The organism is Sagittula sp. P11 (assembly GCF_002814095.1).
Taxonomy (GTDB): Bacteria; Pseudomonadota; Alphaproteobacteria; order Rhodobacterales; family Rhodobacteraceae; genus Sagittula.
Window position 1 is genome coordinate 3886734 of record NZ_CP021913.1, and the last position, 54214, is coordinate 3940947.

Sequence of the window (54214 nt, forward strand, 5' to 3'; positions counted from 1 at the left end):
CGGCGGCCTCTGCCGGGGCACGCAGGGCCTCCATCTCGCCCAGGTCCATGAGCGTGCGGGCGAGGTCGCGGTAGAGCGCCGGCTTGTCGGGGTTGCGGCAGAGCGCCTCCGCCACGGCATCGCGGGCCTCCCTCGGGCGGCGCAGGGCGGTGAAGGCGTGGTAGAGCGCCTCGTGCGGGGTCGCGGCCTCCGGGTAGCGGGCGGCGAGCGCGCGGGCCAGGGCCAGCGCGGCCTCCGCCTGTCCGCCGTTCAGCAGCATGGCGAGGCGCTGTGCCTCCGCCGGGGAGGGGCGGGCGGCGCCGAGGCCGGGCAGGGCGGGCGGACGCAGCCGGTTGCGCAGGCGGTAGGCGCGGGGCGCGTGCCGCAGGCTGTCCGGCAGCGCGTCGAGCAGGGCGCGCGCGCCATCCCTGTCGCCCGCGTCCAGCAGGCGCTCTGCCTTGTCGAAGTCTGACACCCCTGTTTCCTTCCTGTCCCGGCGGCGTTTGTCGGCGGGCAGTCTCTCCGGTTGGCGGGGGAAGGACAAGGGCGCGGCCTGTGCTTTGGCCGGGGCGGTGGAGGTTGGGGTGCGGTCAGGCGGCGGGCGGCGATGCCTGTGCCGTGGAGAGTTCGGCCAGGCGGGCGTCGATGTGGTGCAGCCCGTCGAGCGTCAGCGGTTTCGTCATGAAGTCGCGCACCACCTGGAACGCGCGGGCATGGGCCTTGTCCTCCTCCCGCGCGGAGGTGGAGAGCATGATGACCGCGCTTTTGACGAAATGCGTGCCGAAGCGGGCGGTGGCGGCTTCGAGGAACTCGAACCCGTTCATGCCGGGCATGTTGATGTCCAGAAGAATGACGTCGATGTCCGGGCCGTCGCCCGCGGCAAAGAACGCCAGCGCGCTTTCGGCGCCGAGGTGCTGGTGCAGCGTGCCCACGAGGCCGGAGCGTTCGATCAGCCGTTTGTAGAGCTTCTGGTCGATGGGCTCGTCGTCGATGGTCATCAGATGGTCGATCATGTCAGGCTGCCTTCATCGTGATGGTGAACGTGCTGCCCTCGCCTGGGGCGGATCTGAGGGTGATGTCGCCGCCGTGGGTCTGCGCGATCCGCTGGCAGATCGGCAGCCCGAGGCCCGAGCCGTCGAATTCGGTCCGGTTGTGCAGCCGGGCGAAGAGCGCGAAGATCCGGTCCTGCTGGTCCTCGGCGATGCCGATGCCGTTGTCGCCCACGGTGAAGGCCACGGTGCCTTCCGACGCCTCCGCCGGGGCGATGGAGACCACGGGCGCCACGCCGGGGCGGCGGAACTTCAGCGCGTTCGAGACGAGGTTCTGGAACAGCTGGCGCATCTGCGGCGGGTGGGCGGCGAGACGGGGCAGGGGGCTGCGCCGGATCTCGGCCCCGGCGCCTTTGATGTCGGCGCGCAGGTCGGTCAGCACCTGGTCCAGCACCGCGTCGAGGTCCACGTCCTCCCGCGTGAATTCGGTGTCGAGCGAGCGGGTGTAGGTCAGCATGTCCTCCACCAGCCGGTTCATGCGGGTCAGGACGCCGCCGAGGTCGCCGATCAGCTCTGCCGCATCGCCCGGCAGGTCGGTCTTCGCCTCGTCGAGGTCCTGCCGGACGGCGGCCAGCAGCATCAGCGCGGTGTTGGTCGGCGCCTTCAGGTCGTGCGAGATGGCATAGGTCATCTCTGCCTGTTCGCGGTTGATCTGCTGGAGCTGGCGGTAGGACATGGCGAGGTCGCGGCGGTGCCTGACCTCGGTGTCGAGCGCGGCCTCCTGCGCCTTCAGCTGGTGGAAGGCTTCGCGGGCGCGGGCGTGGTTGCGCAGTTCCTGTCCGTACAGCACCAGCAGCAGGAGACAGGCGAAAAGCGACGCCAGCATGGCGCGGCGCACGGGCTGGTAGGCGTCCCTGTAAGCGTTGCTGATGGCGCGTGTCGCCCTGTCGAGGCTTTGCCGGGCGTCGCGGTCCGACACGCGCACCATGGCGTCGACATCGCCGATGCTGTCCGTCGCGGCGCGCCGCCCCGAAAGGAAGTCGAGGTTGGCGCGGTATTGGCCAAGCGCCTGTTCGAACAGCGAAAGATCGACCTCCAGGCTGCGGTCGGCGGCCAGGCTGCGCAGGGTCGTCAGCGCCGCCATCGCACGGTCGTAATCGGCCATGGCATCGGCGATGTAATGCGGTTCGTCCGGCCGCAGGACCGCGTTCTTGAAGTCGTGGATGAAGCCCGTGTAGCCGGTCACCCGCTCCAGCTCGAGCGTGGTTTCGATGTGCAGGCGCCAGTTGGTGCGCACCTGATCGGAGGCGTACCAGAACCAGACGAAAGCGGCGCCGGAAATGGCGGCGCCGCCGAGTGTCACGGCACTGATGACGAGGTGTTGTCTGCGGCGCGGCATATCTTCGGCTCGGGTCGCCTTGCGTGGTCTGGTGTGGGTTCCGGCAGGCGCCGCATCGGACATGCGCTGCCCGTTTGCTGCGGCGCCGCCGGAGTGCGGGCTTCGGTTCTTTGCAGGATGCGGGCGGAGGTCTTAATAATCCGTTGCCCCGGACGCGGAACTCAGGGAACCCTTGACGCAATGCTTTCTGCGTCGTTAAATGAACAAGCGTTCAATAAGGGGGAGGAGAGGCGATGTTCCTTGCGAGCATGCGGTTCGATCTGGGCGAGGATGTGCACGCATTGCGTGAAATGGCGCATCGCTGGGCCCAGGAACGGGTGAAGCCGATGGCGGCGGCGATCGACCGCGACAACGTCTTTCCGCCGGAGCTCTGGCCGGAGATGGGCGAGCTGGGCCTGCTGGGCGTCACTGTCGAGGAAGAGTACGGCGGCGCGGGCATGGGCTATCTCGCGCACACGGTCGTCGTGGAAGAGATCGCGCGGGCCTCTGCCTCCGTCTCGCTGTCCTACGGGGCGCATGCCAACCTCTGCGTGAACCAGATCCGGCTGAACGGCTCGGACGAGCAGAAGCGCAAGTATCTGCCGGGGCTGATCTCGGGCGCGCATGTGGGCGCGCTGGCCATGTCGGAACCCTCGGCCGGGTCGGACGTGGTGTCGATGAAGCTGCGCGCCGAGAAGCGCAACGACCGCTACGTGCTGAACGGCAACAAGTACTGGATCACCAACGGCCCGGACGCGGACACGCTGGTGGTCTATGCCAAGACCGATCCGGAGGCCGGCGCGAAGGGCATCACCGCCTTCCTCGTCGAGAAGTCGATGAAGGGATTCTCGACCAGCCCGCATTTCGACAAGCTGGGGATGCGCGGGTCGAACACGGCGGAACTGATCTTCGAGGACGTGGAAGTGCCGTTCGAGAACGTGCTGGGCGAGGAAGGCAAGGGCGTGCGCGTCCTGATGTCCGGTCTCGACTACGAGCGGGTTGTGCTGGCGGGCATCGGCCTCGGGATCATGGCCGCCTGCATGGACGAGATCATGCCCTACCTGCGCGACCGCACCCAGTTCGGCAAGCCCATCGGGTCGTTCCAGCTCATGCAGGGCAAGATCGCCGACATGTACACCGCGATGAACTCGGCCCGCGCCTATGTCTACGAGGTCGCCAAGGCCTGCGACCGGGGCGAGGTCACGCGGGCGGATGCGGCGGCCTGCTGTCTCTATGCCTCGGAGGAGGCGATGAAGCAGGCACACCAGGCGGTCCAGGCGATGGGCGGGGCGGGGTTCCTGAACGACGCGGCGGTGGCGCGCATCTTCCGCGACGCCAAGCTGATGGAGATCGGCGCGGGCACGAGCGAGATCCGCCGGATGCTGGTCGGACGCGAGCTGATGGGGTCGATGTGAGCGGAGCGCCGGGTGCGGCTGTCGGGGGCCGTTCTGGCTGGTCCGGGGCTGAGCCCTGCGTGCAGAATGCTCGGGTGCGGACGCTTTCCGCGAACCCGCTGCGGTGACTCCGCGTTGGGTCATGTGGCTGCCGCTTGGCGTGCTGGTGACCTGCGGGGCGCTGTTGGCCTTCCGCTATGGCTGGATAGATGCCAACCTGACGGAGAGCGCGGCGATCGAGGCATACGGGCGGCGCTACATGCGCGAGGCGGGCGCGCCGGCGGCGGATTGCACCGGGGTTCCGGGGCAGGGCGTCTGGCTGGTGGTCCGCTGCGGGCCGGAGGCGGCGCGCTGGGAATACCGGGTGAACCGGTTCGGGGGACTGGTGGAGATCACCCGGTCGAACGGAATGGGAGAGGGGATATGATGCTCAGGATCATCGGCATGGCGCTTCTGGCGATGCCCGTCGCGGTGACGTTGCCGGTCGGGGCCGTGGCGCAGGACCTTGCGTTCTCGCCGCAGGTCACCGCGGATTGCGTGTCCTCGGGCCAGCCCTTCGAGGAATGCATCGGCGCGGCGGCGGAGGACTGCATGGAGCGCAACGGTTCCGCCACCGTGGTGATGAGCGCCTGCTACGGCGCAGAGGCGGACTGGTGGGATGCGCGGCTGAACGAGATCTATTCGGGCGTCATGGCCGAGGCCAAGGGCATGGACCGGGAAAACGGCGAACATGCCCCGAGCCAGGCGGAAGCCCTGCGCCGGATGCAGCGGGCCTGGATCGCCTACCGCGACGAGACCTGCAGCTACGAGGCGAGCCTCTGGGGCGGGGGCACGGGCTCAGGCCCGGCGTTCAACGCCTGCCTCATGCGGATGACGGCGGAGCAGGGCCGCTACCTGGACACCGCGACGATCAACTGATGCTGGAGCGCGCGGACACATACGAGGCGCTGCGGGCGGGCTTCAGGTGGGAGATCCCCGACCGGCTGAACCTGGCGGAACAGGTCTGCGACGGCTGGGCCAACCGCGAACCGGAGCGTCTGGCCATCCTCGACCTCTCGGAAGAGCGCGCGGAGCGGGTGTCCTATGCCCGGCTCCACGCCCTGTCGCTGCGGGTCGAGGACGTGCTGCGGCGCCGGGGCGTGGCGGAGGGCGACCGGGTGGGCGTGCTGCTGAGCCAGTCGGCGCTTTGCGCGGCGGCGCATGTGGCGGTGTGGCGGATGGGGGCGATCACCGTGCCGCTCTTCAAGCTCTTCCGGGAGGACGCGCTGCGTTCGCGGCTGGAGGACAGCGGCGCGCAGGTCGTGGTGACGGACACGGAAGGATCGGGGATGCTGGCGCCCTTCGGGGTGGTGCCTGTGACCCGCGCCGACCTGCCGGAGGAGGGCCGGGGCGGCCCGGTTGCGCAGACCGGGCCGGAGACGCCGGCGGTGCTGATCTACACCTCCGGCACGACGGGCAAGCCCAAGGGCGCGCTGCATGGCCACCGCGTGCTGACTGGCCACCTGCCGGGCGTCGAGATGAGCCACGACTTCCTGGGCCAGGAGGGCGACATGCTCTGGACGCCGGCGGACTGGGCGTGGATCGGCGGGCTGTTCGACGTGCTGATGCCCGGTCTGGCCCTGGGCGTGCCGGTGGTGGCCGTGCGGGAGGCAAAATTTTCGCCGAAAATTTTGACGCGCGTGGCGAAGGCCGGTGCCCGGAATGTCTTCCTGCCGCCCACTGCCCTGCGGATGCTGAAGGCGGAGGATGCCTCGGTCCGGGGGCTGCGCTCCGTGGCGTCGGGCGGGGAGCCATTGGGCGCCGAGATGCTGGCATGGGGCCGTGCGGCGCTTGGCGTCACGATCAACGAGTTCTACGGCCAGACGGAGTGCAACATGGTGGCGTCGAGCTGCGGTGCGCTTTTCGACGTGCGACCCGGGTGCCTCGGGCGCGCGGCGCCGGGGTTCGACGTGGGCGTGATCGACGCGGATGGGCAGGAAACGGAGGGCGAGGGCGACATCGCGATCCGCCGCGGCGCCGGGTCCATGATGCTGGAATACTGGAACAATCCCGCCGCCACGGCCGAAAAGTTCCGGGGCGACTGGCTGGTGACCGGCGACCGGGGCGTGATCGAGGACGGCTTCATCCGGTTCGTGGGGCGCGAGGACGATGTCATAACATCCGGCGGCTACCGGATCGGCCCGGCGGAGATCGAGGATTGCCTGATGACCCATCCGGGCGTGGCCACCGTCGGTGTAGTCGGCAAGCCGGACCCGCTGCGCACGGAGATCGTCAAGGCCTACGTGGTGGCGAAACGGGGGGCCTCGGTGAGCCCGGAGGAGCTGCAGGACTGGGTGAAGGAACGGCTGGCCGCACACAGCTATCCGCGCGAGGTGGCACTGGTCGAGGACCTGCCGATGACGGTGACCGGCAAGGTGATCCGCAAGGAGCTGAAGCGCCGGGCGGTGGCCGAGACCGAAGGAGGCGGGTCGTGAGCGGTGTGTCCACCGGGTTTGCGTGGCTTTTGGAGCGGGGGGTGACGCCGGCCGGTCCTTCAGGCGCGCGCGATCCTCAGCGGGAGGGCCTGTCGTGAAACCTCTGGTTCTGGGTGTCTGTCTGCTGGCCGGTTCGGCCATGGCGCAGCCGGAGGAGGCGGCGCCGGACTACGCGCCCCTGCCGAGCTTCGGGGAGTGCATGGACGAGGAGGCGGCGCGCTACGAACGCGCGCTGAAGCGGCTGAACGAGATGCCGGAAGATCAGGAGTTCGAGATCGGCGACACTCGTGGAACGGGTTATTGCGGCTCGGTGGGGTTCGTCCATTGCGACCGGGAGCCGACGCTGGAAGAGGTGCAGGACTGCCAGCTGAAGCTGGCGGCGGAGGAAGAGGCGCTGGCCGAGAAGATCCGCGCGACGCTGCCCCTGCCGGAGGAGGTCGAGGGCAAGGGCGGCGACTTCGAACAGGCGCTTTATCCGCGCGCCTATGCGCTGGCGCAGGGCATCTCGGCCGGGCCGGATTGCGACGGCGACATTCCCCAGCGCGGCACATGGTGCACGGCATGGGAAGCGAACAACCGGCTGCGGGACGCGATCCTCGCGTGGCAGCTGGCACGGTTCCTGGGCGTGGCGGAGACGGCGGTGGCCGCGGGATGGGCCGAGGCGCCCCCGCCTCTGCGCCCGCGTGCGCGGGAGGCTGAGGATGACTGACCTGACATCGCGGCTGGCTGACCGGCGCTGCCCGGACTGCAACACGCTGCAACCGCTTTTCGTGTCGCAGCCGGGATGCCGGCGCGTCTGGCAGCGCGACGGGGCGGAGGTCATCCCCTGTCCTGGCTGCGCGGTGCCCCTCCGGCTGGAGGCGAACACCCGCGATCCGAAGGGTATCGTGGCCAGCGTGCTGCTGGTGGCGATCCTCGGCGGCGGGCTTCTGGCGGCGCTGCGGGCCGCGACGGTCTGGGGGCTGGGGGCATGGCAGCTTGGCGGTCTGCTCCTGGCGATCGTGGCGCTGGGGATCGGGGTATCGACGGTCTGGAACGGATTCGAGGCGCGGCGGCGGCCAGTGGTCGTGGCCGGACGGGCCTCTGGGGAGGAAGACGCATCATGAGGTTGCAATCGGCGGTCCTGACGGGGTCGGAGGCGTATCGCGCCAACAGGGAGGCGCACCTGGCCGCGCTGGCGGAGATATCGGAAGCCGCCTCGCTGGCGGCGGCGGGCGGCGGCGAGAAGGCGCGGGAACGCCACCTGTCGCGGGGCAAGATGCTGCCGCGCGAGCGCGTGGCGGGGCTGCTCGACGCGGGCTCTCCGTTCCTGGAGGTGGGCGCGCTGGCGGCGCACGGCATGTACGACGGTGCGGCGCCCGCCGCGGGCGTGATCGCGGGGATCGGCCTAGTCGAGGGGCGGCAGGTCATGGTGATCTGCAACGACGCCACCGTGAAGGGCGGCACCTACTATCCGATGACGGTGAAGAAGCACCTACGTGCGCAGGAGATCGCCGAGGAATGCCGCCTGCCATGCATCTACCTGGTGGATTCGGGCGGGGCGAACCTGCCCAACCAGGACGAGGTCTTTCCGGACCGCGACCACTTCGGCCGGATCTTCTACAACCAGGCGCGGATGTCGGCCAAGGGCATCCCGCAGATCGCAGCGGTCATGGGGTCCTGCACGGCGGGCGGCGCCTATGTGCCCGCCATGTCGGACGTGTCGATCATCGTGAAGGAGCAGGGGACGATCTTCCTCGCCGGGCCGCCACTGGTGAAGGCCGCGACCGGAGAAGTGGTCAGCGCCGAGGACCTGGGCGGCGGCGACGTGCACACGCGGCTGTCGGGGGTGGCGGATTACCTTGCCGAGGATGATGCCCATGCGCTGGTGCTGGCGCGTCGTGCGGTGCGGTCGCTGGGCAGAGTTTTCGAGGAAAACTCTGCGACGGGAAGACTTTTCGCCGAAAAGTCTTTGGGGGGCACCGCACCGGATTACGACCCGGAGGAGATCCTCGGCGCCGTGCCCGCGGACCTGCGCACCCCCTACGACATCCACGAGGTGATCGCGCGGGTGGTCGACGGGTCCTGGTTCGATGCCTTCAAGCCGCGCTTCGGCGAGACGCTGGTCTGCGGTTTCGCCCAGATCCACGGCATGGACGTGGGCATCGTCGCCAACAACGGGGTGCTGTTCTCCGAGAGCGCGCAGAAGGGCGCGCATTTCGTCGAGCTCTGCTCGCAACGCAAGATCCCGCTGGTGTTCCTCCAGAACATCACCGGCTTCATGGTGGGCCGGAAGTACGAGAACGAGGGCATCGCGCGCCACGGCGCCAAGATGGTGACGGCGGTGGCCACGACGAGTGTTCCCAAGGTCACGGTGCTGGTCGGCGGGTCGTTCGGTGCGGGTAATTACGGCATGGCGGGGCGGGCCTATCAGCCGCGGTTCCTCTGGACCTGGCCCAATTCGCGCATCTCGGTGATGGGCGGCGCGCAGGCGGCGGGCGTGCTGGCGACGGTCAAGCGCGACGCCATCGAGCGGTCGGGCGGCAGCTGGTCGGAGGACGAGGAGGCGGCGTTCAAGCGCCCGACGCTGGAGATGTTCGAGCGCCAGTCGCATCCGCTATACGCCTCGGCGCGGCTCTGGGACGACGGGGTGATGGACCCGCGCAAGACGCGCTCCGTGCTCGCCCTGTCGCTGCGCGCGGCGCTCAACGCCCCGGTGGAGGAGACGCGGTTCGGCGTCTTCCGGATGTGACGGAGCCGGCTGTGGACAGGATGCGACGTGCGCGCGGTTGCAGCCTGCGCTGTGCCGGTCCCCGTTCTGGCGGCGGTTTGCGGGGGCGCCGCGCGTCAGCCGCGATAGGCGGTGCGCGGCGCGCCTTCCGCCGCCCCGTGCCGCTTGAACTGAAGGTTGTTCTTGCGCACGAACATCCCCATCGAACTGCGCACCGCGGGCAGGAGGGCGTCGAAGGCGTCCTCGTTCGCGGCGCGCGCCGCCAGCACGGCATTGGCCGCCTCCGTGCCGGCGACGAGCTGGTCGAGCGCCGCGATGCTGGTGTCGAAGTCGGGGAACTCCAGCTTGATCTTGCTCTTGCCGATCACGGCTTCGAGCTGCTTGTTGGGCGGCAGGTCGACCTTGGCACCTTCGGTCTGAAGCTGCTTGCCGAAGTTGTAGAGCGGCGAGGCCGCCCCCAGCGCGAGGCAAGCCTTGAGGAAACCGGTGTACTTCTGGGTGGTGCCGAATTTCTCCATCTGGCAGTCGAGTTCGATCGGCTTGGTGATGATCGGGTCTTTGGGCCGGTCGGCGCGGATCGTGCGGACGTGGATGGCGTGCGAGACGTCGAGCAGGATGTTCAGCGAAAAACCGAATTCGTAGAAAAGGTCTGCCTGCGCTTCGGTGAGGGTGCCGACAAGGCGGTATTGGCCGGACATGGCTACAATCCTTGTTTTGCGGGCCGCGCGGGCCCCGGAAAATCGTGGCCGGGTAACAGCGGCCGAAACACGGAAAATACCGGATACGCTGCCAGATCGGCTGCCGTGACGCAACGGAAACAATCGGGCGGACACGGGCTGCGGGGGAATGAAGATGTTTGACACGATCCTGATCGCGAACCGGGGGGAAATTGCCTGCCGGGTTATGCGGACGGCGCAGGCGATGGGACTGCGCTGCGTGGCGGTCTATTCGGAGGCGGACGCGAACGCGCTGCATGTCGCCATGGCGGATGCGGCGGTCTGCATCGGCGGGGCCGCCCCGGCGCAGAGCTACCTGCGCGGCGACCGGATCATAGCCGCCGCGCAGGAGACCGGTGCGCAGGCGATCCACCCGGGATACGGCTTTCTGTCGGAGAACCCCGACTTCGTGGCGGCGGTCGAGGATGCGGGGCTGGTGTTCATCGGCCCCTCGGCGGAGGCGATCCGCAAGATGGGCCTGAAGGACGCGGCCAAGCGGCTGATGGAGGAGGCGGGCGTGCCCGTGGTCCCCGGCTACATGGGCGGCGATCAGGATCCCGGCCACCTCGAGGTCGAGGCCGGGCAGGTCGGCTATCCGGTGCTCATCAAGGCCGTGGCGGGCGGCGGCGGCAAGGGGATGCGCCGGGTCGACCGGGCTGAGGACTTCATCGACGCGCTGGAACGGGCGAAGGCGGAGGCGCGCGGCGCCTTCGGCAACGACGATGTGCTGATCGAGAAGTTCATCGAGAAGCCGCGCCACATCGAGGTGCAGGTCTTCGGCGACGGCACCCGCGCGGTGCACCTGTTCGAACGGGACTGCTCGCTTCAGCGGCGCCACCAGAAGGTGATCGAGGAGGCGCCCGCGCCGGACATGCCGGAGGACGTGCGCGCCGCGATGGGTGCCGCCGCCGTGCGCGCCGCCGAGGCGATCGGCTACAGCGGGGCCGGGACGGTCGAATTCATCGTGGACGGCGCGGGCGGACTGCGTACGGACGGTTTCTGGTTCATGGAAATGAACACCCGCCTGCAGGTGGAACACCCTGTGACGGAGGAGATCTGCGGCGTCGACCTTGTCGAGTGGCAGATCCGTGTCGCCGCCGGAGAGAGCCTGCCCGCGCGGCAGGAGGACCTGACGATCAACGGCCACGCCTTCGAGGCGCGGCTGTATGCCGAGGACGTGCCTGCCGGGTTCCTGCCCGCGACGGGCCGGCTGGCGGAGCTGCGCTTTCCCGAGGGCGTGCGTGCGGAGACCGGCGTGCGGGCCGGGGACGAGATCAGCCCGCACTACGACCCGATGATCGCCAAGCTGGTGGTGCACGGCCCGTCCCGGGCGGTCGCGCTGCGGAAGCTGGCAAGGGGCCTGCGGGCCACGCGGGTGGCGGGCACGGTCACGAACCTGAGCTTCCTCGGTGCACTGGCGGAGCATGAGGGCTTCGGCCGGGGCGAGGTGGACACAGGGCTGATCGGGCGCGAACTCGACAGGCTTGTCGCGATGCCGGAGGTCGGCCCGGCGGTCTGGGCGGAAGCGGCGCTGGGGGCCATGGGCCTGCTCGACGCCGAGGGCTGGGAGACGGGTTTCTGCCTCTGGTCGCCTTCGTGGAAGCGGATCGTGCTGGCGCGCGGCGAGGACAGGCGCGAGCTGGGCGTGATGGTGCGCGCAGCGGGTTCGGCGCTGGTCTCGGTCGACGGGACCGAGGTCGAATGCCTGAAGGCGGCGCAGGGCTGGACCTTCGACGGGGCGGCGGGCGGCGGTGTCTTTGCCGACGGCGGGCGCGTGACGGTCTTTGCCGACTACGGCGTGGCCTTCGAGGTCATCGACCCGCTGGCTCAGCAGGCCGAGGGCGCCGCAGCGGGCGCGGCGCTGGCGCCGATGCCGGGGCGTGTCGTCTCGGTCCACGTGCGGGTCGGGCAGGAGGTCGTGGCGGGCGACCGGCTGGCCGTGCTGGAGGCGATGAAGATGGAGCACACGCTGACCGCCTCTGCCGACGGGGTGGTGGCCGAGGTGCTGGTGGCCGAGGGCGACCAGGTGGAGGCCGGGGCGGCGCTGGTGGTCATGGAGGAGGCGGAGTGACCTTTGCCGACCTGCCGGAGGGGACGCCGGTGATGATGTGCCCCGAGGTGCGGGCCGACCCGAAGGCGGCCTACACCGTGGCGGCGGAACTCGACCGCAACATCGCCGTCTGGTGCGGCCTCTGCCGGTTCGAGACGGCGCGACCGGGCCGCCTGCGCGAGGTGCTGGACGCCTGGCCGATGCTGGCGCGGCAGGAGGTGCCCCGGATGGGACAGCATTACGAACACACGGGCCATGGCCTCTGGTTCCTGAGGGAGGGACGGATTTGATCAGGTTGCATCACGTACAGTACGGGCGGTCGTTCCGCGTTCTGTGGCTCTTGGAGGAGATCGGCGTCGAGCGCTTCGGCGGGCTGGAGATCGTCGAGCACCGGATCGGCACGCGCGAGATGGCGGAAAGCGGGCTGGCGCGGGTGTCGCCCGCGGTGCGCATCCCGGCGATCGAGATGGACGGGCTGGAGATGTCCGAATCCGGCGCCATCGTCGAATACCTCGTGGAGACCTTCGCACCCGGGCTGGGCCGGGCACCGGGGGACGCGGATCGCGCGGCCTACCTGCAATGGATCCACTTCGCGGAGACGCAGGCGAGCCTGATCGAGAACCTGAACCTGCAGATGGTCTTCCTGCGCCCGCCCGCGAAGCCTTCGCCCGTGGTGGTGAAGCTGACCGTGGCGCGGCTTCGGCAGACGCTGAGGGGGATGGAGGCGCGGTTGTCCGGCGACTGGCTGCTGGAAGGCGGCTTTTCCGCGGCGGACATCATGATGGGGTTCAACCTGTTCGCCGCGCCTTATTACGTGAAGCTCGACGAGTTCCCGAAGCTCATGGCCTACAAGGCGCGGATGGAGGCGCGGGAGGCCTACCAGCGCGCCGTGGCGCGCGAGGGGGAGCAGCGGTTCTACACGCAGGATTTCTATCCGGTGCCCGAGGCGTGAGGCTTCGGTAAAGGGCTGTTGAAAGGCGCGCCTTGCGGCGCACAGGCTGTCTCGGCCCCGGCCTTCGGGCCGTGACCTCGGGGGCGCGGCTCTGCGGCGCGGGGCAAGGAAACAGGAGGACAGGACATGCCCGAGAGGGTCGAGATCTTCGAGGTGGGGCCGCGCGACGGCCTGCAGAACGAAGCGCGGATGATCGCCACGGAAGCCAAGGTGGCGCTGGTGGACCTGCTGTCCGGCGCGGGGTTCCGGCGGATCGAATGCGCCTCCTTCGTGTCGCCGAAGTGGGTGCCGCAGATGGCGGACAGCGGCGACGTGCTGGAGCGGATCGCGCGGGCGCCGGGTGTGTCCTACGCCGCGCTGACGCCCAACATGAAGGGGCTGGAGCGGGCGCTGGCGGCGCGGGCCGACGAGGTGGCGGTGTTCGGCGCGGCCTCGGAAGGGTTCTCGCGCGCGAACATCAATGCCTCCGTCGAGGAGGGTCTGGCGCGGTTCGTGCCGGTCTGCGAGGCGGCGCGGGAGGCGGGCGTGCCGGTCCGAGGCTATGTGTCGTGCGTGGTGGAATGTCCCTACGACGGGGCAGTGCCGCCCGAGGACGTGGCGCGGGTCGTGGCGGCCCTGCGCGACATGGGCTGTTACGAAGTCTCGCTGGGCGACACCATCGGGCGCGGCACGCCGGAGGCGGTAGACGCCATGCTGGCCGCGGTGCTGGAGGAGATGCCCGCCGACCAGCTTGCGGGCCATTTCCACGACACGAGCGGCCGGGCGCTGGAGAACGTGCGCACCGCGATGGACCGCGGTCTGCGGGTCTTCGACGCGGCGGTGGGTGGTCTGGGCGGCTGCCCCTACGCGCCGGGAGCGGCGGGCAACGTGGCGACCGAGGCAGTGCATGCCTACGTCACGGCGCAGGGGTTCGAGACCGGGCTCGACGCCGGTATCCTCGCAGAAGCGGGCCGGATGGCGCGGGCGATGCGGGCGGAATGAGGCGCTGTCGTGTCCGGCGGTTGGCGCCGGTCCCCGGAAACGTGCCGGGATGTCTGACGGAGCAGGAGGAGGGATGATGGAAGACGTTCGTGTGGTGCGCGAGATGCGCGGCCTGGCGCGGCTGATTCTGGCGCGCGCGGCCAAGCACAACGCCATGTCGGCAGAGATGATGGCGCAGATCGTCGCCGCGGCGCAGGAACTGGCCAAGGACGAGGCGGTTCGCGTGGTGGTGCTGGAGGCGGAGGGACCGACCTTCTGCGCCGGGGGGGACCTTGCGTGGATGCGCGAACAGTTCGGCATGGCGCCGGACGCGCGGCGGCGCGAATCCGCGCGGATCGCCGAGGCGCTCGGCGCGCTGCACGACCTGCCGCAGCCGCTGATCGGACGGGTTCAGGGCAATGCCTTTGGCGGCGGGATCGGGCTGATCTCGGTCTGTGACGTGGCCATCGGGGTGGAGACGGCGAAGCTGGCGCTGACCGAGGTGAAGCTGGGGCTGATCCCGGCCAACATTGGCCCTTATGTCGTCGCCCGGATGGGCGCGAGCGCCGCGGCGCGGATCTTCATGAACGGCAGGGTGTTCGGGGCGCCGGAGGCGGTGACGCTCGGGCTCCTGTCGCGGGCTGTCCCGGCGGAGGACCTCGACGCCGCCGTCGAGGCGGAGGTGGCGCCTTATCTCGCCTGCGCGCCGGGCGCGGTGCGCGACGCCAAGCGCCTGTTGCGGCGGCTGTCGGGCGGTGTGCGTCAGGACGATGTCGAGATGGCGGTCGACGCGCTGGCCGCGCGCTGGGAAACGGCAGAGGCGCAGGACGGCATTGCGGCCTTCTTCGACAAGCGTCCCGCGCCCTGGGCGGAGGGGTAGGCGGTTTTTCGGTCCTGTCGGGAATTCGCGTCTGACGCGACAGGGCGCACGGGGCCGCTGCCCGCGTGACAGCGCGGCACTCTGAATGGACGGGACGATGACGGTACAGGTGGCGCAGTTCTACGCGATGGGGTGTCTGGCGGTCGTCTTCTTCCAGGTGGCCTTGATCGGCGGGCTGCCCCTTGGCGCATGGACGCAGGGCGGGCGATATCGCGGCGCCCTGCCGTTGCGGGGGCGGCTGGTGGCGGCGGTCGCGGTTCCGGTGCACCTGTACCAGGGGCTGGCGGTCGTCAGCGCGGCGGGGTTTCCCGGGATGGGCTGGCCGCTCTGGACCGGGTGGGTGGCCTTCTGCACAAGCGTGATCGTCGCCGTCCTGAGCGGCTTCAGCCCGTCGGGCGAGGAACGCGCGGTCTGGTTGCCGGTCAACGTCGTCATGGCGGCGCTGGCGGGCTACGTCATGCTGATGACGCTGACGGGGCAGGCGGCGGGTGCCGTGCAGAGTGTCTGAGGGCACGGTCTGCCCGAGAACTCCCCCGGTGCGTCATGGTCAGGACATATTTCTCTGAAAGACGGCAAGGGAAGGGCCTGGGGCCTGCCACCGGCGGTCTGTCCCGCGGGACGGCTGACGCGGGTGCGGGCCTATGGGCCGTTCATCCGCCGGGGCATTGCTGGCTCAGCGTGGATGGCAAGGCGCAGAAGGAGAACGACGGTATGGCGCGCAACATCGGTCTGGCAGCCGCGCTGCTGTTTCTGGGTGCAGCGCCCGTCACGGCGCAGGCGGCGGTCGAGCTGACCGCCCGATCCTGCCGCCCGGTTGCGCAGGTCGACTGGACCGCGCCGCCGCCTGAGCAGTTCGGCATCGCGCTTGGCTGCCTTGCCGAGGAAGATTACGGCGGGGCGATCCGGTTCCACGCTGTCGCCGCAGCGATGATGTTCTTCGACGCGATGCGGGTGAGCGATCAGGCGGCCCGCGGCGTCCAGGCGGAGGTGGCGAAGGCCTTCGGCGATCAGGCGGGCGAAGCGGCGATGAGTGCCCAGTCCGGCTTCCTGCGGACCATGAACCAGGCTGCCTTCAGCGCCGAGATCTGCAAGCTGTTCGACGCCAAGGGCCCCCCGCAGCACGCGGTCGCCTACATGAAAGGCCGGGGCGAGCCGGGCGCCGATCTGGTGGAGCCCGGCTTCGATTCGGCCGGGGCCTGGGCCGAAGTGTCCGCGCTGATGATGCGCTGCTTGCCCGGCGGCTGAGCCGGGATCGCCTCAGAACAGCGTGGCGATCATCCAGACACCCATGCCGATCATCACGAGGTTCTCGGTCAGCGACACGAAGCCGAGCGGCACGTTGGACGATCCGCCCATGCAGGCGCACTTGAGTTCGCGCTTGTCGATGTAGACCGCCTTGAAGACGGAGACCGCGCCGATGGTGCCGATGATCAGGGCCACGGGACCGGAGAGCCAGGGCAGGACACCGGCGAGCATCAGGATCGCGGCCAGCGCCTCGGCGTAGGGGTAGACGTAGCCGTATTCGACCTTGCGGCGCGCGAGCAGGTCGTAGTTCAGGAACATCGTGGTGAAGCTCTCGATGTCGCGCAGCTTCTGCACGGCAAGAAGCGCCATGGCGGTGGCCAGAATCGCGCGCAGGGTGCCCGCCCAGCCGAGGCCGCCGGTCCAGCCGATGGCAATGCCCATCAGCGCGGCCATGCCGAAAACGGCGATGACCGGGGTATAGCTCTTCTCGATGTCGGAGGCCGGGGTAATGCCGAGTTCGCGCTGCGTGTCCTCGTAGCCGCCGATGCGCCGGTCGCCGATGTAGACCTGTGGCGTCGTCTCCACGTCGTGCGATTCCTGGAAGCGGTCGGTTTCCTCGCGGGTCGTCAGTGGGTGATCCTCGACCTCGTAGCCCTTCCGCTCCAGGAGGGCCTTGGTCTTCAGCCCGAAGGGACAGAGGTGATCCGGCGTCGACATGCGGTAGAGGCGGGCGCGGTTCGGCGTGGAGTCGAGGGGCATGGATGGGGTCCTCCTGTCAGCGGGGCGGATGGGCGGTCTGCGGTTTGCTGGTGGACCAACGCCCGTGACCGTGCGCATGTTCCGGCGCGGGATTGGGCGCGGTATTGGGCGCGACCCATCCGCGCGGGGCAGGGCGGGGTGCGGCGATGCCGCCGGGGCCGGGACGCTACCCCATTGCGCAGGCAGCAGAATTTGCGCCAGAATGGGCGCGTGCCGGTTCGTTTCCATTCTACCGAATATGCCGCGGGCTTGTTGACCCTGCCGGTCGGTGCGGATAAGTCACGACATGACACGCGGCGCGCGCCTCCCGCGCGTGGCGCGCCCCCCGTTTATGAGGAGCTGCCTCGTGGAAGAGATGCTGCGGGAATATCTTCCCATCCTTGTGTTCCTGGCCATCGCCATCGTCATCGGACTCGTGTTCATTTTCGCCGCGATCCTCGTCGCCGTGCGGAACCCGGATCCGGAGAAGGTGTCGGCCTATGAATGCGGCTTCAACGCCTTCGATGACGCGCGGATGAAGTTCGACGTGCGGTTCTACCTCGTGTCGATCCTGTTCATCATCTTCGACCTCGAGATCGCGATGCTGTTCCCGTGGGCCGTGGCCTTCCAGCACATCTCGATGACGGCGTTCTGGGCGATGATGGTGTTCCTCGGCGTGCTGACGGCGGGCTTTGCCTACGAATGGAAGAAAGGGGCCCTGGAATGGGAGTGATGACCGGAGCGAACACTGCGGGCGTCGACCGTGAGGTGGCCACGCAGGATCTGAACCGCGAACTGCAGGACAAGGGTTTCCTGCTGACCTCGACGGAGGACATCATCAACTGGGCGCGCACCGGCTCGCTGCACTGGATGACCTTCGGTCTCGCGTGCTGCGCGGTGGAGATGATGCACACCTCGATGCCGCGCTACGACCTGGAGCGGTTCGGCACCGCGCCGCGCGCCAGCCCGCGCCAGTCGGATCTGATGATCGTGGCGGGCACGCTGACCAACAAGATGGCACCGGCGCTGCGCAAGGTCTACGACCAGATGCCGGAACCGCGCTACGTGATCTCGATGGGGTCCTGCGCGAACGGCGGCGGCTACTACCACTACTCCTACTCGGTGGTGCGCGGCTGCGACCGCGTCGTGCCTGTGGACGTCTACGTGCCCGGGTGCCCGCCGACGGCGGAAGCGCTGCTCTACGGCATCATGGCGCTGCAGAAGAAGATCCGCCGCACCGGAACGCTGGTGCGCTGAAGACGGCCCGGAGGGCGGTCCGGCGGGGCACATGGCCCCCCGGGCGCCCCGGGACCGGGAAGATGCAGGGCTTCCGGGCGGACCCGCCGCGGGGGCGAGAAGGGAAGACGAGATGGCAGACGTGAAACCGGGCGACAAGGTCCAGCTGATTTCGGGCAGCGTCGTGATGACGGTTGAAACCGTCGGGCAGAGCGACCAGAACGCCGCCCTCACGGCGGCGCAATGCGTCTGGTACGAAGCAGGTCAGGGCAATGTCCTCGGCGAGGTGCGCCGTGCGGTGGTCGCCGTCGACGCTCTGGAAAAGGTGTAAGCGAATGGTGCAGGCACTCAAGGAACTGGGCGAACACATCGCGACGAAGCGCCCCGACTGCGTGGTCGCATGGGACGTGACCCATGGCGAGCTGAACGTCGACGTGGCCCCCTCGAACATCCGCGGCTTCGTGGACTTCCTGAAGACCGATCCGACCTGCCGGTTCTCGTCGCTGGTGGACATCACCGGGGTCGACTACCCGGAGCGGCCGAAGCGGTTCGACGTGGTCTACCACTTCCTGTCGATGTACCAGAACCACCGCATCCGGCTGCGCGTCTCGGTCCGCGAGGACGAGATGGTGCCGTCGATCGTACCGGTGCATCCCAGCGCCAACTGGTTCGAACGCGAGACCTTCGACATGTACGGCATCCTGTTCTCGGGCCACCCGGACCTGCGCCGCATCCTGACGGACTACGGGTTCCGCGGCTATCCGCTGCGCAAGGACTTCCCGACGACCGGGTACACGGAAGTGCGCTATGACGAAGAGCGCAAGCGCGTGGTCTACGAGCCGGTGACGCTGGTGCAGGAATACCGCCAGTTCGATTTCATGTCCCCGTGGGAAGGCGCGAAATACGTGCTTCCGGGCGACGAGAAGACCGAAGGCAAGGCGTGAACATGACCGGGCGCGGGACCTGGAAGAGTTTTCGGACGAAAACTCTTGGACGTGAACACTCTTCGTCCGAAGAGTGTTCCCCGCGCGCGGTGGCATTGGACGGGGTGCGTGACACAAGCCCCGAGGAAAGGGACGGTCGATGATGGACGGCTCCAAAGGTTTCGAAGACGCCCTGACGGGCGAACAGAAGATCCGCAACTTCAACATCAACTTCGGTCCGCAGCACCCGGCGGCCCACGGCGTGCTGCGCCTGGTGCTGGAGCTGGACGGCGAGATCGTTGAACGCTGCGATCCGCACATCGGCCTTTTGCACCGCGGCACCGAGAAGCTGATGGAGAGCCGGACCTACCTCCAGAACCTGCCGTATTTCGACCGCCTCGACTACGTGGCGCCGATGAACCAGGAACACGCCTGGTGCCTCGCGATCGAGCGGCTGACCGGGGTCGAGGTGCCGCGCCGTGCCTCGCTGATCCGGGTGCTCTACTCCGAGATCGGACGTGTGCTGAACCACCTGCTGAACGTGACCACGCAGGCCATGGACGTGGGCGCGCTGACGCCGCCGCTCTGGGGCTTCGAGGAACGCGAGAAGCTGATGATCTTCTACGAGCGGGCCTGTGGCGCGCGCCTGCACTCGGCCTATTTCCGGCCGGGCGGTGTGCACCAGGACCTGCCGCCGAAGCTGATCGACGACATCGAGCAGTGGGCGAAGGAATTCCCGGCCAAGCTGGACGACATCGACGGCCTGCTGACCGAGAACCGCATCTTCAAGCAGCGCAACGCCGACATCGGCGTGGTGACGGAGCAGGAGATCCTCGACTGGGGCTTCTCCGGCGTGATGGTGCGCGGCTCCGGCCTCGCCTGGGACCTGCGCCGTGCGCAGCCCTACGAATGCTATGACGAGTTCGACTTCAAGATCCCGGTGGGCAAGAACGGCGACTGCTACGACCGCTACCTCTGCCGGATGGCGGAAATGCGCGAATCGACGAAGATCATCCTGCAGGCGATCGACAAGCTGCGGGCGCCGGACGGCCAGGGCGATATCCTGGCACGCGGCAAGGTCACCCCGCCGAAGCGCAACGAGATGAAGACCTCGATGGAGGCGCTCATCCACCACTTCAAGCTCTACACCGAAGGGTTCCACGTGCCGGCGGGCGAAGTCTATGCCGCGGTGGAGGCGCCGAAGGGTGAATTCGGCGTGTACCTCGTGGCGGACGGCACCAACAAGCCGTACCGGGCAAAGCTGCGCGCGCCGGGCTACCTGCACCTGCAGGCGATGGACCACGTCGCAAGCGGCCACCAGCTGGCCGACGTGGCGGCGATCATCGGCACGATGGACATCGTGTTCGGTGAGGTCGACCGCTGAGTGCAGGGGGCCGGGCTGCCGCCACAGGGGCGGGGCGCGGCCATGCGTGACGGCAGGTCACGGGCAAGGAAGAAGGGCCGCGGGAAGGCCGGACGAGGGAAGTGAATATGAAGAAACTGTTTCTGTGTGTCCCGGCGCTGGCACTCGCCGGCTGCGTGGAACTGGGCATGGCGCCGCAGGACACCACGCCGGAGATGCTGGCACAGTGGGACGCGGCGGTGGCCTCCATCGGCTGCGACCTCGTGGCCGAAAGCGACTACCTGCCAGTGGAACTGCAGACCGGAATCCCGCGTCAGAAGCTGATCGAGATCGCGCAGTACAAGATCCAGAAGAAGCAGGCCGTGTCGCTCGAAGGCGGCGGTGTGCGGTCTGTCGTGGGCGCCTGTGCGCCGCAGCCCGAAGCGCAGGTGGCGCAGGCGGGCTGAGCGGAGCCGGCAGGAACGTGATACGGCGCAGGCGCGCCAGAAGGAGTTGAGACATGCTGCGACGGCTGCATCCCGAACAACCCGACAGCTTCGAGTTCTCCGAAGCCAACCTCGCTTGGGCGAAAGAGCAGATCACGAAGTATCCCGCCGGGCGCCAGGCCTCGGCGATCATCCCGCTGCTGTGGCGCGCGCAGGAGCAGGAGGGCTGGCTCAGCCGTCCCGCCATCGAGTACGTGGCCGAGATGCTGGGGATGGCCTACATCCGCGCGCTCGAGGTAGCGACCTTCTACTTCATGTTCCAGCTTCAGCCGACCGGCTCGGTCGCGCATGTCCAGATCTGCGGCACCACGTCCTGCATGATCTGCGGCGCCGAAGACCTGATTGCCGTCTGCCGGGACAAGATCTCTTCGAAGCCGCACGCGCTGTCGGAGGACGGCAAGTTCTCGTGGGAAGAGGTGGAGTGCCTCGGCGCCTGCACCAACGCGCCCATGGCGCAGATCGGCAAGGACTACTACGAGGACCTCACCGCCGAGAAGCTGAGCGACCTGATCGACGCGCTGGCGAAGGGCGAGGTGCCGCAGGTGGGGCCGCAGAACGGCCGGTTCGCCTCCGAACCGCTGGGCGGCGCGACCACGCTGACCGAATATACCAACGCCTCGATCAAGATGAACGCCAGCGCGCAACTGGCACATGACATCGGCGACACGGTGAAGCGCATCGACGGGACGGAGGTGCCGCTGGTGGCCCCCTGGACCGATCAGGCGGGCACCCGCGGCGCCTGAGCGCGCCCGCAGCAAGGCATCAGAACGGCGGTTCCGGAGACGGGGCCGCCGTTTTCCTTTCCGGCTTTGGTGATTCTCCGGCCCGTGCCCTTGGAAACCCCGGCGCGGGGGTCATTCTTTTGTCCCATGCGGTGCATCTGAGATTGTCTCCGCTGACGAAGGGGGCAAAAGTGTTTAAAACAATTGGTAAACACCGTGGTGGTGAAAACGTAGACGGGAGAACGGCCGAATGAGAACGAATGGCAACTGCACCATGATGAGCTGGGGAATAGCGGCGGCGCTCGGGGTTTTCGCCTTCCTGCTGCTCGTCGGAAGCTACGGGTTCGGCACGGCCCTGTTCCTCGGGATCGTGACGCTCGTGTTGCTGGGATTGCTGTTCCAGTGGCTGTTCTGCGCGCCTCTGCCGGAGAAGGGTGAGACTGGCGTGACGGCAGGCCAGGCCGGAGGCAACGGCACGTCCGCGACTTCGCCGGGCGCCACGGCGGCCTCTGCCGGAGTGGCGGCGGCAAGCTCGGCCTCGGCATCCGCCAAAAGCGCGCCTGCGGCTGAGCCCGCGCCAGAGCCGAAGGCCCAGCCCGAAACTTCGCCGGAAACCGCGCCGGAAGCCGAAACCGCGTCGTCCGCAAGCGCCGAACCGGCAGCGGAGGAGACGCCGGAGAAGGCATCCGGCGCGGACGAACCCGTCGCCGAAAGCGCCGCACCTGCCACGACGGCCAGTGCCGAGCCCGCGCCGAAGTCCGCCCCCAAGGACAAAGGCAAAGAGGCCTCCGGGGACGAGGGTGGTTCCCGCGTGAAGCCGAGCACGCAACTAGCGGGGGAGGCCGATCTTGCCGGTCGCAAGGGCTCCTGGACGTACAAGAATTCCGCGGACGCCGACGACACCACGCTGGCGGGCAGCACGGACGGGGCGGCGGGCAGCGTCGACAGCGCGGGGTCGGGCGGTGACGGCGCCGAGGTCATGACCGCCCCGGACGGGGCAGAGGCCGACGCCCCCGGCTCCGACGGCAAGGGCGGGGACAGCGGCGAAGGCTCCAAGCCGGCGCTGCTGGACGCGCCCGAGGGCGGCAAGCCGGACGATCTGAAGCAGATCAAGGGCATCGGTCCCAAGCTGGAGAAGGTCTGCCATTCGATCGGTGTCTACCATTTCCACCAGATCGCGTCCTGGACCGACGAAGAGGTCGCCTGGGCGGATGCCAACCTCGTCGGGTTCCGCGGCCGCGTGAGCCGCGACAACTGGGTGTCGCAGGCGAAGGTGCTGGCGGACGGCGGCGAGACAGAGTTCTCCACCCGTGTCGAAAAGGGCGGCGTCTACGATTGATGTGAACGGGGCAGGGCGCGGATACGCGCCCTGCGACGCAGGCGCGGCTTGCACATGGACCGATGATGTGTCAGGCGTGAACCCGGCACTGTTGGGGAGGAACGGCGCTTTGACTGGTGGCGCGGAAAGACCTGCGCCCCGCGAACTCGAGCGAGGACGTGACCATGAAAATGACTCCCATGAAAGCTTTCACCCCGGACTATTCTCCCGTCGTCAAGATGATGGCGATGCAGACCCGGCTGATGGTTGAGACCAGCCAGAACATGATGAAGCTGGCGATGCTGCCCTGGCAGGGCATGCCCATGCCGTCGATGAAGGCCGGTTTCGGCAGCATCTGCGCACCGGGCGGCGTGGCCAGAAAGGCCCCCTCGGCCAAGGCGGCGGCACAAGCCGTCGAAGAGGCCGCGGAGGTGAGCCAGGAGGTCGTCGAGACCACCGCCAAGGCCGCCGAGGAGGTCGCAGAGACCACCACGGAAACCGTCGAGGCGACCGTCGACGCGACGACCGAGAGCGTCGAGGACGTGGCCGCAGACGCGGCGGAAACCACCGCGGAGACTGCCGAGGCAGCCGGTGACATGGCCGAGGAAATCGTCGGTGTGGCCCCGGCCTTCCTGTCGGCGCCCGAAGGCGAGGCGGACGACCTGACCACCCTGATGGGCGTCGGTCCGAAGCTGGCGGCGACTCTGAACGAGGCGGGCATCTACCATTTCAGCCAGATCGCGGAATGGACCGAGGACAACGTCGCGTGGGTCGATGCGAACATCGCAGGCGTGCGTGGCCGCGCCGCGAAGAACGGCTGGGTGGCGCAGGCCGCCGACCTGAAAAAGTGATCTGACGGCGGGCGATGGCGAAGAAGGACGACCTTAACCGGCGGGGGCGCAGGATTGCGCTCGTGATTGCCGGGACCGGTGTGTTCTGGATCGCCATCACCGCCATTGGCGGGGCGCTGGACTGGAGCCAGCGCCTTCGTGCCCTGTTCGACCTTGTGGCACTTGCCGGGTTTATCTGGGCGTTCTGGATGATATACGGGCTCTGGCGGGCGCGCCAGGAACACGAAGGATAAGCGATGCTTCAGGATCAGGACCGGATCTTCACCAATCTCTACGGCATGCACGACCGGACGCTGGACGGCGCGAAGAAGCGCGGTCACTGGGACGGCACGGCTGGCCTGATCGAGAAGGGGCGCGACTGGATCATCCAGGAAATGAAGGACAGCGGGCTGCGGGGACGCGGCGGCGCGGGCTTTCCGACCGGGCTGAAGTGGTCCTTCATGCCGAAGGAAAGCGACGGTCGTCCGGCCTATCTCGTTGTGAACGCCGACGAATCGGAGCCAGGGACCTGCAAGGACCGCGAGATCATGCGCCACGATCCGCACACGCTGATCGAGGGCTGCCTGATCGCCTCCTTCGCGATGCAGGCGCATGCCTGCTACATCTACATCCGCGGCGAATACATCCGGGAGCGCGAGGCGCTGCAGCGCGCCATCGACGAGGCCTACGATGCCGGATTGGTCGGTCCGAACGCCGCGGGCTCGGGCTGGGATTTCGAGATCTTCCTGCACCACGGCGCCGGCGCCTACATCTGCGGCGAGGAAACCGCCCTGCTGGAAAGCCTCGAAGGCAAGAAGGGCATGCCCCGCATGAAGCCGCCGTTCCCGGCGGGCGCGGGTCTGTACGGCTGCCCGACCACCGTGAACAACGTCGAATCCATCGCCGTCGTGCCGACCATCCTGCGCCGCGGCGCATCGTGGTTCTCTTCCTTCGGGCGGGAGAACAACGCGGGTACGAAGCTGTTCGCCGTCTCCGGCCACGTCAACAAGCCCTGCGTCGTCGAAGAGGCGATGTCGATTTCCTTCGAGGAGCTGATTGAGAAGCATTGCGGCGGCATCCGTGGTGGCTGGGACAACCTCAAGGCGGTCATTCCCGGCGGCTCTTCGGTTCCGTGCGTGCGCGGCGAGAAGATGAAGGACGCCATCATGGACTTCGACTACCTGCGGGGAGAGCTGGGTTCCGGCCTTGGCACCGCGGCGGTCATCGTGATGGACAAGGACACCGACATCATCAAGGCGATCTGGCGGCTGGCGAAGTTCTACAAGCACGAATCCTGCGGCCAGTGCACGCCCTGCCGCGAGGGGACGGGCTGGATGATGCGCGTCATGGACCGGCTTGTCCGCGGCGAGGCCGAGGTGGAAGAGATCGACATGCTGTGGGACGTGACCAAGCAGGTCGAGGGCCACACCATCTGCGCGCTTGGCGACGCGGCCGCATGGCCGATCCAGGGCCTGATCCGCAACTTCCGCGACGAGATCGAGGATCGGATCAAGGCACAGAAATCCGGCCGGGTGAGCGCTGTCGCCGCTGAATAAGCCGGTGCAGCGATGGAATAGAAAAGGGCGCCGCGGGGCGCCCTTTTGCGTTTCCGGGTGAGGCCGGGCTCACTTGGTCCCGGTTTCGTCCTTGAACGTCTCGCGATCCTTTTCGGGCATCCCTTCGGAGATGTCGTCAGAGGTCTCGGCGTGCTTTTCCCGGCCCACATCTTCGTGTTCGGTGAACTTCCGGGTCTTCGCCTTCTCGTCGGCGTCCTTCTCCGGCAGCGGGCGGGTCTTGGGTGTATCGGTCATGGTGGCTCCTCCTTCTCCATCAAAACCCCCAAGCGGGCGGCGCGGTTCCGGGGAGGGCGGGCCATGCGGTCCGATGCTCCTGACTTTAGGGGCAATTTGCCGAAAATGCGTTGGTCATTCCGGTCCCTGCCTCATTATAGTGGCGCCGAAAGCCGGAGGGCGGGACACAAGGGGGCACACATCAATGCAGATGCATCTCGCAGAACTGAACATCGGTCGGCTCGTGGCGCCGACGGACGATCCCCGCGTGGCGGAGTTCATGGACGCGCTCGACCGGATCAACGGTCTGGGCAAGCGCATGCCGGGCTTCGTCTGGATGATGGAAGGATCGGGGGAACCGGGCACCGGCAACACCGAGAACAACATCGGTGACGATCCGCAGTTCGTCGCGAACATGACCGTCTGGGAAAACGTGGTGAGCCTCGAACGCTTTGTCTGGGGCACGGTCCATCGCCAGTTCTACGAGCGGCGGAAGGAGTGGTTCGAAGTTCTGGGCGACATGCACTTCGTCATGTGGTGGGTGCCGGCGGGACATCGCCCGACGCTGGAGGAAGGTCTGGCGAAGCTTGACCTCCTGCGGCGGGAAGGCGACAGTGACGCCGCCTTCGGCTGGTCGTACCTGACCGAAGCGCGCATGTGGCGTGACAGGCGCTGCGACGCGGAGGCCGGATAAGGTGCTTCGGAAAGAACAAGAGGCCGGAGAATGAGCAATTTGAAACACTTGTCGCCCCGCAAGGCCCGGACGCAGCGCGCCGCCGCGACGGCCAAAGCGGCCCGCGCACCCCTGGTCGCGCCGGCGTCCCTGATGCGCGCAGGCACGATCCTGCTGCTGATCGCCGCGATGGCGGCGCTTGCGGGCTGCGGCAACGGCCAGCGCCGGCAGGTCCAGACCTTCGACGGCCAGACCTTCCGGGCCAACGCCAAGTCCGCCGGCGACGACCGGCAGTATTTCGTGGCCTCTGTCCGCGACCCGGGCAAGAGCATCGACGGCGCGATCCAGGCGGCGGAATACCAAGCGGTGAAGCACTGCATTCATCTCTACGGCACGTCCGACATCGACTGGGAGGTCGGGCCGGACACACCGAAGGACCAGCTTTTGATCACCAGCGACTCGCTGACGCTGTCCGGGCGCTGCAAGGACCTGTAAGCGGCGGACCGCGGGGCGGGTGCGGGTTTCGCGCCGGCTCTTGCCGATCGCGGGCGGATTCCGCCCGCGTTATTGCATATCCATGACGTTCCGCGCCTCTTGTCGCGAGATTGCCGTGTAAACGAGGACCCCTTCATGCGCCTGATTCCATCCGTCCTGATCCTTGCCCTGCTGGCGTCGGCCGCGGTCGCAAAGCCGCCGCTGCGCGAGGTTCGTGAAATCGACGACCAGCTGATGATGATCGCCATCGCGGACGAGATCCGGAAGACCTGCAGCGACATCGACGCGCGCCTTTTGCGCGGAATCGCGGAGCTCAACGGCTTGAAGTCGAAGGCGAAGTCGCTGGGCTATTCGTCGGAGGAGATCGACGAATACGCCACGTCCAAGTCCGAAAAGGCACGGATGCGCACGAAGGCCGAGACCTGGCTGGCCAGCCAGGGGGTCAATGTCAGCGACAAGGCAGAGCTGTGCAGCTTCGGAAAGGCGCAGATGGCGGGCGGCACCTACATCGGATCGCTGTTGCGCTGAGGTCAATTCCTGACTTGAACGGTCATCTTCACGGGCGCTGAAATCCCGGTCACCGGGTTGCGCCCGTGCAATCAAGTCGCTTTGCCGCGTCGATTTTTCCCGGATTTCTGCGCCGCTGCATCTGGCGCTACCGAACATGTCGCGGTAGAACCCGTCGCAAGTCGCGCCCGGTCCGCTGGTCAGTCCGGTGGTCAGGGCGCTGCCATCTGCAATCTGGAGAGGCACCGGCATGTCCGACTTGCGAAAGCTCATCATCGACGGTCAGGAAATCGAGGTGGACGGGGCTATGACCCTGATCCAGGCCTGTGAGGAGGCTGGCATCGAGGTGCCGCGCTTCTGTTACCACGAGCGTCTGTCGATTGCCGGGAACTGCCGGATGTGCCTCGTCGAGGTCGTGGGCGGCCCGCCGAAGCCCGCCGCGTCCTGCGCGATGCAGGTCCGCGACATGCGTCCGGGCCGCAACGGCGAACCGCCGGAGATCAAGACCAACTCGCCCATGGTGAAGAAGGCCCGCGAGGGGGTGATGGAGTTCCTGCTCATCAACCACCCGCTCGACTGCCCGATCTGCGACCAGGGCGGCGAATGCGACCTGCAGGACCAGGCGATGGCCTATGGCGTCGACTTCTCCCGCTTCCGCGAGGCGAAGCGCGCGTCGACCGACCTCGACCTCGGGCCGCTGGTCGAGACGCACATGACGCGCTGCATCTCCTGCACCCGCTGCGTGCGCTTCACCACCGAGGTGGCGGGCATCACCCAGATGGGCCAGACCGGCCGGGGCGAGGATGCGGAGATCACCTCCTACCTGAACTCGACCCTCGATTCGAACCTGCAGGGCAACATCATCGACCTGTGCCCGGTGGGCGCGCTGGTGTCGAAGCCCTACGCCTTCACCGCCCGCCCGTGGGAGCTGACCAAGACGGAGACCATCGACGTGATGGACGCGCTGGGGTCCAGCATCCGCGTGGACACCAAGGGCCGCGAAGTGATGCGCATCCTGCCGCGCAACCATGACGGCGTGAACGAGGAATGGATTGCCGACAAGACGCGCTTTGTCTGGGACGGCCTGCGCCGCCAGCGGCTGGACCGGCCCTACGTGCGCAAGGACGGCAAGCTGAAGCCCGCCACCTGGCCGGAGGCGCTGGCCGCCGCCGCCACGGCGATCAAGGGCGCCTCGAAACTTGCCGGTATCGTCGGCGATCTGGCCCCGGTCGAAGCGGCCTACAGCCTCAAGCAGCTGGTCGAGGGGCAGGGCGGTGTCGTCGAATGCCGTACCGATGGCGCGAAGCTGCCCGCCGGCAACCGTTCGGGCTATGTCGGCACGGCTGCCATCGAGGACTTCGACAGCGCTGAGATGATCCTGCTGATCGGCACCAACCCTCGTGACGAAGCGCCGGTCCTGAATGCCCGCATCCGCAAGGCCTGGGCCGCCGGTGCAAAGGTCGCGCGGATCGGTACGCCGGTCGACCTGACCTTCCCGGTGCAGGAACTCGGCACCGGCCGCGAGGCGCTGGCCAAGCTGTCGAAGATGGACCACTCCGACAAGGAGGGCGTCGCCGGTGTGGTGATCATCGGTCAGGGCGCACTGAACGAGGCCGATGGCGCCGCCGTTCTGGGCACCGCCATGCAGACCGCCGCCGCCGGTTCGGCGAAGTTCATGGTTCTGCATACGGCCGCGGGCCGCGTGGGTGCGATGGACGTGAACGCCACGAACGAGCGCGGCATGGACGCGGTCAGCGAGGCGGACGTGATCTACAACCTCGGCGCGGACGAGGTGGAGATCGGCGAAGGCGCTTTCGTGATCTACCAAGGCTCGCACGGGGACCGTGGCGCGCACCGTGCCGACGTGATTCTGCCTGCCGCCGCCTACACCGAAGAGCAGGGCCTGTTCGTGAACACCGAGGGCCGCCCGCAACTGGCGCTGCGTGCCGGGTTCGCACCGGGCGAGGCCAAGGAAAACTGGGCGATCCTGCGCGCTCTGTCCGCCGAGATCGGCGCGACGCAGCCGTGGAACTCCATCGCGCAGCTCCGTCAGGCGCTGGTCTCGGAGGTGCCGCACCTTGCCCGCATCGACGAGGTGCCGGAAAACGAATGGACGCCGCTGGAGGCCGCCGACATGGGGGATGCGGACTTCCGCTACCCGGTGAAGGACCACTGGCTGACCAACCCGATCGCGCGCGCGTCGGAGGTCATGGCGGAACTGTCCAAGAACTCGAAACTGCGCTCCCAGGCGCCGATGGCGGCGGAATAAGTGAGGGTGGGCTGGGTGATAGCCTCGCTCGCCTGCGCTGCCACCACCGGATGCGACACTCCGGCGGCGGCAAAGGGGCCGTTCACCCCGTCTTACGAGGGTGTCGAGACGCGGTTGCTGGATGGCGATCTGGTGAATTTCCACGTTTCCATGCGTGGGGCGCGCAACCAGATCGACGTGGAGGCCTACGCCGAATGTGCCGCCGCGCAATACGCGCTGATCCGGGGGTACGGATTCGCGCGGCATTTGCGCACGAATGTGGACGAAGAGGGTGGCCTCTGGCGCGGGGATGCGGTTTACACCATCTCGCCGGCTCTGCCCCGCGGATCACGAACGATCGACGCCGAGGTCACCGCGCTGGCCTGCGCCGAGAACGGAATACCGATGGTGTGAGGACCTGATGGCTGAATTCTTCTCCGACAATCCCTGGGGTATCGCGATCTGGATCGTCTTCACGATCCTCGCGCTTCTGGTGCCGCTTCTGGTAAGCCTCGCCTTCCTGATGTGGGGCGACCGCAAGATCTGGGCCGCCGTGCAGATGCGCCGGGGGCCGAACGTCGTGGGCATCTTCGGCCTGCTGCAGTCCTTTGCCGACTTCCTGAAATACATCGTGAAAGAGGTCGTCGTGCCCGCGGGCGCCGACCGCTTCGTGTTCTTCCTCGCGCCGATGGTCAGCCTTGTCATGGCCTTCATCGCCTGGGCGGTGATTCCCTTCGGCGACGGCTGGGTGGTCTCCGACATCAACGTGGCCATTCTTTACGTTTTCGCGGTCTCCTCGCTGGAAGTGTACGGCGTGATCATGGGGGGCTGGGCGTCCAACTCGAAGTACCCGTTCCTTGGCTCGCTGCGGTCCGCCGCGCAGATGATTTCCTACGAGGTGTCCATCGGCCTCATCATCATCGGCGTCGTGATCTCTTCGGGGTCGCTGAACTTCGGCAGCATCGTCGAGGCGCAGGACGGCATGGGCATCCTGTCCTGGTACTGGATCCCGCACTTCCCGATGATGTTCCTGTTCTTCATCTCGGCGCTCGCGGAAACCAACCGCCCGCCGTTCGACCTGCCGGAAGCGGAATCCGAACTGGTGGCGGGCTACCAGGTGGAATACTCCTCCACGCCGTTCCTGCTGTTCATGATCGGCGAACTGACCGCGGTCGTGCTGATGTGCGCGCTGGTTTCGCTGCTGTTCCTCGGCGGCTGGCTGTCCCCGGTCGAATTCCTGCCGGATGGCATCTTCTGGATGTGCATCAAGATGCTGTTCGTCTTCTTCATCTTCTCTCTGGTGAAGGCGATCACCCCGCGTTACCGGTACGACCAGCTGATGCGCCTGGGCTGGAAGGTCTTCCTGCCGATGTCGCTGGCATGGGTCGTCTTCGTGGCCTTCGCGGCCAAGTTCGAGTGGTTCTGGGGCTTCTATACCCGTTGGGCAGTCGGAGGCTGATGGTGGAGCAGACGTCGAAACAGACTGTTTCGGGATTGCTTCCTGGCGTTCGGGGCGTGGTGTCGCGCCCCGATGGTAGGGTCGGGGCAGGGGTGCGCATGACGTGCGCCCGTCTGTTCACGGGAGAAACCTGATGACCGACCTGAAGAAAGCCATCCTCGACGCCAAGTACATCGACATGATCGCCCTGGGCGATTTTGTCGTCCGCGATTGCGGCCTGCCGGACACCGATGCAGAGGGCAACCTCCTGCCGCAGGCCAACGAGATCGCCGCCGCCATCTTCCGCTGGGCCGCCGATGTGCAGGCCATGGAGGATGCGGAGGTGAAGTCAAAGCCCGCGCCCGCCGCCGTTGCGGCCGCCGTGGCGGAAGAGGTTTCCGCCACCGGCCGCACCGGAAACGAGCGGGTTGGCGATTACGATGAATTCGGCGATCCCGTGATGGACGCCGAGCAGGCCGAGCGGCTGGAAGCAGCCCGCGAAGCCGTCAAAGAGGAGAGCGCGTAGACATGGCAGCCATCGACTACGGACGGGCCGCGAAGTACTTTCTGCTCGCGGACTTCATGAAGGGGTTCCAGCTGGGGATGAAGTACTTCTTTGCCCCCAAGGCCACCGTCAACTACCCGCACGAGAAGGGTCCGCTGAGCCCGCGTTTCCGCGGCGAGCACGCCCTGCGCCGGTATCCCAACGGCGAGGAACGCTGCATCGCCTGCAAACTGTGCGAGGCGATCTGCCCGGCACAGGCCATTACCATCGACGCGGAGCCGCGCGACGACGGCTCGCGCCGGACGACCCGCTACGACATCGACATGACGAAGTGCATCTACTGCGGTTTCTGCCAGGAGGCCTGCCCGGTGGATGCCATCGTCGAGGGGCCGAACTTCGAGTTCTCGACCGAGACCCGAGAAGAGCTGTTCTACGACAAGGCCAAGCTGCTGGCGAACGGCGACCGCTGGGAAGCGGAGATCGCCCGCAACCTGGAGTTGGACGCGCCGTACCGATGAACCGCCCCGCCGCCCATATCCCGGCCCGCGTCCCGCGGTGTCCCGTCACATCCTGCAAGGGGAGCCGAGCATGACCACCAAGACGCCGTTCGAGCTGATGATGGAGCAGAGCCAGAAGTTCGCGCAGGACATGGTGACCAGCATGAACCCGGCGCTGTCGAGCTTCGACCCCAAGGCATTCGAAGCCATGTGGCCGACCATGCCGAAGGACGCGATGGAGATGTGGTTCGGCAAGGGGTTCTCGAAAGAGGGGCTGGATGCCAAGACGCGGCTGCTGCTGACGCTCTCGGGTCTGGTGATGCAGGGCGCGCAGGCGGAGACGCCCTTGCGCATGACCGTGCGCCACGCCATCGAGGCGGGCGCCACCAAGGAAGAAATCGTCGACACGATCACGCATATGTCGATGTTCGCAGGTATTCCCGCCATGAACCGCGCGCTCGAACTGTCGCGGGCGGTCATGGCCGACAAGAAGGATGACGAGACATGATGGCTTTTGCCTTCTACCTCTTTGCACTTGGCGTGATCGCCGGGGGGCTCTTCACGGTCGTCAGCCGCAACCCGGTGCACTCCGTGCTCTGGCTGATCCTCGCCTTCCTCTCCGCGGCCGGTTTCTTCGTGCTGATGGGGGCGGAATTCGTCGCCATGCTGCTGGTCATCGTCTACGTCGGCGCCGTCGCGGTGCTGTTCCTCTTCGTGGTGATGATGCTGGACGTCGACTTTGCCGAACTGAAGGCGGAGATGGCGCGCTACATGCCGCTGGCGCTGCTGATCGGCCTCGTGATCCTGATGCAGCTGGCCATGGCGTTTGGCGTCTGGGAAGCCTCCGACCTGGCCGCGGGCCAGCTGTCGGCACCGGCGCCCGAAGGGGTGGAGAACACCGCCGCGCTTGGCATGATCCTCTATGACAAGTACTTCCTGCTGTTCCAGCTGGCGGGTCTGATCCTGCTGGTTGCGATGATCGGGGCCATCGTTCTGACGCTGCGCCACCGCCAGGATGTCAAACGCCAGGACGTGCTGGCACAGATGTACCGCGATCCCGCCAAGGCGATGGAGCTGCGGGACGTGAGACCGGGGCAGGGGCTGTGAGCGCATTCTGGGATCTTCTCTTCTCGCCCGCGGGGCTGGTGCTTTACGCCGGTTTCTGGGCCTTGAAGATCGTTGCGGGCGCATGGGTGCTGAGCAAGCTCGTGCTGCTGCTGCCCGCGCGCATGCAGGTCTGGGCCGAGGACAAGCTTGTCCGGCTGCGCCTGATGAAACGGAAGGTCGGCCCTTTGGGCTGACCGGGGCCGGGCAGGTCCCGTCCCCGCCCGGCGCATTGCCGGGGCTGCCGCCCGAGGGCGGCGAGACGATCGAGGTTCCGGGACATGCCCGGGACGTGGTGCCGGGCCCGCCCGGAACCTGACAGAACAGAGCCCCCGGGCCGCTTCCGGGGTGCCACAGACAAGACGACAAATCGGGCAAGCCACCCGGAGGGACACGTATGATCGGATTGGAACACTACCTGACAGTGGCCGCAGTGCTGTTTGTGATCGGCATCTTCGGGCTCTTCCTGAACCGCAAGAACGTGATCATCCTGCTGATGAGCATCGAACTGATGCTGCTGGCGGTGAACATCAATCTCGTGGCCTTCTCGACGCATCTCGGCGACCTCGCCGGTCAGGTGTTCACGCTGTTCGTGCTGACCGTCGCCGCCGCCGAAGCGGCCATCGGCCTTGCGATCCTCGTCTGCTTCTTCCGAAACCGCGGCACCATCGCCGTGGAAGACGTCAACGTCATGAAAGGCTGAGCCCATGGAGAGCATCATCCTGTTTGCGCCCCTCGCGGGCGCTCTCATCGCGGGCTTCGGCTGGAAATTCATCGGCATCCGTGGCGCCCAGTGGATCACCACGGGCCTGCTGTTCCTGGCCTGCTTCTTCTCGTGGATCACCTTCCTGACCCACGGGCCGGAGACCGAGCACGTCCAGATCCTGCGCTGGATCGAAAGCGGCACGCTGTCGACCGACTGGTCGATCCGGCTGGACCGGCTGACCTCGATCATGCTGATCGTCGTCACCACCGTCTCGTCGCTCGTGCACCTGTATTCCTTCGGCTACATGGCGCATGACGAGAACTTCCGGGAGGGCGAGGAAAGCTACAAGCCGCGCTTCTTCGCGTACCTGTCGTTCTTCACCTTCGCCATGCTGATGCTGGTGACCTCCGACAACCTCGTTCAGATGTTCTTCGGCTGGGAAGGCGTGGGTGTCGCCTCCTACCTGCTGATCGGCTTCTACTATCGCAAGCCGTCGGCCAACGCTGCCGCCATCAAGGCTTTCGTGGTCAACCGGGTCGGCGACTTCGGCTTTGCATTGGGCATCTTCGCGCTGTTCTTCCTGACGGATTCCGTGCGCTTCGACGACATCTTTGCCGCCGCACCGACGCTGGCCGAGACGCAGCTCACCTTCCTCTGGGGGACGTGGAACGCGGCAGAAGTTGCGGCCTTCCTGCTGTTCATCGGTGCGATGGGCAAATCGGCACAGCTGTTCCTGCACACCTGGCTGCCGGACGCGATGGAAGGCCCGACCCCTGTGTCGGCGCTGATCCACGCCGCGACCATGGTGACCGCGGGCGTCTTCCTCGTCTGCCGCATGTCGCCGCTGATGGAGTACGCACCGCACGCGATGGCCTTTGTCACCTTCCTGGGTGCCTCGACTGCCTTCTTCGCGGCGACGGTCGGTCTCGTGCAGAACGACATCAAGCGCGTGATCGCCTATTCGACCTGTTCGCAGCTGGGCTACATGTTCGTGGCAGCGGGCGTGGGCGTCTACTCCGTCGCGATGTTCCACCTGTTCACGCACGCCTTCTTCAAGGCGATGCTGTTCCTCGGCGCGGGATCCGTGATCCACGGCATGCACCACGAGCAGGACATGCGGAACTATGGCGGTCTGCGGAAGAAGCTGCCCTACACCTTCTGGGCGATGATGATCGGCACGCTGGCCATCACCGGCGTTGGCATTCCTCTGACCCATATCGGTTTCGCGGGCTTCCTGTCGAAGGATGCGGTGATCGAGAGCGCATGGGCGGGCACCGCCGGCGGTTACGCCTTCTGGATGCTGGTCGTCGCTGCGTTGTTCACGTCGTTCTATTCGTGGCGCCTGATCTTCCTGACCTTCTTCGGCAAGCCGCGTGGCAACAAGCACACGCATGAACATGCGCACGAAAGCCCGAAGGTCATGCTTATCCCGCTGGGGGTGCTGGCACTTGGCGCGATCTTCTCCGGCATGGTCTGGTACGGGTCGTTCTTCGGCGACCACGCCCGGGTCAACGCCTTCTTCGGCATCCCGGCGCACCATGAAGAGGTGGTCGGGAGCGACGCCGCGCATGCGGAGGACGTGGCCGAGCTTCAGGGTGCCGCGGACGCGGTGAACGAAGAAGCCAGCGCGGACGAGACCGTTGCCGCCGACACCGAAACCACGGGCGACGCGGTTGCCGACGAGGCCAACGGCGAAGACGTGGCCGCAGCGGAAGGCGAGGGCGATGCAGCCCATGCCGCCGAGGGGGACCACGGGTCTGCCGGAATGGCGCCGCAGGGCGCGATCTTCATGGCCGCGGACAACACCGTCATGGACGACGCGCACCACGCGCCGGTCTGGGTGAAGGTCAGCCCCTTCATCGCCATGCTGATCGGTTTCGCGGTGTCCTACTGGTTCTACATCGTCAACCCGGCGATGCCGAAGCAACTGGCAGAGAACCAGCGTCCGCTGTACCTCTTCCTGCTGAACAAGTGGTACTTCGACGAGATCTACGACTTCCTCTTCGTGCAGCCCTCGAAAAAGCTGGGCCGCATCCTGTGGAAGGGTGGTGACGAGGCCATCATCAAGGGCGGGATCAACGGTCTGGCCATGGGCATTGTCCCCTGGGTCACCCGTCTCGCCGGTCGGGCGCAGTCCGGTTACATCTTCACCTATGCCTTCGCCATGGTGATCGGGATCGCGGTCCTGATCACGTGGATGACCATCTCCGGAGGGGCGCAGTAATGGCCAACCTTCTTTCCATCGTCACCTTCCTGCCTGCGCTGGCGGCACTGATCCTTGCGGTCTTCCTGCGCGGCAGCGATGCGGCGGCTCAGCGCAATGCGAAGTACCTTGCGCTGATCGCCACGACGGCGACCTTCATCATATCCCTGTTCATCCTCGCGCAGTTCGACGCGTCGAACACCGGCTTCCAGATGGTGGAAGAGGGCGAGTGGCTGATGGGCCTCAGCTACCGGATGGGCGTCGACGGGATCTCTGTCCTGTTCGTCATGCTGACGACCTTCATGATGCCGCTGGTGATCTGGGCCTCGTGGGACGTGAAGCACCGCGTGACCGAATACATGATCGCCTTCCTGATGCTGGAAACGCTCATGCTGGGCGTGTTCATGGCGCTGGACCTGGTCCTGTTCTACGTCTTTTTCGAGGCAGGCCTGATCCCGATGTTCCTGATCATCGGCATCTGGGGCGGCAAGGACCGCATCTACGCATCGTTCAAGTTCTTCCTCTACACCTTCCTCGGCTCCGTGCTGATGCTGGTAGCCATGGTCGCGATGTATGCCGACGCGGGAACGACCTGCATCGGGGGCTGCGACGTGTCGCTGCTGACCCACCAGTTCGCGTCCGAGGAGTTCTCGGTTCTGGGCATCCCGGTGGTGGGCGGCCTGCAGACCATGCTGTTCATCGCCTTCTTCGCCTCCTTCGCGGTGAAGATGCCGATGTGGCCGGTGCACACCTGGCTGCCCGAAGCGCACGTCCAGGCGCCGACCGCGGGCTCCGTGGTGCTGGCGGCGATCCTGCTGAAGATGGGCGGCTACGGCTTCCTGCGCTTCTCGCTGCCGATGTTCCCGGTGGGCTCCGACGTGATGGCGAACTTCGTCTTCACGCTGTCGGTGATCGCGATCATCTACACCTCGCTCGTGGCGCTGGTGCAGGAGGACATGAAGAAGCTGATCGCCTATTCGTCCGTCGCGCACATGGGTTACGTCACGATGGGGATCTTCGCGGCGAACCAGCAGGGCGTGGACGGGGCGATCTTCCAGATGATCTCTCACGGGTTCATCTCCGGCGCGCTCTTCCTCTGTGTCGGCGTGATCTACGACCGGATGCACACGCGAGAGATCGACGCCTACGGCGGCCTCGTGAACCGCATGCCGGCCTACGCGCTGATCTTCATGCTGTTCACCATGGCCAACGTCGGCCTGCCGGGCACCTCCGGGTTCATCGGCGAATTCCTGACGCTGGCGGGGATCTTCCAGGTCAACACCTGGGTGGCGGCGGGTGCCGCGACCGGCGTGATCCTGTCGGCGGCCTATGCGCTGTGGCTGTACCGCCGCGTGGTGATGGGCGACCTCATCAAGGAAAGCCTGAAGACCATCAAGGACATGACCGCACGGGAAAAGGCGATCTTCGCGCCGCTCGTCGTCATGACCATCTGGATGGGGGTCTACCCCGCGCCGATCCTCGACCGGATCGGACCGTCGGTGGAGGCACTCGTCTCGAAATATGACATGGCGCTGGAAAGCGCGGGCCGGGGTGGCGACGCCACCCAAGTGGCCGAATCTGAACACTAAGGGGGCGACAGATGTCAGCAGATCTGAACATCATCCTGCCGGAGATCATCCTGTCGGTCTACGCGATGGTGGCACTGGTCGGCGCGGTCTACACCGCGAAGGACGACCTCGCCCCGGCGCTCACATGGGCGACCGCGGCGTTGTTCGTGGTCCTGGCCTTCTGGATCGGAACGACGGGCGAGGGCGCACAGAGTGCATTCGGTGGCATGTTCCAGTCGGACGGCTTCTCGCGCTTCTCGAAGGTGTTGATCCTCATCTCCGCGGCGGCGGTGCTGCTGATGAGCGAGGGTTACATGGCGCGTCGCGGCCTGCTGCGGTTCGAGTACCCGGTGCTGGTCTCGCTGGCCGTGGTCGGCATGATGGTCATGGTGTCGGCGGGCGACCTGATGTCGCTTTACATGGGGCTCGAGCTGCAGTCGCTGTCGCTGTACGTGGTGGCGTCGCTGCGCCGGGACAGCGTGAAGTCGACCGAAGCGGGCCTGAAGTACTTCGTGCTGGGCGCGCTGTCCTCCGGCCTGTTGCTTTACGGCGCATCGCTGGTCTATGGCTACGCGGGCACCACGCTGTTCTCCGGCATCATCCAGACGGCGGAAGAGGGGCATGTCTCCATCGGCCTGCTGCTGGGTCTGGTGCTGATGATTTCGGGCATGGCGTTCAAGGTCTCGGCCGTGCCGTTCCATATGTGGACGCCGGACGTGTACCAGGGCTCTCCGACCCCGGTGACGGCCTTCTTCGCCACCGCACCCAAGGTCGCGGCGATGGGCCTGTTCGCCCGCGTGATGTTCGACGCCTTCGGCAACGCCACGGCGGACTGGGGGCAGGTGATCGCGCTGCTGGCCGTGCTGTCGATGTTCCTCGGCTCCTTCGCGGCCATCGGGCAGAAGGACATCAAGCGCCTGATGGCCTATTCGTCGATCGCCCACATGGGCTATTCCCTGATCGGCCTTGCCGCCGGGACCGAGGTCGGCGTTCAGAACATGCTGATCTACATGGCCATCTATGTGACGATGAACGTCGGCACCTTCGCCTTCATTCTGTCGATGGAGCGCGACGGCCAGCCGGTGACGGACATCGAGTCGCTCGGCATGTATTCGAAGAAGGAACCGGGCCGTGCGCTGGCCATGCTGGTGCTGCTGTTCTCGCTGGCGGGCGTGCCGCCGCTGCTGGGCTTCTTCGCCAAGTACGGCGTGCTGATGGCCGCGGTCGAGGCGGACATGGTCTGGCTGGCGGTCGCGGGCGTGGTCGCCTCGGTCATCGGGGCCTACTACTACCTGCGGATCGTGTTCTACATGTACTTCGGCGAAGACCGGGAGGACGCGCTCGACACGTCGTCCTCGCCGCTGCTGTCGGGTTTCCTGGCGCTGTCTGCGATCATCATCGTGCTGGCGGTCTTCAACCCGCTGGGCCTGACGGTGGATGTGCAGGACTCGGCGCAGGCGGCAGCGGTCGCTCTGGTCAACTGATCTTGACCGGCTGTTTTCATGCGGCGACGCGCCCCTTTGCGGGCGCGTCGCTTTTTCGTGCCTGCGGCACGCCGGGGGTTCCCCCCGGACCCCAAGGTATTTGGACCAAGATGAAGGGCAGGGCGCATGGGCTGGCCTGAGGGCTACGGGCGGCGGGTGCTGGCGGAGGTCGACAGCACCAACGCCGAGGCGGCGCGGGTCGTGTCGGGGCTGGCCGGGCCGGAGTGGATCTGCGCCCTGCGCCAGACCGCCGCGCGCGGGCGCCGCGGACGGGCCTGGGTGGCGCCGGAGGGGAACTTTGCCGGGACGCTGGTCATGCGCCCGCAGGAGACGCCGGATGTGGTGGCGCTGCGGTCGTTCGTGGCTTCGCTCGCGCTGTTCGATGCCTTTGCGACCCTGACGGGTGCGGAGGCAGCCCTGGCGCTCAAGTGGCCGAACGACGTGCTGCTCAACGGCGGCAAGGTGGCGGGCATCCTGCTGGAGGGGCTGCCGGGCGGCGGCCTGGCTGTGGGGATCGGCGTTAACCTGATCGCCGCGCCCGGCGCGCAGCAGGTCGAGGAGGGGGCGGTGCCGCCGGTGTCGCTGCTGTCCGAAACCGGGGTCCGGGTGACGCCTGAACGGATGCTGGATGCGCTGGCCGAAGCCTGGGCCGTGCGGGAACACGCCTTTGTCACCTACGGCTTTGCGCCGATCCGGGAGGCCTGGCTGGCTAGGGCGGCCCGTGTGGGCGAGACGATCACCGCGCGCACCGGAACCCGCACCGTCACCGGCGTCTTCGAGACGGTGGACGCCCGCGGGCAACTTGTTCTAGACACGCCGCAGGGCCGGACGGCGATCGCGGCCGCGGACGTCTTCTTCTGAAAGGTCACGCCTCATGCTGCTTGCCATAGACTGCGGCAACACCAACACCGTGTTCTCGATCTGGGATGGCGAGGTCTTCATCGCGACATGGCGCACCTCGACCGAGCATCAGCGGACGGCGGACCAGTACTATGTCTGGCTGTCGACGCTGATGGAGTTCCAGGGCATCAAGGCCGAGATCACCGATGTCATCATCTCGTCCACGGTGCCGCGCGTGGTCTTCAACCTACGGGTGCTGTCGGACAGGTACTTCAAGACGCGGCCCATCGTGGTCGGGCGGCCGGAGTGCAGCCTGCCCGTGGACGTGCGGGTGGATCCCGGCACCGCGGTCGGCCCGGACCGTCTGGTGAACACGGTGGCGGGCTTCGACAAGTTCGGCGGAGACCTTGTGATCGTGGACTTCGGCACGGCCACCACCTTCGACGTGGTGGCCAGCGACGGCGCCTATATCGGCGGTGTGATCGCACCGGGCGTGAACCTCAGCCTCGAGGCCCTGCACCAGGCAGCGGCGGCGCTGCCGCACGTCGACATTTCCCGCCCGCAGTCGGTGATCGGCACGAATACGGTTGCGTGCATGCAGTCCGGCGTGTTCTGGGGGTACGTGGGGCTCGTGCGGGAGATCTGCGACCGTATCAAGGCCGAGCGCGACCGCCCCATGCGCATCGTGGCAACCGGCGGGCTGGCGCCCTTGTTCCAGCAGTCGGTGCCGCTATTTGACGCCTACGATGAATTCCTGACAATGCACGGACTTACCGTGATCTACACACATAACAAGGCCCGTGCTCATGCAGAGTAGCCGTGGCAAACGAATTGAAGAGGCCAAGGCATGAGCGACGCGCGATTGATCTATCTCCCGCTTGGGGGCGCCGGCGAGATCGGCATGAACTGCTACGTCTACGGGTACGGCAAACCGGGGGCCGAGCGGCTGATCGTCGTCGACATGGGCGTGACCTTTCCGGACATGGACGGCACGCCGGGCGTCGACCTGATCCTGCCGGACATCACCTGGCTGAAAGAGAACAAGAACCGCATCGAGGCGATGTTCATCACCCACGCGCACGAGGATCACGTGGGCGCGGTGGGGCATACCTTCGGCGATCTGTCGGTGCCGATCTACGCGCGGGCCTTCACCGCGAACCTCGCCCGTCAGAAGCTGGCGGAATACGGAGTTGAGGGGAAGTCGGTGCGGACCTGTTCCGCCTGGCCGGAAACCGTGACGGTGGGGCCGTTCACCGTGGGGTTCCTGCCGATCTCGCACTCCATCCCCGAAAGCAGCGGTCTTGTGATCGACAGCCCGGCGGGCCGGGTGCTGCACACCGGCGATTTCAAGCTGGACACCCAGCCGCTGGTGGGCGAGCCGTGGGATCCGGAGCTGTGGGCCGAGGTGTCGAAAGGCGGGGTGAAGGCGCTGGTCTGCGACAGCACCAACGTGTTCAACCGCCATCCCGGCCGGTCGGAGGTCATCGTCGGCCCCGCGGTCGAGAAGCTGGTGAGCGAGGCCAGGCACATGGTGGTGGCGACGACGTTCGCCTCCAACGTGGCGCGGGTGAAGACGCTGGCCGAAGCGGGTGAGCGGGCCGGGCGGTCGATCTGCCTGATGGGCCGCGCGATGCGCCGCATGGTCGAGGCCGCGGTGGAGACGGGCGTGCTGACGCGGTTCCCGAGCGTGGTCAGTCCGGAGGATGCCGCGCAGCTGCCGCGCGAGAACCTGATGATCCTCGCCACCGGTTCGCAGGGGGAGCGGCGCGCGGCCTCGGCCCAGCTGTCCCGGGGCAAGTTCAACGGGATCGAGCTGAAGGAGGGCGATCTCTTCCTGTTCTCCTCCAAGACCATTCCCGGCAACGAGCGGGACGTGATCCGCATCATGAACCAGTTGTCGGAGAAGGGCGTGGACGTGGTCGACGACTCGATGGGCGATTACCACGTGTCGGGCCATGCCAACCGTCCGGACCTGGAAACCGTGCAGGACATCGTGCAGCCGCAGATCGTGGTGCCCATGCATGGCGAGCACCGGCACCTGAGGGAGCACGTCAAGCTGGCGACGGAGCGGCGGCGGCAGGGGGTCCTGGCGGTCAACGGCATGATGATCGACCTGACTGGCAACGAACCCAAGGTGGCAGAGTATATCGAGACCGGGCGCACCTACCTTGACGGTACGGTGCAGATCGGCGCGCTGGACGGCATCGTGCGCGACCGTATCCGCATGGCGCTGAACGGCCACGTGGTTGTGACGATGATCCTCGACGAAGAGGACGAACCGCTGGGCGATCCTTGGTGCGACCTCATGGGGCTGGCCGAGATCGGTCGCAGCCACGTGCCGCTGGTGGACATCCTTGAGGCCGACCTCGGCCAGTTTGTCGGCCGGGCCGGGGACAAGACCCTGACCGACGACGACAAGCTGGAAGAGGGGCTGCGCCGCGTGGTGCGCCAGACCTGCCAGAACGAGATCGGCAAGAAGCCCGAGGTCACGGTCGTCGTCAGCCGCCTGTCCTGAGTCAGGCGCTTACGGCGCCGTCCCGAAGGGCGGTGCGGATGCGGTTGGAGAGGTGCTCCCTCTGGCGGTCGGTCAGCCGGAACTCCGCCCCGGCGTCTGAGCCCTGCCGCCAGCGGAAATCGGCGTGGTACTGGCCGTAGCCGGGGATCTGCAGGTTCAGTGTGTCGTCGCGGACGCCCGCGATCCCGATGGAATCGAACCGCATCCGCGCGCCGCCTTCGGAGATGTCGAGGATCTGGCAGGGGATGTCGTACCCCCCCTGGAAGCAGCGCGCGCCCAGGTTGACCTTGATCCGCGGGCTGCGGCGCAGATCGGTGAACTGGTCCGTTTCCACGATCCGCAGCGTGCTGACGGGGGCCGGCGCCTCTGACGAGGGGGGCGGCAGCTCTGGCGCCTCGACTGTCTCTACTTGCAGGGGCGGCTCCGCGCTGCGGCCGGTCGGTTCCTTCATGCTCCGACCAAGGGCGGTGATGCGATGCTCCACCAGCTGGCGCATGCTGTCGCTGATCAGGAACTCGGCACCGAGGCTGTTGACGGCCTTCCAGACGATCCGCGACGGATATCGCCCGATGCCCGCAATCTCGAGCTCCAGCGGACCGCTGCGCATCGCTGCGGAGGAAATCGGGTCCAGTGCCATCTGCACGCCGCCACCGGAGAGGTTCAGGACCTTTCCCGGTATTTCAAGCCCGTCTTGTATGGCGATGACACGCAGGTCGATCGAAACGCGGGGGGAACGGCGTTCACTCATCCGAAAGGTCGCATTGGCTTGCATCGCCCTGCCGATTCACAACTTGTACGGCCGCACCATCTCACCTGCCGGGTTAAGGATCGGTTTAAGGAACCGGATGTGCTCCGGGTCGTTGGGTCTTCGATGCGCCCCGTCGGGCGCCATGAGGTGTGCCCTGAAGGCGCGCCGACAGACAGAAGACAGGAGATTTACATGATCGAGAAAGCCGGTTCCGCAAAATGGATGGGTGACCTCAAGACCGGGAAGGGCACCGTGTCCACCGAATCCGCCGCGCTGAAGGATCAGCCCTACGGGTTCAACACCCGGTTCGAAGACAAGCCCGGCACCAACCCGGAAGAACTGATCGGGGCCGCGCACGCCAGCTGCTTTTCCATGGCGCTGTCGATGATCCTCGGTCAGAGCGATCTGGTCCCCGACGAGATTTCGACCACCGCGAAGATCTACATGGACAAGGAAGGCGACGGGTTCGCCGTCAAGAAGTCCCACCTGACCGTCGCGGCGAAGGTGCCCGGCGCGTCCGAGGAGGATTTCATGAAGGCGGCAGAGACGGCGAAAGCCAACTGCCCGATCTCGAAGCTGCTGGACTGCGAGATCACCATGACGGCGACGCTCGGATAATCGCGCTCGGAAACAGGAAAGGCCGGTCCCTCGGGGCCGGCCTTTTTCATGTCAGTGTGCCTTGGCTTCAGCCCGCGCGGCGCTCGTCGAAGCTGAGCGCGATGAACTCCGGCATGTGCTCGCCCATGCCGATCATGTTGCTTTCCTTGCGGTCGTTGCGGTCGGACCGCGCAGACGACGACCGGCTGTTCTTCGAGCTGCTGCCGGAGCGGCTGGACGAAGAGGAAGACGACCGGTTGGACGAAGACGAGGAAGACGACGAGGAGGAGGAAGAAGACCGCGAACGGCTCGACGAGCTGCGCGTTTCCTTCTCTTCCGCGGGCTTGCTGTCCTTGCGGCTGTCGGAGCGCGGCTCGGCCGCTGCCGGGGCCTCCGATTTCAGCGGGTTCTCGAGGCGCGGGATCTCCTTCTGGAGGAGCTTCTCGACGGCATCGAAGTACTTCTCGTCCCGCGGCACACAGATCGTGTAGGCCTTGCCGGAGCGTCCGGCGCGGCCGGTACGGCCGATGCGGTGCACGTAATCCTCGGCATGGCTGGGCACGTCGAAGTTGAAGACGTGGGTCACCGCCGGAATGTCCAGACCGCGGGCCGCGACGTCGGAGGCGATCAGCAGGCGGACGGACCCGTCACGGAACCCGTCCAGCGTGCGCGTGCGCTGCGACTGGTCGAGGTCTCCGTGGATCGGCGAGGCGTTGTAGCCGTATTTCTTCAGCGATTTCGCAACGATATCCACATCGACCTTGCGGTTGCAGAAGATGATCGCGTTTGAGCAGGCCTCGCCCTCAGCATCGATCAGCGCGCGCAGAACGGCGCGCTTTTCGCTGCCTTCACGGTCACGGCGGGACGGTGTGAAGACCACGGCGCCCTGGGTGATCGTCTCGGAGGCGGTCGCCTGGCGGGCCACCTCGATCCGCGCGGGCGCGGAGAGGAAGGTGTTGGTGATGCGCTCGATCTCCGGCGCCATGGTGGCGGAGAAGAACAGCGTCTGGCGGGTGAACGGGGTGAGCGAGAAGATCCGCTCGATATCCGGGATGAAGCCCATGTCGAGCATCCGGTCGGCCTCGTCCACCACCATGATCTCGATGCCCGTCAGCAGCAGCTTGCCGCGTTCGAAATGGTCGAGCAGGCGGCCCGGCGTGGCGATCAGCACGTCGACGCCCTTGTCGATCAGCACGTCCTGTTCCTTGAACGAGACGCCGCCGATCAGCAGGGCCTTGGTCAGCTTGACGTGCTTGGAGTAGGTGTCGAAGTTTTCCGCCACCTGCGCCGCGAGTTCGCGGGTGGGGCACAGAACCAGCGAGCGCGGCATCCGGGCGCGTGCGCGGCCCCGGGCGAGCTTGTGGATCATCGGAAGGGTGAAAGAGGCGGTCTTGCCTGTGCCCGTCTGGGCGATTCCGAGCACATCCTTGCCTTCGAGGGCGTGGGGGATGGCACCGGCCTGAATGGGGGTCGGCGTCGTGTAGCCGGCCTCTTCGATGGCCTTGAGAACCTTGGGACTGAGATCGAGATCAGAGAATTTTGTCATGCGTGTCCGTGTGATTGCGGACACTCAAACCTTGGCCCGCGCGTATGGATGAAGGGTCCGGCCCGGATGGCCTGACGTCGTTGCGCTCTCAACCCTTTGTGGTCCCTTAGTGAAATTATGCGGAAAGGTCAACGGATGTGGCCTCTTGCCGTGAAATTACCGCATGGGACGTGGGGTCATGTGCTTTTTGGGAAGTGTTTCCGGCGCAATGTCTCGAGGTTGAGGGCGCGGCGGCGCAAGAGCCCGTGCGAATCCAGCCGGTCGCACAACGGTGTATCGGCGACGCAGACCTCGTCGAAGAAGGCGCGCAGGGCGGGTTCGCCGCCCTCCGCCTCGATCGTGCGGAAGAGGTCGTGCAGGGACAGCGCCCCGTCGCGGCGGACCTGCGGTTTCAGTTCGGCCCGGTAAGACCCCTGGGCCAGGCGGAAACGGTAGGCGGCCAGGAAATGCTCCCAGCTGTCGGCGTGGAAGTGGCCCAGTTCCAGCCCCGGCAGATCGGCCTGACCGGGGTTGGTGACGTCATCGAGGATCACGTTGTGGATGCGGATCTGCAGGCCCTTGGTCCCGGCCCGGAAGAAGAGCTTGCCCGCGACGTGGCTGAGGAACCCGCCTGACAGGTGCGTGCCGAAGGTGGGAAAGCAGTCCTCCGCCGCCTGTTGCCTTGCCCGCTGGTCGAGGTGGAAGGCCTTGAAGGCGGTCTCGCCCTCCGCCGTGCCGGTGCCGGGGGCCAGCGCCTCCACCGGGCGGACGCGGGCGCAAAGCGCGCTGTCGGGAAGTCCGGCCAGCACCTCGGCCACGGGCCGGTCGGGCAGCAGGAATTCGTCCACGTCGATATGCGCCAGCCAGTCGACCTCTGCCTTGCGGTTGTTGCAATGTCGCGCGTTAAGCGACTGACGCACCTGATGTTTCTTCGGCCGGCCCTTGCGCTTATCCCAATAGGCCGCGTCGGTGTGCAATACCCTGATGCGGGGATGCGCCTTGAGCGCCGCCAGCGTCCCGGGCACGTCGTCGTCGAGGTAGAGGTACACCCGGTGTGCACCCTGTTCGAGGTGCCACGCGGCAAAGCGCTCGATCGCGTCGAGCGGCGCCTTGACGGTGCTGACGGTGCCCCAGGTGGTCATGGCAGCGGGCCGAAGATGCGGGCGACCTTCGCGTCCAGATCGAGGTCGCGGGTGACCAGCATGCCCTTGTCCGCCAGCCGTGCGCGCAGGTCCGGCGTGTCGGCGCAGACCTCGTCGAAGAAGGCGCGGAGCCCGCTTTCGCCTTCCTCCTCCATCAGGAAGGCGAAGAGGTCGGCCTGGCCCAGTTCCGGCCGGGTGGAACGCTTGCGGTAGGACCCGCGTGCAAGGCGGAAGTCCAGATGATTGCGGAACTTTTCCCAGCTTGCCGCGTGCAGGTGGGCGAGCAGCAGGCCCGCCGGTTTGGCCTTGTTGGTGGCGTCCTGTCCGCGGAATTTCAGCGTGTGGATGCCCAGCCGGGTGTCGGCGATGCCGGTGCGGGCAAAGACCTTGCCGGAGGTGTGCGACAGGAACCCGCCGTAAAGGTGCAGCCCGAAGGTCGGGTAGACGTCCTGAAGGTCGGCCTTCTTCACGCCCGCCTGCTTGTGGGTCAGCTTGAAATGCTGCGGCGGTCCGTCGGTGGCCAGTGCCTCCGCCGGGGCGATGCGGGCGATGGCCGCGTCGGGCGCTGCGCCGTGGAGGGCAAGGGCGACGGGCGTGTCGGCCAGTATGAATTCGTCCACGTCGATGTGGCCGAGCCAGTGCAGGCCTTCGGAATGTGCGTGATAACAGTGGGTTGCATTGAACGCTTGACGCAATTGATGAGCATCGGGGCGCGCCTTTCCGTGGCTCTCCCAGTAGGCGGCGTCGCAGGTGGTGACCCGGATCTTCGGGTGGTCGCCGAGGAAGGCCGCGGCCTGCGGGTCCGGGGCGTCGAGGTAGAGGTGCAGCGCCTCGGCGCCGAGGTCCAGATGATGCGCGGCAAAGCGGGCGATCTGGTCGAGCGGCGCCTTCACCGTCGTCACCAGCCCCCAACGCAGGTCCGCCGCCGTGGCGGGGACGCGGCCGGCGTTCACCGGGGCCGGGTTGTTGCCCTGCGGCGTGCCGTCCGGCTCTGGCTGACGGGTGGCGCGATGGGCCTCCTTCTCGGCCCGCATGGCGGCGAGACGGGCCGGAAGCGCGCGGTCGTCATTCAGCAATTTCGCCAATAAATCATAGACTAAGGGGGCGATGACGAGGTCTTCTGAGGCCTCCTGCCAGAGGCGGGCGACGAGGTTCACGTCGAGGCCGCCGCCGACCAGCGCGTAGGCGTCCATGTCGAGCGGCAGGGCGGCTTTCTGGCGCTTTGACGAAGGGAACGGCTGCTGCGGGGTGAGGCCGGAGTAGAGGCGTTCCGTCTCGTAGAGCTTCATCGCGCCGAAGAGCGTGGAGAGCGCGAGGCCGGTGGAGCGTTGCGTCGGTGTCAGCCCGTGGTCGCCGAAGGTGGTGATGGCCGAGACCAGCCAGCGGGAGTCGAGGTGGTCCAGCAGGTGGTCGGCGTGTTCGTCCCAGAGCCTGTGGAACAGGTAGGGCGCGTGTTCGGGAAAGCTGCGTTTGCGCAGGTGCGCGACCAGTAATCCATGAAGTGAACAAAGCTCGCTAAGACCCTGAAGTTCCTTGCGGATCGCATGCGACTTGCGATGGAAGCCGGAGCGGAAGGGCGGCGCGAACCTCGGGTCCTCGTCGGGGTCCTCGACGATGGTGCGGGTCAGCCGGGCAAGGTCTGCGTCGGCCTCTGGCAGGGCTTCGCCGGGGGCGCAGTCGATGGGATCGCGGCGCGCTTCGTACTGGGTCAGAAGGGCGGGAATGCCACGGGCGGAGCGGTCTTTCATGAACACGAGGGTGGGCTATCCTTTGGCGCGGGGCAAGGTGGTTCGAAGGTGGGTGTAACCATGATTTCGGGCGCTTTCAGGGCCGCCGTGCGGCGCTTTCGTCACCCGGGCGGAACGGCTGCGCGCGGTGGGCAAAGGTTAACCGGAATGCGCCCGGTCAGGTCTTCGTTAACCAGCGCCCATGGCGGGCTGGCGTTTGATCTGCGGGGGCAGTATGGGAACGCGCATGGCACTGACATCCTTCGAACTGAACGCCCGTGACGGGCGCGCGCGGACCGGCGTGATCCGCACCCCGCGCGGCGATATCCGCACGCCGGCCTTCATGCCCGTGGGCACCGCCGCGACGGTGAAGGGCATGATGCCCGAAAGCGTGCGCGAGACCGGCGCGGATATCCTGTTGGGCAACACCTACCACCTGATGTTGCGGCCCGGGGCCGAGAGGGTCGCAAAACTTGGGGGCCTGCATCGCTTCATGAACTGGGAGCGGCCGATCCTGACGGATTCGGGCGGTTTTCAGGTGATGAGCCTGTCGGATCTGCGCAAGCTGACCGAGGAGGGCGTGACCTTCCGCAGCCATGTGGACGGTTCCAAGCACATGCTGTCGCCCGAGACTTCGATGGAGATTCAACGGCTTCTGGGGTCCGACATCGTCATGGCCTTCGACGAGTGCCCGGCGCTGCCCGCCGACCGCGCGCGGCTGGAGGAGTCGATGCGGCTGTCGATGCGGTGGGCGGCGCGGTCGCGCGAGGCCTTTGGCGACCGGCCGGGGCACATGCTGTTCGGCATCCAGCAGGGCGGGCTGGAGCGCGACCTGCGGGAAGAATCGGCGCAAGCTTTGGTTAACATCGGTTTCGACGGCTATGCGATCGGCGGTCTGGCCGTGGGCGAAGGGCAGGAAGCGATGTTCGGCTGCCTCGATTTCGCGCCCGGAATGCTGCCGGCCGACAAGCCGCGTTACCTGATGGGTGTCGGAAAACCGGCAGATATTGTGGGGGCCGTGGCGCGTGGCATCGACATGATGGATTGCGTGCTGCCCTCGCGGTCCGGGCGGACCGGGCAGGCCTGGACGCGGCGGGGGCAGGTGAACCTGCGCAACGCGCGCCATGCGGAGGACCCGCGGCCGCTGGAGGAGGGGTGCAGCTGTCCCTGCTGCCGGAGCTATTCGCGGGCCTACCTGCATCACGTCGTCCGGGCGAAGGAGATGATCGCCGGGATGCTGCTGACCTGGCACAACCTCCATTATTATCAGGAGCTTATGGCCGGGATGCGGGCGGCGATTGCCGAAGGGCGCTTTGCGGCGTTCGAGGCAGAGTTCCACGAGGGCGAGGCGCTTGGGGATATCGAGCGGCTTTAACCCCGGATTGATATCTCGTTAAGGCGGGTTTCGGGCCGGTGATTTCCGTGCCTCAGCGCGCTGTGACGCCCGGTGGCGCGCGTTCTGTGCGCGATGTGGTGCCAGATGTTGTGGCGGCGACCGAAGGTGACACCGCGGGTTAACGGCGTTTCCCGCGTATTTACCCGATATTACTGGTGAACCGGCCGTTTCGGGGGTCCGAACCGGCCGGTTGGTAACCTTTTGGGCAAGACCGGGTTTGTGCGCGGATCAGGCCACGAGCATGGACGGCAGATCGGCGCGCAGACGCGCCATCCCGCCCGGCTGCCAGCCGAGCGCCGTCAGCCGGCCGCACTCCAGCGCGCTGACCGGATCGGTGGCGCGCGGCGGCGGGGGATGGGGGCAGCCGGTCAGGCGCTTCACCTCTGCCAGCAGGTCGTGGCGGTCGAGGAGCAGGTCGGAGACGTGGACCGGGCCTGCGGTCGTTTCGGTCAGCAGGAGGCGGACGGCGGCGGCGAGGTCGGCGCCGTGCACCTCTGTCGCGCGGCGGGGCGCGACGGGCCGTCCGGAGAGGTAGTCGGCAAAGAGGCCCTGCCACTTGTGATCCGCACCGGGGCCGTAGATGCCGGTGGCGCGCAGGCTGAGGCCGGTCAGGGGCAGGGTGGCGAGATGCTCTTCTGCCTGCAGCTTGACCTGCCCGTAGAGCGAGCGGGGTTCGGGCGGCCGGGTTTCCGGCAAGGGCGTGCCCGGGGGCAGCCCGTCGAACACCGCGCGCGAGGAGAGGAACAGGATGCGTTCCACGCCCGCATCGGCGGCAGCGTCAAACAGGCGGCGTGTGCCGTCGAGGTTCGCGGTCAGGAAGCCCTGCGGATCGTCGCCTTCGCCGCCCCGGTACTTGCCCGGCACGTGGGAGAAGGCGGCGTGGATCAGGGTGGTGACACCGCGGAGGTCGGGCGCGGGGCCGGTCAGGTCGTAGGGCCGGTGCGGACGGGGGCCCGCCGTGCGGCCCAGCGTCAGGTCGGCCAGCGGCAGGAGCCAGCGGCCGACGAGCCCCGTGGCGCCGGTCAGCGCGATCACGCCGGGTCCTTCAGGGCGTCGAGGTCGGGGCGTTCGCCCTGCGCGTAAGCGTGCCAGAGGTCGATCAGCGGGCGGAGGCGTTGGGCCTTGGCGTGGTCCTGCCAGGGCTTTTCATACTGGTAGTGGATGACTTTCACGCTGGGCCAGTGCCAGAGGCCGGGCAGGTTGAACCATGCGTATTGCAGCATGTTGAAGGTCACGGGCAGGCCGTGCCAGTCGGGAAAGTACGTTTCGAGGAAGGTCTGGTCGGTGCGCTTCCAGAAGGCGCCGGGGGCGTCGAGGGTGTCGAGCATGTGCTGGAACGTGGCCTCGGACGGGCGCGCGGTGAATACGCCGGAGTTCAGGCGGTGGAAGTCGGAGAGTGACTCGTAGACGTTCGGGGCGGCGCAGAACTCCGGATAGTCGAAGAGCGTGTCGATGTTGCGGATCACAAGGGTGTCTGCGTCGAGGAAGACGACACGGTCGTAGGGCAGCTGCCACAGGCGCAGCTTGCAGAAGTTGTCGAGCGGCGTGTGGAAGGTCGGCTTCTCGCCCTTGGTGAAGGGGTTCCTGCCGTGGATCTGGCCCTTGGCGTGCGCCGCCTTGAAGGCGTCGGAGGTGGGCAGGTGGTCGACCGGCACGAGGCGGGCGCCTTGAGCCTTGAGGGGGGCAAGCGCCGCGTCGGGCACGCCCTCGGTGTGGAGGACGACGCGGTCGGCCTTTGTGCCGGTCTGGGCGAGCGAGTTGAGCAGCGCGCCTGCGCCCAGCGCGAAGTCGGCGTTGGTGACAAGGGTGACGTAGGCGTTACGCATCGTAGCAGATGAATTCCAGGAGCGAGCCGTCGGGGTCGCGGAAGTAGAGGCTGGTGCCCGGCCCGCGCGCGCCGTTGCGCGGCACGGGGCCCAGTTCGACAGTGATACCGTGGGCCTCGAGGTGCGCCTGTGCGGCCTCTACTGTACCGTCCCATGCAAAGCAGAGGTCGGTGCCGCCCGGGGGGACGGGCACGCGGGCGAGGGGGGCGGCCTCCACCCCGGGGCCGTGGCAGTTGAGCTGCTGGGCCCCGAAGCGGAAGGCCACGCCCGCGCCGCGCGGCACGACCTCTGCCCCCATCACGTCGCGGTAGAAGGCCGTGGAGCGGTCCCAGTCGGTGACATGGATCACGACATGGTCGAGGGTGACCATGCTCAGGACACCGATTTCAGGCGCGCGCCTTCGGGGTCGTGGTCGACGGTGCGGGCGATGTCCTTGGTCCAGGCGGAGACGGCGGGCACGCGGGAGCGGTCGATCCGGTGGGCGTATTTCTTCGCCACGTCGACGACCTCGGACAGCAGGCCCTCGGCGAGGGTGGTGGGGTTCAGACCCAGCGCGAGGAACTGGTCGTTCTTGACGATCAGGTCGTTCTCGGCGGCTTCCTTGCGCGGGTTGGGCAGGTTCATGACCTCGGCGCCGGTGAGTCTGGCCACAAGCTGGGCGAGGTCGCGGACGCGGTGGGTTTCGGTCATCTGGTTGAAGATCTTCACCCGGTCGCCCTGCGCGGGGGCGTCCTGTAGCGCCAGCTCGACGCAGCGCACGCTGTCCTGAATGTGGATGAAGGCGCGGGTCTGCCCGCCGGTGCCGTGCACGGTGAGCGGGTATCCGATGGCGGCCTGGATGAGGAAGCGGTTCAGCACGGTGCCGTAGTCGCCGTCGTAGTCGAAGCGGTTGATGAGCTGCTCGTGCCGCCGGGTCTGGTCGGTGTGGGTGCCCCAGACGATGCCCTGATGCAGGTCGGTGATCCGGAGCCCGTCGTTCTGGGCGTAGAACTGGAAGAGGATCTGATCGAGCGACTTGGTCATGTGGTAGACCGAGCCGGGGCGCGTGGGATAGAGGATCTCCTGCTCTTTCGGGCCGGAGGGCGTGTCGATCTGCACGTCGAGGTAGCCCTCGGGGATCGGCGCACCGACGGAGGAGTAGCCGTAGACGCCCATGGTGCCGAGGTGCACGAGGTGGGCGTCGGGGGCGGCCTCCACCATCGCGGCCAGCAGGTTGTGCGTGGCGTTGGTGTTGTTGTTGACCGTGTAGACCTTGTGGCGGTCGGTCTTCATCGAATAGGGCGCGGCGCGCTGCTCGGCAAAGTGGATGATGGCGTCGGGCTTGTGCTCGGCCAGCCACTGTTTCAGCCGCTCGTATTCCTTGGCGAGGTCGAGCAGATGGAAGCGGATGGTTTCGCCGGAGGTCTGCTTCCAGATGCGGCAGCGTTCCTGGATGGAGTCCATGGGCGTCAGCGACTGCACCCCCAGCTCCGTGTCGATCCAGCGGCGGGAGAGGTTGTCGAGGATGTGCACCTCGTGTCCGGCGTTGGAGAGATGGAGGGCGGTGGGCCAGCCGACAAAGCCGTCGCCGCCGAGGATCGCGATGCGCATGATGAGGGTCCCGTGTTGTTTGCGTGTCCTGTTAACGATGGGGCCCGGGGGAGTAAAATGAAACTTTTGTGGTGATTGATGCAGGAAAATGGGCGCCAATCCGCTGAAACGCCGTGGTTTGGCGGTAAATTGATACACGTTTGGCTGCATCAATTTCCGCAGGGGCGGGAGGCGCGGAGAGGGCAGGCCGTCGCGCGGCGTGCAGCCGGTATCAGGAACTGTAGTGCGTTCCGATCCGGTAGCAGGGGCCGTAGGTCGGCACCTTCTTCCAGAAGAGCACCGCGAAGGTGGCGTACTCGTCCGCCAGGGTGCCGCCGGTCCATGTGCCCCCGCCGCTTTTGGGCGTGTGGGGGTTCAGCGGGTTGTTGGCGTGGTGCTTCGCCTCGTCATCCACCTGCATCGCCATGGTTGCCGACCCGAGGCCGGAGGTGATCTTCTGGCCGACCTGCGCCACTTTCGCGGCTGGCACGACGGCCGCCAGCGCATCCAGCGGCGTGAGCTTGACGCTGTCGGCCAGCGCGCCGGTCTTGCTCATCTGCGTCTCGATGCTCACGACCGCGGCGATGGCGCCGTCGAGCGGCACGTCGGATTTCTGGTTGAGATAGGAAAACACCGTCGCGCTGATGGCGTTGGAAAAGCTGAAGCGTCCGATGCAGCAGGTGGGATGGATGCCGTTGCCCTTGTAGCCGACGAATTCGCCCCAGTTGCGGTAGTTCTTCATCGGTTTGACGTCGTTCGCGATCTTGAATGCCACTTGCAAAACTCCTCGTTAAACAGTCGCCCGGAAAAGGCCGGACGCACAGCGATGCTTAATCAGAATGGAGCGGAGCCTATCACGGTTTGGTCCTGCCACAAAGCCGGGGCTTTGGCCGCGCCGGTCGCGTTCTTGTGCGCGCCACGGCACAGGGCCTGTCCGCAGGTAAGGGGGAACGTTTCGTTGCGGTGCAGCATTGGGCGGCACACGTCTTAACGACGAAACCGAAAGGAGCCTCTCATGAGCAAGAGCCTGTTCGACCCGATCAAGGTTGGGGCCATGGACCTCAAGAACCGCATCGTCATGGCGCCGCTGACCCGGAACCGTGCGATGGAAGACGACGCGCCTATGGACATGCACGCCGATTACTACGCGCAGCGCGCGGGCGCCGGTCTGATCATCACCGAGGCGACGCAGATTTCGCCGGAGGGCAAGGGCTATGCCTGGACCCCGGGCATCCACAGCGAGAAGCAGGTCGCCCAGTGGAAGAAGGTGACGGACGCGGTGCATGCGGAGGGCGGCAAGATCGTCCTGCAGCTGTGGCACGTGGGCCGGATCAGCCATACGTCGCTGCAGGAAGACGGCAAGGCGCCGGTGGCCCCCTCTGCTGTGCAGGCCGAGGGTGTGCAGACCTTCGACGGCGAGCAGATGGTCGCTGTCTCGGTGCCGCGCGCGCTGGAGACCGATGAGCTGCCCCGCATCGTGGAGGATTTCCGCAAGGCGACGGTCAACGCGAAGGCCGCCGGTTTCGACGGTGTCGAGGTGCATGGCGCCAATGGCTACCTGATCGACCAGTTCCTGAAGGATGGCCCGAACAAGCGTGACGACGCCTATGGCGGAACTTTCGAGAACCGCGCGCGCTTGCTGGGCGAGGTGCTGGATGCGGTTGTCGGCGCATGGGATTCCGCGCATGTGGGTCTGCGGCTGTCGCCCTATTCCGGTGCGAACGGCGCCACCGACAGCGATCCGAAGGCGCTGGGCGAGTTCCTCGTCG

Annotated in this window: 60 protein-coding genes and 1 pseudogene (2 of these 61 only partly in view); 46 read left to right on the top strand and 15 right to left on the bottom strand. The window is 66.9% G+C overall.

The window, feature by feature from the left end; genetic code table 11:
* The 3 genes from CDO87_RS18760 to CDO87_RS18770 form a co-directional block, all read right to left on the bottom strand.
* A protein-coding gene (locus CDO87_RS18760) for a sulfotransferase (protein ID WP_100930194.1) crosses the window boundary here: on the bottom strand, positions 1-454 show its 5' end (the start). The gene continues 1151 nt to the left of window position 1, outside the view; 454 of the gene's 1605 nt are visible here — the first part of the coding sequence; its start codon is at positions 452-454; its stop codon lies off the left edge, out of view.
* A 115-nt stretch (positions 455-569) separates the two neighbouring features.
* Positions 570-992 (bottom strand): response regulator, encoded by a 423-nt coding sequence (locus CDO87_RS18765; RefSeq protein ID WP_254698211.1) that lies wholly within the window; start codon positions 990-992, stop codon positions 570-572.
* A gap of 1 nt (position 993) precedes the next feature.
* On the bottom strand, positions 994-2367 hold the full coding sequence (locus CDO87_RS18770) for an ATP-binding protein (RefSeq protein WP_157815044.1): 1374 nt from the start codon (positions 2365-2367) through the stop codon (positions 994-996).
* A gap of 233 nt (positions 2368-2600) precedes the next feature.
* On the opposite strand from CDO87_RS18770, the gene CDO87_RS18775 reads away from it, so the two are divergent.
* The 7 genes from CDO87_RS18775 (at position 2601) to CDO87_RS18805 (ending at position 8945) form a co-directional block, all read left to right on the top strand.
* Positions 2601-3761: an isovaleryl-CoA dehydrogenase gene (locus tag CDO87_RS18775; protein WP_100930196.1), complete on the top strand. Its 1161-nt coding sequence runs from the start codon at positions 2601-2603 to the stop codon at positions 3759-3761.
* A gap of 121 nt (positions 3762-3882) precedes the next feature.
* Positions 3883-4167 carry a hypothetical protein gene (locus CDO87_RS18780; RefSeq protein ID WP_100930197.1) on the top strand — a complete coding sequence of 95 codons (285 nt, stop codon included), beginning with the start codon at positions 3883-3885 and terminating at the stop codon, positions 4165-4167.
* Positions 4164-4658, top strand: a complete 495-nt coding sequence (locus CDO87_RS18785; RefSeq protein WP_100930198.1) for a lysozyme inhibitor LprI family protein — start codon at positions 4164-4166, stop codon at positions 4656-4658. Before CDO87_RS18780 ends, CDO87_RS18785 begins: the two co-directional genes overlap by 4 nt.
* Positions 4658-6214, top strand: a complete 1557-nt coding sequence (locus CDO87_RS18790; RefSeq protein WP_100930199.1) for an AMP-binding protein — start codon at positions 4658-4660, stop codon at positions 6212-6214. The genes CDO87_RS18785 and CDO87_RS18790 overlap by 1 nt, the downstream gene beginning before the upstream one ends.
* Before the next feature lie 94 nt (positions 6215-6308).
* Complete coding sequence (locus CDO87_RS18795) at positions 6309-6923, top strand: hypothetical protein (RefSeq protein ID WP_100930200.1); 615 nt, start codon at positions 6309-6311, stop codon at positions 6921-6923.
* Positions 6916-7320 (top strand): hypothetical protein, encoded by a 405-nt coding sequence (locus CDO87_RS18800; protein WP_100930201.1) that lies wholly within the window; start codon positions 6916-6918, stop codon positions 7318-7320. The genes CDO87_RS18795 and CDO87_RS18800 overlap by 8 nt, the downstream gene beginning before the upstream one ends.
* On the top strand, positions 7317-8945 hold the full coding sequence (locus tag CDO87_RS18805) for a carboxyl transferase domain-containing protein (RefSeq protein ID WP_100930202.1): 1629 nt from the start codon (positions 7317-7319) through the stop codon (positions 8943-8945). The genes CDO87_RS18800 and CDO87_RS18805 overlap by 4 nt, the downstream gene beginning before the upstream one ends.
* 95 nt (positions 8946-9040) lie before the next feature.
* On the opposite strand, the gene CDO87_RS18810 is transcribed toward CDO87_RS18805, so the two are convergent.
* Positions 9041-9622: a hypothetical protein gene (locus CDO87_RS18810; protein WP_100930203.1), complete on the bottom strand. Its 582-nt coding sequence runs from the start codon at positions 9620-9622 to the stop codon at positions 9041-9043.
* Positions 9623-9776: 154 nt separating this feature from the next.
* Between CDO87_RS18810 and CDO87_RS18815 the strand changes: the two genes are divergently transcribed.
* From CDO87_RS18815 to CDO87_RS18845, 7 genes are all read left to right on the top strand, one after another.
* Entirely contained in the window at positions 9777-11711 is a 1935-nt protein-coding gene (locus tag CDO87_RS18815; protein WP_100931038.1) for a biotin carboxylase N-terminal domain-containing protein, read from the top strand.
* Positions 11708-11980 carry a hypothetical protein gene (locus CDO87_RS18820; protein ID WP_100930204.1) on the top strand — a complete coding sequence of 91 codons (273 nt, stop codon included), beginning with the start codon at positions 11708-11710 and terminating at the stop codon, positions 11978-11980. The genes CDO87_RS18815 and CDO87_RS18820 overlap by 4 nt, the downstream gene beginning before the upstream one ends.
* Complete coding sequence (locus CDO87_RS18825; protein ID WP_100930205.1) at positions 11977-12642, top strand: glutathione S-transferase family protein; 666 nt, start codon at positions 11977-11979, stop codon at positions 12640-12642. Before CDO87_RS18820 ends, CDO87_RS18825 begins: the two co-directional genes overlap by 4 nt.
* Positions 12643-12768: 126 nt before the next feature.
* Complete coding sequence (locus CDO87_RS18830; RefSeq protein ID WP_100930206.1) at positions 12769-13623, top strand: hydroxymethylglutaryl-CoA lyase; 855 nt, start codon at positions 12769-12771, stop codon at positions 13621-13623.
* A 76-nt stretch (positions 13624-13699) separates the two neighbouring features.
* Entirely contained in the window at positions 13700-14482 is a 783-nt protein-coding gene (locus CDO87_RS18835) for a crotonase/enoyl-CoA hydratase family protein (protein ID WP_198521756.1), read from the top strand.
* A 97-nt stretch (positions 14483-14579) separates the two neighbouring features.
* On the top strand, positions 14580-14990 hold the full coding sequence (locus CDO87_RS18840; protein ID WP_100930208.1) for a hypothetical protein: 411 nt from the start codon (positions 14580-14582) through the stop codon (positions 14988-14990).
* A gap of 203 nt (positions 14991-15193) precedes the next feature.
* Positions 15194-15727: a hypothetical protein gene (locus tag CDO87_RS18845; RefSeq protein ID WP_100930209.1), complete on the top strand. Its 534-nt coding sequence runs from the start codon at positions 15194-15196 to the stop codon at positions 15725-15727.
* 12 nt (positions 15728-15739) lie between these two features.
* On the opposite strand, the gene CDO87_RS18850 is transcribed toward CDO87_RS18845, so the two are convergent.
* Positions 15740-16486, bottom strand: a complete 747-nt coding sequence (locus CDO87_RS18850; protein WP_100930210.1) for a MauE/DoxX family redox-associated membrane protein — start codon at positions 16484-16486, stop codon at positions 15740-15742.
* Between the two features lie 346 nt (positions 16487-16832).
* Between CDO87_RS18850 and CDO87_RS18855 the strand changes: the two genes are divergently transcribed.
* From CDO87_RS18855 to nuoF, 11 genes and pseudogenes are all read left to right on the top strand, one after another.
* Positions 16833-17198 (top strand): NADH-quinone oxidoreductase subunit A, encoded by a 366-nt coding sequence (locus CDO87_RS18855; RefSeq protein ID WP_005857462.1) that lies wholly within the window; start codon positions 16833-16835, stop codon positions 17196-17198.
* Positions 17198-17722, top strand: coding sequence for an NADH-quinone oxidoreductase subunit B family protein (locus CDO87_RS18860; protein ID WP_005857464.1), 525 nt, complete (start codon positions 17198-17200; stop codon positions 17720-17722). Before CDO87_RS18855 ends, CDO87_RS18860 begins: the two co-directional genes overlap by 1 nt.
* 112 nt (positions 17723-17834) lie before the next feature.
* Positions 17835-18032, top strand: coding sequence for a hypothetical protein (locus CDO87_RS18865; RefSeq protein WP_005857466.1), 198 nt, complete (start codon positions 17835-17837; stop codon positions 18030-18032).
* A 4-nt stretch (positions 18033-18036) separates the two neighbouring features.
* Entirely contained in the window at positions 18037-18645 is a 609-nt protein-coding gene (locus CDO87_RS18870; RefSeq protein WP_100930211.1) for an NADH-quinone oxidoreductase subunit C, read from the top strand.
* A 139-nt stretch (positions 18646-18784) separates the two neighbouring features.
* Complete coding sequence (locus tag CDO87_RS18875) at positions 18785-20008, top strand: NADH-quinone oxidoreductase subunit D (protein WP_100930212.1); 1224 nt, start codon at positions 18785-18787, stop codon at positions 20006-20008.
* A 107-nt stretch (positions 20009-20115) separates the two neighbouring features.
* Positions 20116-20433 (top strand): hypothetical protein, encoded by a 318-nt coding sequence (locus CDO87_RS18880; RefSeq protein WP_100930213.1) that lies wholly within the window; start codon positions 20116-20118, stop codon positions 20431-20433.
* A gap of 53 nt (positions 20434-20486) precedes the next feature.
* A pseudogene (gene nuoE / locus CDO87_RS18885) lies at positions 20487-21200 on the top strand (NADH-quinone oxidoreductase subunit NuoE); the annotation flags it as partial.
* Positions 21201-21444: 244 nt separating this feature from the next.
* Positions 21445-22533: a hypothetical protein gene (locus CDO87_RS18890; protein WP_157815045.1), complete on the top strand. Its 1089-nt coding sequence runs from the start codon at positions 21445-21447 to the stop codon at positions 22531-22533.
* A gap of 164 nt (positions 22534-22697) precedes the next feature.
* Entirely contained in the window at positions 22698-23363 is a 666-nt protein-coding gene (locus CDO87_RS18895) for a hypothetical protein (protein WP_157815046.1), read from the top strand.
* Positions 23364-23377: 14 nt separating this feature from the next.
* Positions 23378-23596: a DUF5337 domain-containing protein gene (locus tag CDO87_RS18900; RefSeq protein WP_100930217.1), complete on the top strand. Its 219-nt coding sequence runs from the start codon at positions 23378-23380 to the stop codon at positions 23594-23596.
* Between the two features lie 3 nt (positions 23597-23599).
* Positions 23600-24898 (top strand): NADH-quinone oxidoreductase subunit NuoF, encoded by a 1299-nt coding sequence (gene nuoF, locus CDO87_RS18905; RefSeq protein ID WP_100930218.1) that lies wholly within the window; start codon positions 23600-23602, stop codon positions 24896-24898.
* A 69-nt stretch (positions 24899-24967) separates the two neighbouring features.
* On the opposite strand, the gene CDO87_RS18910 is transcribed toward nuoF, so the two are convergent.
* Positions 24968-25153, bottom strand: a complete 186-nt coding sequence (locus CDO87_RS18910) for a hypothetical protein (protein ID WP_100930219.1) — start codon at positions 25151-25153, stop codon at positions 24968-24970.
* 184 nt (positions 25154-25337) lie between these two features.
* Between CDO87_RS18910 and CDO87_RS18915 the strand changes: the two genes are divergently transcribed.
* From CDO87_RS18915 to CDO87_RS19000, 18 genes are all read left to right on the top strand, one after another.
* Entirely contained in the window at positions 25338-25826 is a 489-nt protein-coding gene (locus tag CDO87_RS18915; RefSeq protein ID WP_100930220.1) for a DUF3291 domain-containing protein, read from the top strand.
* Positions 25827-25856: 30 nt separating this feature from the next.
* Positions 25857-26300 carry a hypothetical protein gene (locus CDO87_RS18920; protein WP_100930221.1) on the top strand — a complete coding sequence of 148 codons (444 nt, stop codon included), beginning with the start codon at positions 25857-25859 and terminating at the stop codon, positions 26298-26300.
* Between the two features lie 135 nt (positions 26301-26435).
* Positions 26436-26828 (top strand): DUF5333 domain-containing protein, encoded by a 393-nt coding sequence (locus CDO87_RS18925; protein ID WP_100930222.1) that lies wholly within the window; start codon positions 26436-26438, stop codon positions 26826-26828.
* A gap of 229 nt (positions 26829-27057) precedes the next feature.
* A complete protein-coding gene (gene nuoG / locus CDO87_RS18930) occupies positions 27058-29076 on the top strand; it encodes an NADH-quinone oxidoreductase subunit NuoG (protein ID WP_100930223.1) in 2019 nt (672 codons plus the stop codon).
* A 15-nt stretch (positions 29077-29091) separates the two neighbouring features.
* Positions 29092-29469 (top strand): hypothetical protein, encoded by a 378-nt coding sequence (locus CDO87_RS18935; protein ID WP_100931039.1) that lies wholly within the window; start codon positions 29092-29094, stop codon positions 29467-29469.
* A 7-nt stretch (positions 29470-29476) separates the two neighbouring features.
* Entirely contained in the window at positions 29477-30514 is a 1038-nt protein-coding gene (gene nuoH, locus CDO87_RS18940; protein ID WP_005857499.1) for an NADH-quinone oxidoreductase subunit NuoH, read from the top strand.
* A gap of 133 nt (positions 30515-30647) precedes the next feature.
* Positions 30648-31019 carry a hypothetical protein gene (locus CDO87_RS18945; protein WP_100930224.1) on the top strand — a complete coding sequence of 124 codons (372 nt, stop codon included), beginning with the start codon at positions 30648-30650 and terminating at the stop codon, positions 31017-31019.
* 2 nt (positions 31020-31021) lie between these two features.
* Entirely contained in the window at positions 31022-31516 is a 495-nt protein-coding gene (gene nuoI / locus CDO87_RS18950) for an NADH-quinone oxidoreductase subunit NuoI (protein ID WP_100930225.1), read from the top strand.
* 70 nt (positions 31517-31586) lie between these two features.
* Complete coding sequence (locus CDO87_RS18955) at positions 31587-32003, top strand: carboxymuconolactone decarboxylase family protein (RefSeq protein ID WP_100930226.1); 417 nt, start codon at positions 31587-31589, stop codon at positions 32001-32003.
* Positions 32000-32602, top strand: coding sequence for an NADH-quinone oxidoreductase subunit J (locus CDO87_RS18960; protein WP_100930227.1), 603 nt, complete (start codon positions 32000-32002; stop codon positions 32600-32602). Before CDO87_RS18955 ends, CDO87_RS18960 begins: the two co-directional genes overlap by 4 nt.
* Positions 32599-32796, top strand: coding sequence for a hypothetical protein (locus CDO87_RS18965; protein WP_100930228.1), 198 nt, complete (start codon positions 32599-32601; stop codon positions 32794-32796). Before CDO87_RS18960 ends, CDO87_RS18965 begins: the two co-directional genes overlap by 4 nt.
* A 200-nt stretch (positions 32797-32996) precedes the next feature.
* On the top strand, positions 32997-33302 hold the full coding sequence (nuoK, locus tag CDO87_RS18970) for an NADH-quinone oxidoreductase subunit NuoK (RefSeq protein WP_005857510.1): 306 nt from the start codon (positions 32997-32999) through the stop codon (positions 33300-33302).
* 4 nt (positions 33303-33306) lie between these two features.
* The gene (gene nuoL / locus CDO87_RS18975) at positions 33307-35529 is read left to right on the top strand and encodes an NADH-quinone oxidoreductase subunit L (RefSeq protein ID WP_100930229.1); all 2223 of its coding nucleotides are present in this window, start codon (positions 33307-33309) and stop codon (positions 35527-35529) included.
* The gene (locus CDO87_RS18980) at positions 35529-37097 is read left to right on the top strand and encodes an NADH-quinone oxidoreductase subunit M (RefSeq protein ID WP_100930230.1); all 1569 of its coding nucleotides are present in this window, start codon (positions 35529-35531) and stop codon (positions 37095-37097) included. The genes nuoL and CDO87_RS18980 overlap by 1 nt, the downstream gene beginning before the upstream one ends.
* An 11-nt stretch (positions 37098-37108) precedes the next feature.
* Positions 37109-38560: an NADH-quinone oxidoreductase subunit NuoN gene (nuoN, locus tag CDO87_RS18985; RefSeq protein ID WP_100930231.1), complete on the top strand. Its 1452-nt coding sequence runs from the start codon at positions 37109-37111 to the stop codon at positions 38558-38560.
* Positions 38561-38686: 126 nt separating this feature from the next.
* Entirely contained in the window at positions 38687-39421 is a 735-nt protein-coding gene (locus CDO87_RS18990) for a biotin--[acetyl-CoA-carboxylase] ligase (RefSeq protein ID WP_100930232.1), read from the top strand.
* 13 nt (positions 39422-39434) lie between these two features.
* Complete coding sequence (locus tag CDO87_RS18995) at positions 39435-40217, top strand: type III pantothenate kinase (protein ID WP_100930233.1); 783 nt, start codon at positions 39435-39437, stop codon at positions 40215-40217.
* A 30-nt stretch (positions 40218-40247) separates the two neighbouring features.
* Positions 40248-41915: a ribonuclease J gene (locus tag CDO87_RS19000; RefSeq protein WP_100930234.1), complete on the top strand. Its 1668-nt coding sequence runs from the start codon at positions 40248-40250 to the stop codon at positions 41913-41915.
* A 1-nt stretch (position 41916) separates the two neighbouring features.
* On the opposite strand, the gene CDO87_RS19005 is transcribed toward CDO87_RS19000, so the two are convergent.
* The gene (locus tag CDO87_RS19005) at positions 41917-42663 is read right to left on the bottom strand and encodes a PilZ domain-containing protein (protein WP_198521757.1); all 747 of its coding nucleotides are present in this window, start codon (positions 42661-42663) and stop codon (positions 41917-41919) included.
* 192 nt (positions 42664-42855) lie between these two features.
* Between CDO87_RS19005 and CDO87_RS19010 the strand changes: the two genes are divergently transcribed.
* The gene (locus tag CDO87_RS19010) at positions 42856-43281 is read left to right on the top strand and encodes an OsmC family protein (RefSeq protein WP_100930236.1); all 426 of its coding nucleotides are present in this window, start codon (positions 42856-42858) and stop codon (positions 43279-43281) included.
* A gap of 67 nt (positions 43282-43348) precedes the next feature.
* On the opposite strand, the gene CDO87_RS19015 is transcribed toward CDO87_RS19010, so the two are convergent.
* The 3 genes from CDO87_RS19015 to CDO87_RS19025 form a co-directional block, all read right to left on the bottom strand.
* Positions 43349-44806, bottom strand: coding sequence for a DEAD/DEAH box helicase (locus CDO87_RS19015; protein ID WP_100930237.1), 1458 nt, complete (start codon positions 44804-44806; stop codon positions 43349-43351).
* A 176-nt stretch (positions 44807-44982) separates the two neighbouring features.
* Positions 44983-45927 carry a glycosyltransferase family 2 protein gene (locus tag CDO87_RS19020; protein WP_100930238.1) on the bottom strand — a complete coding sequence of 315 codons (945 nt, stop codon included), beginning with the start codon at positions 45925-45927 and terminating at the stop codon, positions 44983-44985.
* Entirely contained in the window at positions 45924-47675 is a 1752-nt protein-coding gene (locus CDO87_RS19025) for a glycosyltransferase family 2 protein (protein WP_100930239.1), read from the bottom strand. Before CDO87_RS19025 ends, CDO87_RS19020 begins: the two co-directional genes overlap by 4 nt.
* Positions 47676-47901: 226 nt before the next feature.
* Here CDO87_RS19025 and tgt point away from each other — a divergent pair, with 226 nt between their 5' ends.
* Positions 47902-49029 (top strand): tRNA guanosine(34) transglycosylase Tgt, encoded by a 1128-nt coding sequence (tgt, locus tag CDO87_RS19030; protein ID WP_100931040.1) that lies wholly within the window; start codon positions 47902-47904, stop codon positions 49027-49029.
* Positions 49030-49278: 249 nt separating this feature from the next.
* Here tgt and CDO87_RS19035 read toward each other — a convergent pair whose 3' ends face one another.
* From CDO87_RS19035 to CDO87_RS19055, 5 genes are all read right to left on the bottom strand, one after another.
* Positions 49279-50085, bottom strand: a complete 807-nt coding sequence (locus CDO87_RS19035) for an NAD(P)-dependent oxidoreductase (protein WP_100930240.1) — start codon at positions 50083-50085, stop codon at positions 49279-49281.
* Positions 50082-50876: a glycosyltransferase gene (locus tag CDO87_RS19040; RefSeq protein WP_100930241.1), complete on the bottom strand. Its 795-nt coding sequence runs from the start codon at positions 50874-50876 to the stop codon at positions 50082-50084. Before CDO87_RS19040 ends, CDO87_RS19035 begins: the two co-directional genes overlap by 4 nt.
* On the bottom strand, positions 50869-51246 hold the full coding sequence (locus CDO87_RS19045) for a VOC family protein (RefSeq protein WP_100930242.1): 378 nt from the start codon (positions 51244-51246) through the stop codon (positions 50869-50871). The genes CDO87_RS19040 and CDO87_RS19045 overlap by 8 nt, the downstream gene beginning before the upstream one ends.
* A gap of 2 nt (positions 51247-51248) precedes the next feature.
* Positions 51249-52466, bottom strand: a complete 1218-nt coding sequence (locus CDO87_RS19050; protein WP_100930243.1) for an NAD-dependent epimerase/dehydratase family protein — start codon at positions 52464-52466, stop codon at positions 51249-51251.
* Positions 52467-52677: 211 nt separating this feature from the next.
* On the bottom strand, positions 52678-53220 hold the full coding sequence (locus CDO87_RS19055) for a hypothetical protein (RefSeq protein WP_100930244.1): 543 nt from the start codon (positions 53218-53220) through the stop codon (positions 52678-52680).
* Positions 53221-53460: 240 nt separating this feature from the next.
* On the opposite strand from CDO87_RS19055, the gene CDO87_RS19060 reads away from it, so the two are divergent.
* Positions 53461-54214, top strand: partial view of an alkene reductase gene (locus CDO87_RS19060; RefSeq protein ID WP_100930245.1) — the 5' portion only. The gene runs 341 nt beyond the window's last position; only the first 754 of its 1095 coding nucleotides appear in the window; the start codon lies at positions 53461-53463; the stop codon falls past the right edge of the window.

Bases quoted from the DNA above. Each gene is read 5' to 3' on its own strand.
- CDO87_RS18765 (WP_254698211.1), bottom strand. From the start codon at position 992: ATGATCGACCATCTGATGACCATCGACGACGAGCCCATCGACCAGAAG.
- CDO87_RS18770 (WP_157815044.1), bottom strand. From the start codon at position 2,367: ATGCCGCGCCGCAGACAACACCTCGTCATCAGTGCCGTGACACTCGGC.
- CDO87_RS18775 (WP_100930196.1), top strand. From the start codon at position 2,601: ATGTTCCTTGCGAGCATGCGGTTCGATCTGGGCGAGGATGTGCACGCA.
- CDO87_RS18780 (WP_100930197.1), top strand. From the start codon at position 3,883: ATGTGGCTGCCGCTTGGCGTGCTGGTGACCTGCGGGGCGCTGTTGGCC.
- CDO87_RS18785 (WP_100930198.1), top strand. From the start codon at position 4,164: ATGATGCTCAGGATCATCGGCATGGCGCTTCTGGCGATGCCCGTCGCG.
- CDO87_RS18790 (WP_100930199.1), top strand. From the start codon at position 4,658: ATGCTGGAGCGCGCGGACACATACGAGGCGCTGCGGGCGGGCTTCAGG.
- CDO87_RS18800 (WP_100930201.1), top strand. From the start codon at position 6,916: ATGACTGACCTGACATCGCGGCTGGCTGACCGGCGCTGCCCGGACTGC.
- CDO87_RS18805 (WP_100930202.1), top strand. From the start codon at position 7,317: ATGAGGTTGCAATCGGCGGTCCTGACGGGGTCGGAGGCGTATCGCGCC.
- CDO87_RS18810 (WP_100930203.1), bottom strand. From the start codon at position 9,622: ATGTCCGGCCAATACCGCCTTGTCGGCACCCTCACCGAAGCGCAGGCA.
- CDO87_RS18815 (WP_100931038.1), top strand. From the start codon at position 9,777: ATGTTTGACACGATCCTGATCGCGAACCGGGGGGAAATTGCCTGCCGG.
- CDO87_RS18830 (WP_100930206.1), top strand. From the start codon at position 12,769: ATGCCCGAGAGGGTCGAGATCTTCGAGGTGGGGCCGCGCGACGGCCTG.
- CDO87_RS18835 (WP_198521756.1), top strand. From the start codon at position 13,700: ATGGAAGACGTTCGTGTGGTGCGCGAGATGCGCGGCCTGGCGCGGCTG.
- CDO87_RS18840 (WP_100930208.1), top strand. From the start codon at position 14,580: ATGACGGTACAGGTGGCGCAGTTCTACGCGATGGGGTGTCTGGCGGTC.
- CDO87_RS18845 (WP_100930209.1), top strand. From the start codon at position 15,194: ATGGCGCGCAACATCGGTCTGGCAGCCGCGCTGCTGTTTCTGGGTGCA.
- CDO87_RS18850 (WP_100930210.1), bottom strand. From the start codon at position 16,486: ATGCCCCTCGACTCCACGCCGAACCGCGCCCGCCTCTACCGCATGTCG.
- CDO87_RS18860 (WP_005857464.1), top strand. From the start codon at position 17,198: ATGACCGGAGCGAACACTGCGGGCGTCGACCGTGAGGTGGCCACGCAG.
- CDO87_RS18865 (WP_005857466.1), top strand. From the start codon at position 17,835: ATGGCAGACGTGAAACCGGGCGACAAGGTCCAGCTGATTTCGGGCAGC.
- CDO87_RS18870 (WP_100930211.1), top strand. From the start codon at position 18,037: ATGGTGCAGGCACTCAAGGAACTGGGCGAACACATCGCGACGAAGCGC.
- CDO87_RS18875 (WP_100930212.1), top strand. From the start codon at position 18,785: ATGATGGACGGCTCCAAAGGTTTCGAAGACGCCCTGACGGGCGAACAG.
- CDO87_RS18880 (WP_100930213.1), top strand. From the start codon at position 20,116: ATGAAGAAACTGTTTCTGTGTGTCCCGGCGCTGGCACTCGCCGGCTGC.
- CDO87_RS18890 (WP_157815045.1), top strand. From the start codon at position 21,445: ATGAGAACGAATGGCAACTGCACCATGATGAGCTGGGGAATAGCGGCG.
- CDO87_RS18895 (WP_157815046.1), top strand. From the start codon at position 22,698: ATGAAAATGACTCCCATGAAAGCTTTCACCCCGGACTATTCTCCCGTC.
- CDO87_RS18900 (WP_100930217.1), top strand. From the start codon at position 23,378: ATGGCGAAGAAGGACGACCTTAACCGGCGGGGGCGCAGGATTGCGCTC.
- nuoF (WP_100930218.1), top strand. From the start codon at position 23,600: ATGCTTCAGGATCAGGACCGGATCTTCACCAATCTCTACGGCATGCAC.
- CDO87_RS18910 (WP_100930219.1), bottom strand. From the start codon at position 25,153: ATGACCGATACACCCAAGACCCGCCCGCTGCCGGAGAAGGACGCCGAC.
- CDO87_RS18915 (WP_100930220.1), top strand. From the start codon at position 25,338: ATGCAGATGCATCTCGCAGAACTGAACATCGGTCGGCTCGTGGCGCCG.
- CDO87_RS18920 (WP_100930221.1), top strand. From the start codon at position 25,857: ATGAGCAATTTGAAACACTTGTCGCCCCGCAAGGCCCGGACGCAGCGC.
- CDO87_RS18925 (WP_100930222.1), top strand. From the start codon at position 26,436: ATGCGCCTGATTCCATCCGTCCTGATCCTTGCCCTGCTGGCGTCGGCC.
- nuoG (WP_100930223.1), top strand. From the start codon at position 27,058: ATGTCCGACTTGCGAAAGCTCATCATCGACGGTCAGGAAATCGAGGTG.
- nuoH (WP_005857499.1), top strand. From the start codon at position 29,477: ATGGCTGAATTCTTCTCCGACAATCCCTGGGGTATCGCGATCTGGATC.
- CDO87_RS18945 (WP_100930224.1), top strand. From the start codon at position 30,648: ATGACCGACCTGAAGAAAGCCATCCTCGACGCCAAGTACATCGACATG.
- nuoI (WP_100930225.1), top strand. From the start codon at position 31,022: ATGGCAGCCATCGACTACGGACGGGCCGCGAAGTACTTTCTGCTCGCG.
- CDO87_RS18955 (WP_100930226.1), top strand. From the start codon at position 31,587: ATGACCACCAAGACGCCGTTCGAGCTGATGATGGAGCAGAGCCAGAAG.
- CDO87_RS18960 (WP_100930227.1), top strand. From the start codon at position 32,000: ATGATGGCTTTTGCCTTCTACCTCTTTGCACTTGGCGTGATCGCCGGG.
- nuoK (WP_005857510.1), top strand. From the start codon at position 32,997: ATGATCGGATTGGAACACTACCTGACAGTGGCCGCAGTGCTGTTTGTG.
- nuoL (WP_100930229.1), top strand. From the start codon at position 33,307: ATGGAGAGCATCATCCTGTTTGCGCCCCTCGCGGGCGCTCTCATCGCG.
- CDO87_RS18980 (WP_100930230.1), top strand. From the start codon at position 35,529: ATGGCCAACCTTCTTTCCATCGTCACCTTCCTGCCTGCGCTGGCGGCA.
- nuoN (WP_100930231.1), top strand. From the start codon at position 37,109: ATGTCAGCAGATCTGAACATCATCCTGCCGGAGATCATCCTGTCGGTC.
- CDO87_RS18990 (WP_100930232.1), top strand. From the start codon at position 38,687: ATGGGCTGGCCTGAGGGCTACGGGCGGCGGGTGCTGGCGGAGGTCGAC.
- CDO87_RS18995 (WP_100930233.1), top strand. From the start codon at position 39,435: ATGCTGCTTGCCATAGACTGCGGCAACACCAACACCGTGTTCTCGATC.
- CDO87_RS19000 (WP_100930234.1), top strand. From the start codon at position 40,248: ATGAGCGACGCGCGATTGATCTATCTCCCGCTTGGGGGCGCCGGCGAG.
- CDO87_RS19005 (WP_198521757.1), bottom strand. From the start codon at position 42,663: ATGAGTGAACGCCGTTCCCCCCGCGTTTCGATCGACCTGCGTGTCATC.
- CDO87_RS19010 (WP_100930236.1), top strand. From the start codon at position 42,856: ATGATCGAGAAAGCCGGTTCCGCAAAATGGATGGGTGACCTCAAGACC.
- CDO87_RS19015 (WP_100930237.1), bottom strand. From the start codon at position 44,806: ATGACAAAATTCTCTGATCTCGATCTCAGTCCCAAGGTTCTCAAGGCC.
- CDO87_RS19020 (WP_100930238.1), bottom strand. From the start codon at position 45,927: ATGACCACCTGGGGCACCGTCAGCACCGTCAAGGCGCCGCTCGACGCG.
- CDO87_RS19025 (WP_100930239.1), bottom strand. From the start codon at position 47,675: ATGAAAGACCGCTCCGCCCGTGGCATTCCCGCCCTTCTGACCCAGTAC.
- tgt (WP_100931040.1), top strand. From the start codon at position 47,902: ATGGCACTGACATCCTTCGAACTGAACGCCCGTGACGGGCGCGCGCGG.
- CDO87_RS19040 (WP_100930241.1), bottom strand. From the start codon at position 50,876: ATGCGTAACGCCTACGTCACCCTTGTCACCAACGCCGACTTCGCGCTG.
- CDO87_RS19045 (WP_100930242.1), bottom strand. From the start codon at position 51,246: ATGGTCACCCTCGACCATGTCGTGATCCATGTCACCGACTGGGACCGC.
- CDO87_RS19050 (WP_100930243.1), bottom strand. From the start codon at position 52,466: ATGCGCATCGCGATCCTCGGCGGCGACGGCTTTGTCGGCTGGCCCACC.